General features: G+C 59.6%; 58 protein-coding genes and 1 other annotated feature (1 of these 59 cut by a window edge). Of the genes, 49 read left to right on the top strand and 9 right to left on the bottom strand.

The window, feature by feature from the left end:
* Positions 1–171: 171 nt before the first annotated feature.
* The 4 genes from galT to ACEVJL_RS08830 form a co-directional block, all read right to left on the bottom strand.
* Complete coding sequence (gene galT / locus ACEVJL_RS08815) at positions 172–1,662, bottom strand: UDP-glucose--hexose-1-phosphate uridylyltransferase (protein WP_302668590.1); 1,491 nt, start codon at positions 1,660–1,662, stop codon at positions 172–174.
* A 2-nt stretch (positions 1,663–1,664) separates the two neighbouring features.
* Positions 1,665–2,657, bottom strand: coding sequence for a UDP-glucose 4-epimerase GalE (gene galE, locus ACEVJL_RS08820; RefSeq protein WP_008980537.1), 993 nt, complete (start codon positions 2,655–2,657; stop codon positions 1,665–1,667).
* A 25-nt stretch (positions 2,658–2,682) separates the two neighbouring features.
* A complete protein-coding gene (locus tag ACEVJL_RS08825) occupies positions 2,683–3,984 on the bottom strand; it encodes a galactokinase (protein ID WP_235398649.1) in 1,302 nt (433 codons plus the stop codon).
* 82 nt (positions 3,985–4,066) lie between these two features.
* On the bottom strand, positions 4,067–5,101 hold the full coding sequence (locus ACEVJL_RS08830; RefSeq protein ID WP_374737511.1) for a LacI family DNA-binding transcriptional regulator: 1,035 nt from the start codon (positions 5,099–5,101) through the stop codon (positions 4,067–4,069).
* A gap of 202 nt (positions 5,102–5,303) precedes the next feature.
* Here ACEVJL_RS08830 and ACEVJL_RS08835 point away from each other — a divergent pair, with 202 nt between their 5' ends.
* From ACEVJL_RS08835 to ACEVJL_RS08855, 5 genes are read left to right on the top strand one after another with little or no spacing between them, the layout of a single operon-like run.
* On the top strand, positions 5,304–5,693 hold the full coding sequence (locus ACEVJL_RS08835; protein ID WP_235398647.1) for a GntR family transcriptional regulator: 390 nt from the start codon (positions 5,304–5,306) through the stop codon (positions 5,691–5,693).
* Positions 5,690–6,487, top strand: coding sequence for a hypothetical protein (locus ACEVJL_RS08840; protein WP_374737514.1), 798 nt, complete (start codon positions 5,690–5,692; stop codon positions 6,485–6,487). The genes ACEVJL_RS08835 and ACEVJL_RS08840 overlap by 4 nt, the downstream gene beginning before the upstream one ends.
* Positions 6,468–6,998 carry a hypothetical protein gene (locus ACEVJL_RS08845; protein ID WP_374737515.1) on the top strand — a complete coding sequence of 177 codons (531 nt, stop codon included), beginning with the start codon at positions 6,468–6,470 and terminating at the stop codon, positions 6,996–6,998. The genes ACEVJL_RS08840 and ACEVJL_RS08845 overlap by 20 nt, the downstream gene beginning before the upstream one ends.
* Positions 6,999–7,003: 5 nt before the next feature.
* Positions 7,004–7,741, top strand: a complete 738-nt coding sequence (locus ACEVJL_RS08850; protein WP_008980543.1) for an ABC transporter ATP-binding protein — start codon at positions 7,004–7,006, stop codon at positions 7,739–7,741.
* A complete protein-coding gene (locus ACEVJL_RS08855) occupies positions 7,738–9,135 on the top strand; it encodes a hypothetical protein (RefSeq protein ID WP_374737516.1) in 1,398 nt (465 codons plus the stop codon). The genes ACEVJL_RS08850 and ACEVJL_RS08855 overlap by 4 nt, the downstream gene beginning before the upstream one ends.
* A gap of 176 nt (positions 9,136–9,311) precedes the next feature.
* Here the strand turns inward: ACEVJL_RS08855 and ACEVJL_RS08860 are convergent, their stop codons facing one another.
* The 3 genes from ACEVJL_RS08860 to leuA all read right to left on the bottom strand — a co-directional run bounded on the left by ACEVJL_RS08860 (position 9,312) and on the right by leuA (position 13,922).
* Positions 9,312–9,485 (bottom strand): hypothetical protein, encoded by a 174-nt coding sequence (locus ACEVJL_RS08860; protein WP_008980546.1) that lies wholly within the window; start codon positions 9,483–9,485, stop codon positions 9,312–9,314.
* Between the two features lie 71 nt (positions 9,486–9,556).
* Positions 9,557–11,947 carry a phosphoketolase family protein gene (locus ACEVJL_RS08865; RefSeq protein WP_374737737.1) on the bottom strand — a complete coding sequence of 797 codons (2,391 nt, stop codon included), beginning with the start codon at positions 11,945–11,947 and terminating at the stop codon, positions 9,557–9,559.
* A gap of 289 nt (positions 11,948–12,236) precedes the next feature.
* Positions 12,237–13,922, bottom strand: a complete 1,686-nt coding sequence (leuA, locus tag ACEVJL_RS08870) for a 2-isopropylmalate synthase (protein WP_374737518.1) — start codon at positions 13,920–13,922, stop codon at positions 12,237–12,239.
* Positions 13,923–14,012: 90 nt separating this feature from the next.
* Positions 14,013–14,250 (bottom strand) — a binding site (T-box leader).
* A 105-nt stretch (positions 14,251–14,355) separates the two neighbouring features.
* On the opposite strand from leuA, the gene ACEVJL_RS08875 reads away from it, so the two are divergent.
* The 18 genes from ACEVJL_RS08875 (at position 14,356) to recN (ending at position 30,433) form a co-directional block, all read left to right on the top strand.
* Entirely contained in the window at positions 14,356–14,922 is a 567-nt protein-coding gene (locus ACEVJL_RS08875; RefSeq protein ID WP_374737520.1) for a hypothetical protein, read from the top strand.
* Between the two features lie 75 nt (positions 14,923–14,997).
* The gene (gene trmD / locus ACEVJL_RS08880) at positions 14,998–15,756 is read left to right on the top strand and encodes a tRNA (guanosine(37)-N1)-methyltransferase TrmD (RefSeq protein ID WP_374737522.1); all 759 of its coding nucleotides are present in this window, start codon (positions 14,998–15,000) and stop codon (positions 15,754–15,756) included.
* Positions 15,757–15,856: 100 nt separating this feature from the next.
* Positions 15,857–16,693: a DegV family protein gene (locus ACEVJL_RS08885; RefSeq protein ID WP_110440683.1), complete on the top strand. Its 837-nt coding sequence runs from the start codon at positions 15,857–15,859 to the stop codon at positions 16,691–16,693.
* A gap of 80 nt (positions 16,694–16,773) precedes the next feature.
* Positions 16,774–17,346, top strand: a complete 573-nt coding sequence (locus ACEVJL_RS08890; protein ID WP_110440682.1) for a hydrolase — start codon at positions 16,774–16,776, stop codon at positions 17,344–17,346.
* 261 nt (positions 17,347–17,607) lie between these two features.
* Positions 17,608–18,753, top strand: a complete 1,146-nt coding sequence (locus ACEVJL_RS08895) for a sodium ion-translocating decarboxylase subunit beta (protein ID WP_374737524.1) — start codon at positions 17,608–17,610, stop codon at positions 18,751–18,753.
* 19 nt (positions 18,754–18,772) lie between these two features.
* Positions 18,773–18,901 carry an OadG-related small transporter subunit gene (locus tag ACEVJL_RS08900; RefSeq protein WP_008980554.1) on the top strand — a complete coding sequence of 43 codons (129 nt, stop codon included), beginning with the start codon at positions 18,773–18,775 and terminating at the stop codon, positions 18,899–18,901.
* Positions 18,902–19,210: 309 nt separating this feature from the next.
* The gene (locus tag ACEVJL_RS08905) at positions 19,211–20,173 is read left to right on the top strand and encodes a cell wall hydrolase (RefSeq protein ID WP_020989594.1); all 963 of its coding nucleotides are present in this window, start codon (positions 19,211–19,213) and stop codon (positions 20,171–20,173) included.
* 220 nt (positions 20,174–20,393) lie between these two features.
* A complete protein-coding gene (gene nusB / locus ACEVJL_RS08910) occupies positions 20,394–20,888 on the top strand; it encodes a transcription antitermination factor NusB (protein WP_008980556.1) in 495 nt (164 codons plus the stop codon).
* A 2-nt stretch (positions 20,889–20,890) separates the two neighbouring features.
* Positions 20,891–21,835: a Kae1-like domain-containing protein gene (locus ACEVJL_RS08915; protein WP_374737526.1), complete on the top strand. Its 945-nt coding sequence runs from the start codon at positions 20,891–20,893 to the stop codon at positions 21,833–21,835.
* Complete coding sequence (gene xseA / locus ACEVJL_RS08920) at positions 21,832–23,055, top strand: exodeoxyribonuclease VII large subunit (protein WP_374737528.1); 1,224 nt, start codon at positions 21,832–21,834, stop codon at positions 23,053–23,055. Before ACEVJL_RS08915 ends, xseA begins: the two co-directional genes overlap by 4 nt.
* Positions 23,056–23,078: 23 nt before the next feature.
* A complete protein-coding gene (gene xseB / locus ACEVJL_RS08925) occupies positions 23,079–23,315 on the top strand; it encodes an exodeoxyribonuclease VII small subunit (protein ID WP_008980559.1) in 237 nt (78 codons plus the stop codon).
* Positions 23,315–24,196, top strand: coding sequence for a polyprenyl synthetase family protein (locus ACEVJL_RS08930; RefSeq protein ID WP_374737529.1), 882 nt, complete (start codon positions 23,315–23,317; stop codon positions 24,194–24,196). The genes xseB and ACEVJL_RS08930 overlap by 1 nt, the downstream gene beginning before the upstream one ends.
* A 37-nt stretch (positions 24,197–24,233) precedes the next feature.
* Positions 24,234–24,692, top strand: a complete 459-nt coding sequence (locus ACEVJL_RS08935) for a divergent PAP2 family protein (protein WP_374737530.1) — start codon at positions 24,234–24,236, stop codon at positions 24,690–24,692.
* Between the two features lie 44 nt (positions 24,693–24,736).
* The gene (gene dxs, locus ACEVJL_RS08940; RefSeq protein WP_374737531.1) at positions 24,737–26,596 is read left to right on the top strand and encodes a 1-deoxy-D-xylulose-5-phosphate synthase; all 1,860 of its coding nucleotides are present in this window, start codon (positions 24,737–24,739) and stop codon (positions 26,594–26,596) included.
* Positions 26,586–27,398, top strand: coding sequence for a TlyA family RNA methyltransferase (locus ACEVJL_RS08945; protein ID WP_008980563.1), 813 nt, complete (start codon positions 26,586–26,588; stop codon positions 27,396–27,398). The genes dxs and ACEVJL_RS08945 overlap by 11 nt, the downstream gene beginning before the upstream one ends.
* Positions 27,395–28,267 carry an NAD(+)/NADH kinase gene (locus ACEVJL_RS08950; RefSeq protein WP_374737532.1) on the top strand — a complete coding sequence of 291 codons (873 nt, stop codon included), beginning with the start codon at positions 27,395–27,397 and terminating at the stop codon, positions 28,265–28,267. The genes ACEVJL_RS08945 and ACEVJL_RS08950 overlap by 4 nt, the downstream gene beginning before the upstream one ends.
* Positions 28,264–28,713 carry an arginine repressor gene (locus tag ACEVJL_RS08955; RefSeq protein WP_008980565.1) on the top strand — a complete coding sequence of 150 codons (450 nt, stop codon included), beginning with the start codon at positions 28,264–28,266 and terminating at the stop codon, positions 28,711–28,713. Before ACEVJL_RS08950 ends, ACEVJL_RS08955 begins: the two co-directional genes overlap by 4 nt.
* Positions 28,714–28,738: 25 nt before the next feature.
* Entirely contained in the window at positions 28,739–30,433 is a 1,695-nt protein-coding gene (gene recN / locus ACEVJL_RS08960) for a DNA repair protein RecN (RefSeq protein ID WP_374737534.1), read from the top strand.
* Positions 30,434–30,474: 41 nt separating this feature from the next.
* Here recN and ACEVJL_RS08965 read toward each other — a convergent pair whose 3' ends face one another.
* The gene (locus ACEVJL_RS08965) at positions 30,475–31,800 is read right to left on the bottom strand and encodes an Ig-like domain-containing protein (protein WP_374737536.1); all 1,326 of its coding nucleotides are present in this window, start codon (positions 31,798–31,800) and stop codon (positions 30,475–30,477) included.
* A 122-nt stretch (positions 31,801–31,922) separates the two neighbouring features.
* Entirely contained in the window at positions 31,923–33,107 is a 1,185-nt protein-coding gene (locus ACEVJL_RS08970) for an FtsW/RodA/SpoVE family cell cycle protein (RefSeq protein ID WP_151075752.1), read from the bottom strand.
* 126 nt (positions 33,108–33,233) lie between these two features.
* On the opposite strand from ACEVJL_RS08970, the gene tsaE reads away from it, so the two are divergent.
* The 26 genes from tsaE to ACEVJL_RS09100 all read left to right on the top strand — a co-directional run.
* Complete coding sequence (tsaE, locus tag ACEVJL_RS08975; protein WP_008980569.1) at positions 33,234–33,668, top strand: tRNA (adenosine(37)-N6)-threonylcarbamoyltransferase complex ATPase subunit type 1 TsaE; 435 nt, start codon at positions 33,234–33,236, stop codon at positions 33,666–33,668.
* 20 nt (positions 33,669–33,688) lie between these two features.
* The gene (tsaB, locus tag ACEVJL_RS08980) at positions 33,689–34,405 is read left to right on the top strand and encodes a tRNA (adenosine(37)-N6)-threonylcarbamoyltransferase complex dimerization subunit type 1 TsaB (protein ID WP_374737538.1); all 717 of its coding nucleotides are present in this window, start codon (positions 33,689–33,691) and stop codon (positions 34,403–34,405) included.
* 13 nt (positions 34,406–34,418) lie between these two features.
* On the top strand, positions 34,419–35,054 hold the full coding sequence (gene upp / locus ACEVJL_RS08985) for a uracil phosphoribosyltransferase (RefSeq protein ID WP_008980571.1): 636 nt from the start codon (positions 34,419–34,421) through the stop codon (positions 35,052–35,054).
* A gap of 170 nt (positions 35,055–35,224) precedes the next feature.
* A complete protein-coding gene (gene rplS, locus ACEVJL_RS08990; RefSeq protein ID WP_235398546.1) occupies positions 35,225–35,566 on the top strand; it encodes a 50S ribosomal protein L19 in 342 nt (113 codons plus the stop codon).
* A 69-nt stretch (positions 35,567–35,635) separates the two neighbouring features.
* Positions 35,636–36,514 carry a ribosome biogenesis GTPase YlqF gene (ylqF, locus tag ACEVJL_RS08995; protein WP_151075755.1) on the top strand — a complete coding sequence of 293 codons (879 nt, stop codon included), beginning with the start codon at positions 35,636–35,638 and terminating at the stop codon, positions 36,512–36,514.
* Entirely contained in the window at positions 36,511–37,161 is a 651-nt protein-coding gene (locus tag ACEVJL_RS09000) for a ribonuclease HII (RefSeq protein WP_374737540.1), read from the top strand. Before ylqF ends, ACEVJL_RS09000 begins: the two co-directional genes overlap by 4 nt.
* Complete coding sequence (locus tag ACEVJL_RS09005) at positions 37,158–37,526, top strand: YraN family protein (protein ID WP_374737542.1); 369 nt, start codon at positions 37,158–37,160, stop codon at positions 37,524–37,526. The genes ACEVJL_RS09000 and ACEVJL_RS09005 overlap by 4 nt, the downstream gene beginning before the upstream one ends.
* A 138-nt stretch (positions 37,527–37,664) precedes the next feature.
* Positions 37,665–39,149 (top strand): threonine synthase, encoded by a 1,485-nt coding sequence (gene thrC, locus ACEVJL_RS09010; protein ID WP_151075758.1) that lies wholly within the window; start codon positions 37,665–37,667, stop codon positions 39,147–39,149.
* 18 nt (positions 39,150–39,167) lie between these two features.
* Positions 39,168–39,854, top strand: coding sequence for a metallophosphoesterase (locus ACEVJL_RS09015; protein WP_235398549.1), 687 nt, complete (start codon positions 39,168–39,170; stop codon positions 39,852–39,854).
* 141 nt (positions 39,855–39,995) lie between these two features.
* Complete coding sequence (gene tig, locus ACEVJL_RS09020; RefSeq protein ID WP_374737544.1) at positions 39,996–41,423, top strand: trigger factor; 1,428 nt, start codon at positions 39,996–39,998, stop codon at positions 41,421–41,423.
* A gap of 172 nt (positions 41,424–41,595) precedes the next feature.
* Positions 41,596–42,177, top strand: coding sequence for an ATP-dependent Clp endopeptidase proteolytic subunit ClpP (gene clpP, locus ACEVJL_RS09025; protein WP_008980577.1), 582 nt, complete (start codon positions 41,596–41,598; stop codon positions 42,175–42,177).
* Between the two features lie 66 nt (positions 42,178–42,243).
* Complete coding sequence (clpX, locus tag ACEVJL_RS09030; protein WP_008980578.1) at positions 42,244–43,560, top strand: ATP-dependent Clp protease ATP-binding subunit ClpX; 1,317 nt, start codon at positions 42,244–42,246, stop codon at positions 43,558–43,560.
* Between the two features lie 112 nt (positions 43,561–43,672).
* Positions 43,673–46,093, top strand: a complete 2,421-nt coding sequence (gene lon, locus ACEVJL_RS09035) for an endopeptidase La (RefSeq protein ID WP_374737546.1) — start codon at positions 43,673–43,675, stop codon at positions 46,091–46,093.
* An 11-nt stretch (positions 46,094–46,104) separates the two neighbouring features.
* Entirely contained in the window at positions 46,105–46,740 is a 636-nt protein-coding gene (gene yihA, locus ACEVJL_RS09040; protein ID WP_235398552.1) for a ribosome biogenesis GTP-binding protein YihA/YsxC, read from the top strand.
* 57 nt (positions 46,741–46,797) lie between these two features.
* Positions 46,798–47,484, top strand: a complete 687-nt coding sequence (locus ACEVJL_RS09045; protein ID WP_325208294.1) for a site-2 protease family protein — start codon at positions 46,798–46,800, stop codon at positions 47,482–47,484.
* Positions 47,485–47,497: 13 nt separating this feature from the next.
* Entirely contained in the window at positions 47,498–48,304 is an 807-nt protein-coding gene (locus tag ACEVJL_RS09050) for a segregation and condensation protein A (protein WP_008980582.1), read from the top strand.
* Positions 48,305–48,316: 12 nt separating this feature from the next.
* Positions 48,317–48,925: an SMC-Scp complex subunit ScpB gene (gene scpB, locus ACEVJL_RS09055; protein WP_374737549.1), complete on the top strand. Its 609-nt coding sequence runs from the start codon at positions 48,317–48,319 to the stop codon at positions 48,923–48,925.
* Positions 48,922–49,587: a DUF2953 domain-containing protein gene (locus ACEVJL_RS09060; RefSeq protein WP_008980584.1), complete on the top strand. Its 666-nt coding sequence runs from the start codon at positions 48,922–48,924 to the stop codon at positions 49,585–49,587. The genes scpB and ACEVJL_RS09060 overlap by 4 nt, the downstream gene beginning before the upstream one ends.
* Complete coding sequence (locus tag ACEVJL_RS09065; protein WP_008980585.1) at positions 49,565–49,987, top strand: GerW family sporulation protein; 423 nt, start codon at positions 49,565–49,567, stop codon at positions 49,985–49,987. Before ACEVJL_RS09060 ends, ACEVJL_RS09065 begins: the two co-directional genes overlap by 23 nt.
* A gap of 82 nt (positions 49,988–50,069) precedes the next feature.
* Positions 50,070–51,167, top strand: a complete 1,098-nt coding sequence (locus tag ACEVJL_RS09070; protein ID WP_374737551.1) for a serine hydrolase — start codon at positions 50,070–50,072, stop codon at positions 51,165–51,167.
* Between the two features lie 29 nt (positions 51,168–51,196).
* Positions 51,197–51,910, top strand: a complete 714-nt coding sequence (locus tag ACEVJL_RS09075) for a pseudouridine synthase (protein WP_374737553.1) — start codon at positions 51,197–51,199, stop codon at positions 51,908–51,910.
* Between the two features lie 236 nt (positions 51,911–52,146).
* Positions 52,147–53,019: a MurR/RpiR family transcriptional regulator gene (locus ACEVJL_RS09080; protein WP_008980588.1), complete on the top strand. Its 873-nt coding sequence runs from the start codon at positions 52,147–52,149 to the stop codon at positions 53,017–53,019.
* Positions 53,016–54,272 carry a BaiN/RdsA family NAD(P)/FAD-dependent oxidoreductase gene (locus ACEVJL_RS09085; RefSeq protein WP_374737555.1) on the top strand — a complete coding sequence of 419 codons (1,257 nt, stop codon included), beginning with the start codon at positions 53,016–53,018 and terminating at the stop codon, positions 54,270–54,272. The genes ACEVJL_RS09080 and ACEVJL_RS09085 overlap by 4 nt, the downstream gene beginning before the upstream one ends.
* Before the next feature lie 12 nt (positions 54,273–54,284).
* Positions 54,285–54,962 (top strand): (d)CMP kinase, encoded by a 678-nt coding sequence (gene cmk, locus ACEVJL_RS09090; protein WP_235398559.1) that lies wholly within the window; start codon positions 54,285–54,287, stop codon positions 54,960–54,962.
* Between the two features lie 2 nt (positions 54,963–54,964).
* The gene (locus ACEVJL_RS09095; RefSeq protein ID WP_374737738.1) at positions 54,965–55,558 is read left to right on the top strand and encodes a lysophospholipid acyltransferase family protein; all 594 of its coding nucleotides are present in this window, start codon (positions 54,965–54,967) and stop codon (positions 55,556–55,558) included.
* Positions 55,555–56,455 carry the beginning of a bifunctional 4-hydroxy-3-methylbut-2-enyl diphosphate reductase/30S ribosomal protein S1 gene (locus ACEVJL_RS09100; RefSeq protein WP_374737556.1) on the top strand. The gene runs 1,046 nt beyond the window's last position, so the window shows 901 of its 1,947 coding nt (coding positions 1–901); its start codon is at positions 55,555–55,557; its stop codon lies beyond the right edge, outside the window. Before ACEVJL_RS09095 ends, ACEVJL_RS09100 begins: the two co-directional genes overlap by 4 nt.

The following is a 56,455-nucleotide window of genomic DNA, read 5'->3' on the forward strand; positions in this document are numbered from 1 at the left end:
AATATCTGTGTGTGCGTATAGCTTCTTTTGCCCATGATAATACCCCCTAATGTAGTTACTTTTATTTTCCTACATTAGGGGGTGTTTTGTCTATTGTCCGTTTTTAATGGACCTGTTCATAGTCTCCCAGCCGGGTTTTCTAATGAAAAATAAGTGGCAGGCAATGTTCCTTTACAGAGCGTTCAGGAAGCGGAGGAAGGCCTCCTTGCCCTCGGCGTTGCGCTTGTAGACGCCGGCGTGCTCCAGCACCTGGGCAAACACCAGACCGGTCTCCTTCTGGACCACGTCCAGGGCGTTATCGGCGGTGATCTCATACTTGCCCTTAAAGCCCTCAGCCCAGTCAGCGTGAGAGGCGGTGAGGGGATCGGCACGCAGGTCCTCGCCCTTGGCCAGCTTCTCGGCCACGGCGGCCAGTTCCGTCTTCAGACGGGCGGGCAGGACAGCCAGACCCATGACCTCGATGAGGCCAATGTTCTCCTTCTTGATGTGGTGCAGCTCCGCATGGGGGTGATACACGCCCAGGGGGTGCTCCTCGGTAGTCAGGTTGTTGCGCAGCACCAGGTCCAGCTCATAGTCCTCGCCACGGCGGCGGGCAATGGGAGTAATGGTGTTGTGGGGCTCGCCGTCGGTCTCGGCCAGGATCAGGGCCTTCTCGTCGGTGTAGCCGCGCCAGGCGGTGAGGATGTGGTCGGCCAGGTCGATGAGCCGCTGAGGATCGGCGCAGGTCAGGCGCACCACAGACATGGGCCACTTCACGATGCCGGCCTGTACGTCCTCATAGCCGGGGAAGGTGAAGGGGGTCTCTACGGGAGCCTTGGCCATGGCGAAGGTGTACCGGCCGCCCTGGAAGTGGTCGTGGGCCAGGATGGAGCCGCCCACGATGGGCAAGTCGGCGTTGGAGCCCACGAAGTAGTGGGGGAACTGGCCCACAAAGTCCAGGAGCTTGCCGAAGCAGGCCTTGTCGATCTTCATGGGAGTGTGCTCGCTGTTGAGGCAGATGCAGTGCTCGTTGTAGTACACATAGGGGGAGTACTGCAAGAACCAGGGAGAGCCGTTGATGGTGATGGGCACGATGCGGTGGTTCTGACGGGCGGGATGGTTCACCCGGCCGGCATAGCCCTCATTCTCCGCGCACAGCTGGCAGCGGGGATAGGCGGAGGCGGGCAGGTTCCGAGCGGCGGCAATGGCCTTGGGGTCCTTCTCGGGCTTGGACAGGTTGATGGTGATGTCCAGCTCACCGTACTCGGTGGGAGCTTTCCACTGCATGTCCTTGGCAATGCGGTCCCGGCGGATGTAGTTGGTGTCCTGGCTGAACTGATAGTACCAGTTGGTGGCCTTCTGGGGGTCTTCCGCACGCAGAGCCTGGAACTTCTCAATGACCTGGGCAGGGCGGGGAGTGAGAGCGCCCATGATCTTGGTGTCAAACAGGTCGCGGTAGACGATGGAGTTCTCCTTCATCACGCCCCGGGCGTAAGCATCGTCCATCAGCTCGTCCAGCACGGCGGGCAGGTCTACCTCACCCACTTCCTTGCCGGAGGGGGTGTAGCTGTCCAGCTCCAGCACCTCCAGCAGGGTATTCAGAGCCCACAGCTTCTCACAGGGCTGGATCAGCTCTTTTTCCAGAGCATAGGCAAGCAGTTTTTCAATGGCGTAGTCGATCATAATTAAGCCTCCTCATAGCCTCTGGGGTGGGCACTGTGCCACTTCCAGGCAGAAGCAATAATGGTGTTCAGGTCATTGTACTTAGGTTTCCAGCCCAGCTGCTCCACCGCCTTCTTGGAGGAGGCGATGAGCTGAGCGGGGTCGCCGGCCCGGCGGGGGCAGGTCTCGGCGGGGATGGGGTGGCCGGTGACCGCGCGGGCCACGTCGATAACTTCCTTTACCGTGAAGCCCACGCCATTGCCCAGGTTGAACACATCGCTCTCGCCGCCCTGGAGCAGGTGGTCCAGAGCCAGAATGTGGGCCTGGGCCAGGTCGGAGACATGGATGTAGTCCCGGATGCAGGTGCCGTCCTTGGTGGGATAGTCGTCGCCGAAGATGGAGATCTTCTCCCGCTGGCCGTTGGGCACCTGAAGGATCAGGGGAATGAGGTGGGTCTCAGGGTTGTGAGCCTCACCGATGGCGCCGGAGGGGTGGGCGCCGCAGGCGTTGAAGTAGCGCAGAGCCACATACTTCAGACCGTGAGCCCGGGAGACCCAGCGCATCATGTGCTCCATAGCCAGCTTGGTCTCGCCGTAGCAGTTGGTGGGATCGGTGCGGTCGGTCTCCAGAATGGGCACCCGCTCAGGCTCACCATAGGTGGCGGCGGTGGAGGAGAAGACGATCTTGTCCACTCCGTGGGCCACCATGGCCTGGAGAAGCACCATGGTTCCGTGGAGGTTGTTGTCATAGTACTTGAGAGGATCGGACATGGACTCGCCCACCTGGGAGGAGGCGGCAAAGTGGATCACGCCTTCGATTTTCTCCTTGGTGAACAGCTCATCCAGGGCGCTGCGGTCCCGGATGTCCAGTTGATAGAAGCGGGCCTTGGGATGGACCGCGGCACGAAAACCGGTGAGCAGGTTGTCGGCCACCACCACGTCCCGGCCGGCGTCAATGAGTTCATAAACGGTATGGGAGCCAATGTAGCCGGCTCCGCCCAAAACAAGAATAGCCATGTTCTTGTGCTTCCTTTCTGATTTGTTAAGCCAGAATGACGCAGCCGCCCTGAGGACGGATGTGGAGGATATGGCACATGCCGGTGCCCAGCAGCTTCTCCATGCCGCTCTTAAAGGCGGTCAGCTTCTCCACGGGAACAAAAGCCTGGATGGTGCCGGCAAAGCCGCCGCCGTGGACTCGGATAGCGCCGGTGCCCTCCAGCAGTTCCTGGCCGATGGCCAGAGCCATGGGGATGGCCTGCTGCTTGGGATCGGCGATGGACCAGGTATTCTGGAGATACAGGGAAGAGGAGATGCCGGAGGCATTCACCAGAGCCAGGAAGCGGTCAAAGTCGCCCGCCTCCAGGGCATCGGCCTCTTCTACGGCACGGCGGTCGTCGTCATAGAAGTGGAGCGCCCGCAGCACGGCACGGTCGCCGCAGCGTACCCGCAGGGAGGGAAGCTCCGCGCGGAACTGCTCCTCGGGCACGTCCCGCAGGAACTGTTTGCCGAAGTGGGCGGCCACGGCGCCCATTTCCTGGGTAATTTCGGCGTAGTCGTCGGTGAGGTCGGCATGGCAGGAGCCGGTGTCCACAATGCACAGGGCGTGGCCAGACTTGGAGAAGTCGTAGTCCACCTTCCGCACCACAGGGGCGGTGGGGTCGGCGAAGTCAATGGCCACCGCGCCGCCCACGGAGGAACCCATCTGGTCCATCAGGCCGCAGGGCTTGCCGAAATAGACGTTCTCGGCGTACTGGCCGATCTTGGCGATCTGAATGGGGGTAAGGGCGCCCTCGCAGAAGAAGTGGTTGACGATGTTGCCCACCAGCACCTCGTAAGCGGCGGAGGAGGACAGGCCAGAACCGGACAGCACGCTGGAGGTGGCCCAGGCGTCAAAACCGCCCACCTTGTGGCCCAGCTCCTGGATCTTGGCCGCCACGCCCCGCACCAGAGCGGCGGAGGTGTTGCGCTCCTCGGGGCGGGGGAGCAGCTGGTCCAGTTCTACCTCCAGGGCGGGGTAGCCCTCGGAGATGATGCGAATGACATTCAGGCCGTTGGGAGCGGCGCAGCAGATCATGTCCAGATCCACGCTGCCGCACAGCACATGGCCGTGCTGATGGTCGGTGTGGTTGCCGCCGATCTCGGTGCGGCCGGGGCCGCTGAACAGAGCGGCAGCGGTATCTTCGGCGGGGGAGAAAGCGGACTGGAACTCCTCCACCGCCCGCAGAGCGCGGGCGCGGGCGGCAGCCAGACTGCTGTCCGCGCCATCCAGGGCATACAGGCTGGCAAGGATCTGGTCACACTCTCCGGCGGACAGGGAACGGCGCAAAGATTCACAAGTTCGCATGGTGGTCACCTCATTTATATTTTGTTGTACCTAGTATATTTATTTTTTACTAAAAATTCAATCTGGCAGTTTGCATAAGAATTTATGTTGAATTTCGGCAGTTAGACGGACCGGTACTCTCCCGCAGAGAGAGGGAGGGGGGGACGACCACTTTTTGCGGCCAAGTGCGGGGGGCAGGGACACTGCCAAGCACCCGTTCGGCCAGCAGACGCAGGGCGGCGTTGGCCATTTCCTGGGTGTGGACGGATACAGAGGTAAGGGCAGGGCGCACCAGAGCGGAACGGGGCGTGTCATTGAAGGAGACTACCGAAAGGTCGCCCGGAATGTCCAGGCCCAGATGCTCGGCCGCGCGCACGGCGGCCAGGGCGATTTCTTCGTTGGCACACAGCAGGGCGGTAGGGCGGTCCTGGGGGTGGGAGAGCAGGTCGGTGAGGTTGGGCTCGATGGCCCGGCCCTGCATGGGGCAGGAGACCACCTGGCAGCTCAGCTGGGGCTGAGGCGCGGTGAGCTGGAGAAAAGCCTGGTACCGGGGCTCCGGTCCCAGCTGGCCGTAAGGCCGGTCCGCAGGGCCTGCAAAGGCCAGGCGGCGGTGGCCCAGAGCGGTGAGGGCCTCCAGAGCCAGACGGATACCTAGCTCGTAGCCCAGCTCCACCGAGTCATAGCGAATCTCGTCCGGGGAGAAGTCAAGAAAGACCAGATGTTTGGAAATGGTCTCCAGAGCCTGGATCTGTTCGGGCGGGAAGTAGCCGATGGCCACGATGCCGTCCACCGTCTCGCCTTCAGGCAGGAGAAAACCGCCCTCCCGGTGCTCCAGGGGGACACAGGCATATTTCCGCTCCTGACAGCCCTGGCGCACGTGGTTGCCCAGGTAGAGGAAGTAAGGGTCATCCAGCTGGCGGGAGCTGGAGAGCATTTCGGCCAGTCCCACGCGCATCAGCGGCTTGGGAGCCCGGCCCCGTCGGCTCTTGGAGGCGGAGTAATTCAAGCGTCCGGCCTCTTCCAGAACGCGGCGGCGGGTCTCCTCGCTAACAGAGAGGGTGGGGTCCGCGTTGAGGATGCGGGAGATGGCCGCCGGAGAGCAGCCGGTACGGTCAGCTAATTCTTTCAGGGTCGCCATGGTGATTCCTCCAGTTTCTAGTTCCCTTTAAAGATACCGCGTTTTATTCCAGGTGACAAGAGAAAAACCACAAAAAGGGGGATAGATGTACAAGGATAAGATGGAAAATCGCACAAAAGAGATTGACAGTAAAGTGTGTTACTTGTATAATACACTTAGAAAGTGTATTAGTCATATAATACGGTTGAAAGGAGGGAGGACCTTGCTTGCCTTTGATTCCTTCCGCATGGAAGAGGGAGTACCCATCTATTTGCAGATCATGCGCTTTGTAGAGCGCTCCGTGGCTGCCGGAACGGCTCGGGACCAGGAGGAGCTGCCCTCCCGCCGTACCCTGTCCGCTATGCTGGGGGTCAACCCCAACACGGTGCAGAAGGCCTACCGGCTGTTGGAGGAGGAGGGACTGATGGAGTCCCGCTCCGGAGCAAAAAGTGTGCTGACGCTGGACGAAAGGAAGGTGCGGGACGTGCGGACCAAGCTGTTGGAAGGCGAGATCGCCGTACTGGTGGCGGCACTGAAGGAGACGGGTAGCTCCAAGGAGGAGGCCCTGGAATTGGTGGCCCGGCTGTGGGACCGGGAAGGAGGAGAACTATGAGAACCTGTCGATCTTATTTATCCCTGATGGCCCGCAGTACCTTATATAAAGAATTGGCTCTGTTTGTGGTGATGGCAGTGGTGGAACTGGCGCTGTTTGTCCTGAAAATGGAGAAGCGATTCAGTGGAGTCGTGGCGATCGGAGAGAATGGAGAAGAGATCTATTCCATGTACTCCCTGCCCGTTGATGAGATAGCGGAAAACACCCATTTGCATTGGGTTTGGATTGCGGCTCTGGTGCTGCTGAGCTTGATTTTGATCCTTACAGCCGGACAGTGGAGAGACTATACCCTGGACCGTCTGGGAATCAGCCGCAGGCAAGGAAACTTGCTTTATGGCCTGTACGGTACGCTGTCCTTCTTGCTGCTGTGGGCCTTCCAGGCTGCTTTGGTTCTGGTCATGTGTCTGCTGTACCGACAGAACCTGCCGGCAGAGCAGGTGACGGAGCAGACGGTGCTTCTCAGTATCTATCGCACGCCGTTCTTTTTTAGTATGCTGCCTCTGGCTGGCTGGGCACGGTGGGTCACCAATACATGTATGATGGCGGCGCTGGGTCTGTGCGCTGCCAGCGGAGCAAGACTGCGACGCCTTGGCCGAGCACCTATGGCATCCATAGGCCTGATTTTAGTCCTTTTTTGGTCTGGATTTGGAGGAACCGGAGTTTCCAACCTGGACGGAGACGCAGGCTTTTTTGTCGTGGCATTTTGCTTTGCAGCGGCGGCCGTTGCCCGGATGACCGTGTGGGACAGTGAGGATAATGGGGAGGGGGAGCCCTATGAGAGACTGGACAATTAAATTTGAGCGCTGGCTAAAGCCACGGATCCCCCTTGGAATTTCTGCAGAGCGGGAGCGGGTCAACCTGATGCTGGGGCTGTTTCTGTCCGCACTTTGGGCGGTAGTGGCTTATATGGGAGCATATGCCATGGCGCTTTCTGATCTGTATACGACGAAGAACGGAAAACGGATTTTGCTTCTCGACTCCCGGATGGCTGACTTTGGCCAAGTGTTCCGGTTTGTGCCGGCAGGGTTCCTGATTCTGATCGGTTTGCTGGTAGCAAAAGGATTTTGGTTCCAGGCCTACCACCGTCAGGGCAGCATGAGCATCTATCTCATGCGCCGTCTGCCGGACCCCAGAGAATATGCCCGTCGGTGCTGGACGCTGCCGCTGATAGGTGTGGGGATATGCCTGGTACTGACGGCAGTGACCACAGCGGTATGTTACCTGATCTATATGAAGTGTACGCCGGCATCTTGTCTGGTGCCGGGACAGTGGACGCGCTTTTGGAGCGCGCTGGTAGGGAGATGAGCGCTATGTTGGAGTTGAAGCAAGTAATCAAGCAATACGGAAGCAAGACAGCTCTGGACGGGGTGGACCTGAAGATCCCACAGGGTGAGATCGTAGGATTGTTTGGCGAGAATGGCGCAGGAAAAACGACCCTGATGAAGTGTGTCTTTGGCTTTATCCCATATAAGGGTACCATCACCCTGGACGGAGAGCCCATCACCCCGAAAAATATTACCCGGCTCTCCTTTGCCACCTGCGAGCACTCCTTCTTTCCCAATCTCAGTCCGGAGAGCCACCGGCAGTTTTATCAGGAGCATTTCCCAAACTTCCGGGACAAACGGTTCCGAGCGCTGCTGGATTTCTTCGAACTGCCCGCCCATAAACCCGCCCGCTCTTTTTCCACCGGGCAGAAAAACCAGCTGGAAGTAATTTTGGCCCTGAGCCAGGGAGCGGACTATATTCTGATGGACGAACCCTTCGCAGGCAACGACGTATTTAACCGGGAAGACTTTTATAAGGTGCTGCTGGGAATTCTGGAGCCCAATGAGACGGTGCTGCTCTCAACTCATCTGCTGGAGGAGGTGGAGCATTTTATCGGTCGGGCGCTGCTGCTGCAAAAGGGCAAGCTGGTGGGAGATGTGACTACCCTGGAGCTGGAGGAGCAGGGCAAGACCCTGATGGACTTTGTCAAGGAGACCTACCGCTATAAAGCGGACCGGGTGGTTCAGGCTCTGAAAGATCTGACGGGAGAGGAGGAGCCATGAAAAAGAGTTTTCTGCTGTTCCTGCTGCTGATTTGTCTGGCTGTGGGTGGTCTGGCTGGGATGTCCGTTTGGGTGAGCAAGGATAACGAGGCGGTAGAAGTGACTCAGACTACCCTGCAGGGGGATCCCGCCGCCGCCCAGGGGCTGACCATTACGGTCCATAATCAGATGTTTAATCAGCTGTTCTGGGATACCAAGTTTCCTGCCGCAAATGCGGCGGAAGCCACAAGTGAATTTCGTTTTTCGCAGAAAGTTCTGAATTTCTACGAATTTCATGATTACCCGCCTGAGATGTCCATGCCCTCTTTTGGCGGCGGCATGTCCTCAGATATGAGGATCGATCTGGAGAGGGAAGACTGGGGAAACGGTGGTATACTGACCAGACCGGCCATTGATCTGGCTAAAACCATGGGTCCCAATGAGACTAAATCCAAAACGGTGTATTTGGCAGAGTATTATTCCTACTATCCTATCTTTCTGAGCGACTATCGATACTATGGGTACGAGGAATATAAGGAGCAGTGGCTGAAAGTACAGGAGGCATTCCAACGCTTTTTCAGCATCCCCATCCCTTCTCAAGTTCAGGTGACCTACACCATCACTACCAATGAGATGGGCGAGGTGATTGAGTTATACTGTGATACGCAATCCTGGTTGGAACTCAATACAGCGGTAGCTCAGGGCGATGGAGGATACTACTATATTCTGGACAGTCATGTCTCGGAGGATGAGGCAAAGAATGGGATGGTCCAGATGGACCTGAGCCATATCCAGGGAGGATATGGAGTGTACTTTGTTCCTTTCCTTGAGAATGAGGCCAGCGGATGGGCGGACCTGAAGATGGATCAGGTACAGACCGTCTATCAAGTGCCCCAGGGAGAGCGGACCGTGAACCTTTTTGCAAATGAAAAGGGAAACTTGCTACTGTACACGGTAGCGGGGGAAACGTGGTATCTCAATGTCCTCAGCAGCGATGGACGGCAGCTGCTCCAGCGGCTGGAACTGGGTCAAATGGGCAGCAATGGCTATATGGTCGATCCGCTGGAGGGGGAGGACCACATGCTGCTCTTCTTCAACGATCATCAGCTGATTCTGCTCACCTGGGATGGGAAAGAGTATGCCTTGGCGCATGCCTTACAGATGCCGGAGGATGAACAGTGGGATGACTCAGGCAAAGAACAGCTTGCCCACTGGGACGGTCAGAGACTGGCCCTGCTGGAGCGGAACAGTCTTTCCTGGGAAGATACAAGTTACCGTCTGACCGTGTGGCAGGGGGGAGAGCTGACCTACCAGGGTGTGTATACCATGAGTTTTGCGAAAAACAATGCCACACAGCGCTATTCCAATGCCATCATAAGAGGAATCGATGTGCATGCCATCGAATTAAGCGGATAAAACAGCGCCCCGGCGAAGTTCGCCGGGGCGCTGTTTGTGCTTTTTGTTAGACTTTGGATCTGGGGGTGGGGTCAAAGTTGCTCCGCTTCTTGCCCGGCTCGCCGGGGATAGGAGTGGCGGGAACGTCGGGGATCATGCGGGGCTTCTTCTCCTTCTTGGACATGTTCAATTCCTCCTTAAACGCGCTCACCGTGCAGACAGCGGTGGGCATAGTCCTTGAGACCTTCCAAATTTTTGATCCCGTTGGGCCGGATGCGCAGCTGGTCCTGGACGTAGTCAGGCAGAGCGTCAAAGAAGCGCTTGGCCTCCGGCTCGCGGCGGAACAAGGCGTACATGTCGCGGTAGTCCATGGTACATCACCTCGATGTCCAGTATGACCGCTGTCGGAGGGAAATATTCCAAGCAGAGAGAAATTTTTCGTTTAATCCGGATAGATCCCTTTGCCCTCGTTCCAGGCCCAGTTGCGGATCTCGGGCATGTCCTGGCCGCGGGTGGTGATGTACTGGTGGTGCTCAATGAGCTTGTCCTTCATCTCCTGGATGAGATAGGCGGCGCTGTTGCCCAGCTGGGGCAGGCGCATCACCGTGTCAATGACCAGATCAAAGCGGTCGATATCATTTTGGACCCGCATGTCGAAGGGAGTGGTGATGGTGCCTTCTTCCTTATAGCCGCGCACGTGGAGATTCTTGTTGTGGCGGCGGTAGGTGAGCTCGTGGACCAGGGTGGGATAGCCGTGGAAGGCGAAGATGATGGGCTTGTCCTTGGTAAAGATGGCATCGTAGTCCTCGTCGGTGAGGCCGTGGGGGTGCTCGGTGTGGGGCTGGAGCTTCATCAGGTCCACCACATTGACTACCCGGATCTTCAGCTGAGGCAGGTAGTGGTGCAGGATGGTCACCGCCGCCAGAGTCTCCAGCGTGGGGGTATCACCGCAGCAGGCCATGATCACGTCAGGCTCCACGCCCCGGTCGTTGGAGGCCCACTGCCAGATGCCGATGCCCTGGGTGCAGTGCTTCACCGCCTGGTCCATGGTGAGCCACTGAGGCCGGGGGTGCTTGGAGGCCACAATGACGTTGATGTAGTTGCGGCTTTTGATGCAGTGGTCAAAGCAGCTGAGCAGGCAGTTGGCATCGGGGGGCAGGTAGAGGCGCACCACATCGGCTTTCTTGTTAGCCACGTGGTCCAGAAAGCCGGGGTCCTGGTGGGTGTAGCCGTTGTGGTCCTGCTGCCAGACGTTGGAGGAGAGCACATAGTTGAGGGAGGCGATCTTCTGCCGCCAGGGGAGCTGACGGCACACCTTCAGCCACTTGGCGTGCTGAGCCACCATGGAGTCCACGATGCGGATAAAGGCCTCATAGCAGGTGAAGAAGCCGTGGCGTCCGGTGAGCAGATAGCCCTCTAGCCAGCCCTGGCACATATGCTCGGAGAGCATGGAGTCCATCACACGGCCGTCCTGGTCCAGATGGTTGCTCAAATCCTCCTGGTCCTGGTCAGTCCAGCGCCGGCCGGTGGCCTGGAGCATGGCGGAGAGCTGGTTGGAGGAGGTGACGTCAGGGCCGAAGACCCGGAAGTTCCGGGATTTCAGATTGCGTTTGATGAGATCCCGCACGTAGCCGCCCAGCACCTGGGTGTCCTGAGCCTCCACCGCACCGGGCTGGGGCACCGCCACACCGTATTCACGGAAATCGGGGGTGCGCAGGTCCCGCAGCAGCAGGCCGCCGTTGGCATGGGGGTTGGCTCCCATCCGCCGATCTCCCTTAGGGGCCAGCTCCTGCAGGCGGGGAATAAGAGCGCCGTGCTCGTCAAAGAGCTCCTCGGGATGGTAGCTGCGCAGCCATGCCTCCAGCTCCTCCAGGCGGCCGGGCTTGCCGTCCCATACGGGAATGGGGATCTGGTGGGCACGCCAGCTGCCCTCAGAGGGTTTGCCATCCACCTGGGCAGGACCGGTCCACCCCTTGGGGGAGCGGAAAACGATCATGGGCCAGCGGGGGCGCTCCACACTGCCGCTGCTGCGGGCGTACTCCTGGATGCGCTGGATCTCACGCACCGCCCAATCCATGGCGGCAGCCATCTTCTGGTGCATCTGCTTGGGATCGTCCCCCTCCACAAAGCGGGGCTCCCAGCCGCAGCCCTTGAAGAACATCTCGGTCTCCTCCCGGGTAAGACGGGAGAATACGCTGGGGTTGGAGATCTTGAAGCCGTTGAGATGGAGGATGGGCAGCACGGCGCCGTCGGTAATGGGATTCAAAAACTTGTTGGAGTGCCAGGAAGTAGCCAGAGGGCCGGTCTCCGCCTCGCCGTCGCCCACCACGCAGGCAGCGATGAGGTCGGGGTTGTCCATGACCGCGCCGAAGGCGTGGGCCAGAGAGTAGCCCAGTTCGCCCCCGTCATTGATGGAGCCGGGGGTCTCGGGGGAGGCGGTGCTGGGGATGCCGCCGGGGAAGGAGAACTGCTTGAAGAGCTTCTTCATTCCCTCCGTATCCTGGCTGATGTTGGGATAGATCTCACTGTAAGAGCCGTCCAGGTAGTCCTGAGCGACGATAGCATTGCCGCCATGACCGGGTCCGGAGATATAGATCATATCGAGATCATATTTGACAATGGCTCGATTGAGATGGGTATAGATAAAGTTCTGCCCCGGACAGGTGCCCCAGTGGCCCACAATGGAGCGCTTCAGGTGCTCGGGGCGCAGGGGCTCCCGGAGCAGGGGGTTGTCCAGTAAGTAGAGCTGGCAGGCGGACAGGTAGTTGGCTGCACGCCACCAGGCGTTGATGTCCCGGACCTGCTCCCGGGTAAGGGGGTCCTTCTTGGACATCCGGGCCGGAGCCTTGGGAGCAGATTTTGGGGCTTCTGGGGTTCTTGGCATGGGAAGACGCCTCCTCTGATGGTGTTTCTTATCTTAAGTATACCGTAAAGCAGTGAAAAGTCAATCATGTACGGGCTTTCGAGATATTAAGAGGAGGTTAAGATTCCTTATCTGGATACTAACGAGAAGAAAATGAATCAGAATTGGGGCTTTTCCGGGAAAACAGAGATAAAAACCAGGCGCTAAGAGAATATAAAGCCCGGTCTGGAGATTTCCAGGCCGGGCAAAAGAAGGTGATTTATTCCCGCTTGGCGCGGTTAATGGCGGACAGAATGGCGCGGAGAGGAGCCAGGTTAATGTTGTGAGACAGGCCCACGCCCCAATACTCTTTCCCATCCCGCTGGTCCTTCAGCAGGATATAGGCCACGCCCTGGGAGTCGGAACCGTCGGTGATGGCGTGGGAGGAGTAGTCCAGGAAGGAGAAGCGAGCCATCTTCTCGCCCTTGATGGCGTTGAAGAAGGCGTCGATGGGGCCGTTGCCCTCGCCGGATACCTTAAAGATAGTATCGGTGTGCTGGAGGGTGCCCCAGAAGGTGACGTGGGAGTGGCCCTCGTTGTCCACGCTCTCCTGGAAGGCGTGCTTAAGCAGCTTGTAGGGCTCCTTGACGTCCACATATTCCTGGTGGAACAGCTCGTTGATGCGCTCGGGAGTGATCTCCTTGCCCACCGCGTCGGTCTCTACCTGAACGATGTGGCCAAACTCCGGGTGCATGGCCTTGGGCAGATCGAAGCCGAAGTTGTGCTCCATGATATAGGCGGCGCCGCCCTTGCCCGACTGGGAGTTGATGCGGATAATGGGCTCGTACTCCCGGCCCACATCGGCGGGGTCGATGGGCAGATAGGGGATCTCCCAGAAGTCGCTGCCGCTCTCCTTCATATACTGAGTGCCCTTGTTGATGGCGTCCTGGTGGCTGCCGGAGAAGGCGGTGAACACCAGCTTGCCGGCGTAGGGCTGCCGGTCCCCCACGGGCATCTTGGTGCAGCGCTCGTACATGTCCTTGATCTTGTTGATGTTGGAGAAGTCCAGCTCAGGGTCCACGCCCTGGGTCCACATGTTCATGGCCAGGGTGACCATGTCCACGTTGCCGGTGCGCTCGCCGTTGCCGAAGAGAGTGGCCTCCACCCGCTCCGCGCCGGCCAGCAGTCCCATCTCGGCGGTGGCTACGCCGCAGCCCCGGTCGTTGTGGGGGTGCAGGGAGATGATGGCGCAGTCCCGGGAGGGGAGTTTGCGGCAGAAGTACTCCAGCATGTCGGCAAACTGGTTGGGCATGCAGTTCTCCACGGTGGTGGGCAGGTTCAGGATGACCTTGTTCTCCGGGGTGGCGTGGAGGTGCTCCAGCACGGCCTGGCAGATATCCACGGCGTAGTCCATCTCCGTGCCCATGAAGGACTCGGGGGAGTACTCAAAGCACAGGTTCATGCCCTCCTGGATCATGGGCTGGGACATCTCGTAGATGAGATCGGCCGCGTCGGTAGCGATCTTGGTGATGCCCTCCATGTCCATGTGGAAGACCACCTTGCGCTGGAGGGTGGAGGTGGAGTTGTAGAAGTGGAGGATGACGTTCTTGGCGCCCTTGATGGCTTCAAAAGTCTTCTTGATGAGGTGCTCACGGGCCTGGACCAGCACCTGGATGGTCACGTCATCGGGGATGTGACCGCCCTCGATGAGCTCACGGCAGATCTCATATTCCGTCTCGCTGGCGGAGGGGAAGCCGATCTCGATCTCTTTGACGCCGATATCCAGCAGGGTATGGAAATATTCCAGCTTTTCCTGAAGATTCATGGGGTCCACCAGAGCCTGGTTGCCGTCCCGCAGGTCCACCGAGCACCAGACAGGAGCTTTGGTGATGACATGGTCAGGCCAGGTGCGCCCCTCGATCTTCTGGGGCTGGAAGGGAATGTACTTTGTGTATCCGGGATTCATAATGCTTGCTCTCCTTTCCTGATTCCGCCGCGTTGGGGGGGCGGATCGTGCCGCGGGGGAGAAAATCAAAAACGCCCCCGACTTTTTCAAGTCAGGGGCGTTATACTAACGCGGTACCACCCTGGTTCAGCCGCCGGTCGCCCGAACGGCCCTCAAAGCCTCCAACAAGGCCGCGGCTGATAACGAAGCCAACCGTCCCACCTTACTGTTGTTCAGGCGGACTGCTCAGGGACCAGTTATACACGGAGGGGCCGCACACCGGTTCGCACCAACCACCGGCTCTCTGAAGAGGGACACGCGCCGTCTTTTTTCCCATCGTCGCATTTCTTATGGTAGATTTTAGCGGAGCAAAGTCAGTTTGTCAAGGGAAAGATTTTGCGTTGGATTTGGGAGGACGCGCATAGACATAGAGGGAGAGAGGGGGCGGGCCGTTTTGGGGGAGCTGTGGCCGCTGGCGGGCGGCGGGACCTTACGGGTACGGGAGGAGGACCTCTGGGTGTACCTGGAGGCGGTGCGCCCCGACGATGGCAAGGGAATTTATAAAGTATGGTGCACCGGACCACAGGGTGAATTTCTGTTGGGAACCCTGGTCCCCCAGGGAGGCGGCCTGCATCTGGAGCGGCGGGTGGCCAGGAAGACGCTCCAGCAGGCAGGGGCCTGGCCGCTGATTGGCGGAAAGACTGTCATGGTGTATTCCTTTACAGATAGAGATGGAGTGCAGGAGGCGTGGCACAGGGAGGACCATCCGGAGAATTTCTGCCAGGACCGGGTAGTGCGTGCATGCCTGAGGGGGGCGCAGGGGGTGCTTAGCCGGGAGAAGGGAGCGATTCGGCAGCTGGCCATACCTTTTTCGACCTGTAAACCAATTTTACTTAACACGTTGTTTTGCCTGGCGCAGGTTCGGGAGCGGCAGGGACAGCGCTATCTGGTGTGGAGCTTTGACTGGGAGGGACGGCCTATGCTGCCTGGGATACAGGGGGAGAAAGACAGGGAAAAATAAAACAAATCCATTGAAAAACCAGAAGGACTTGCGTATAATCAGGAAAGACTATAAGGAAGAAATGGAGCAGGACCTATGTACCGTATCGATATTATGACGTTATTCCCCGACGTGGTGGGGGATATGCTGTGTGAGTCCATTCTGGGCCGGGCTCAGGAGCGGGGCTATATCCGCATTGAGTGCCACCAGATCCGGGACTATACCTTAAATAAACAGCGGCAGGTGGACGACTACCCCTACGGCGGAGGCCGGGGGGCTGTGATGCAGGCCGATCCTCTCTACCAGTGCTGGAAGCACATCTGCGACGAGGCAGGGGAGCGGATCCACACCATTTATATGTCTCCCGCAGGCAAGACCTTTGATCAGGCCGACGCCCGGCGGCTGCGGGACGATTATGAGCGCTTGATCCTGGTTTGCGGCCACTACGAGGGAATCGACGAGCGCTTTATTGAGGAGTGTGTGGACGAGGAGATCTCCATCGGCGACTTCGTTCTCACCGGCGGAGAAATTCCCGCCATGGCGGTGGCCGATGCCGTTTGTCGGCTGGTGCCCGGTGTGCTCTCCGACCCCTCCTGCTATGAGAATGAGAGCCACTGGAACGGTATGCTGGAGGCGCCCCAGTACTCACGGCCTGAGGTGTGGCATGACCGGACTGTGCCCGCCATCCTGCGCTCCGGCAACCATGCCAAGGTGGACCAGTGGCGGCGCAAGCAGTCTATTCTACGTACCCGTCACCGCCGTCCCGACCTGTATGCCAAGCTGGATCTTACCAGCAAGGCCGACCGCAAGCTGCTCAAAGAGCTGGAGGAGGAGACGGGGGAGAAGTTCCTCTAAATTTTTCCCGATTTGTGAGGGGAATCGCTTTACATTCCCTTCCTTTTATGATATGGTAAATAAAATCTGATTTTTAAAATCACATTTGGAGATGAAACACATGAGTTTTAAGATTGTTGTGGACAGCTGCTGCGACCTGACCGCTCAGATGCTGAAAGATCCCTGCTTTGTCAAGGTGCCGCTGACCATTCACTCCAATGGCAGTACCTTTGTGGATGACGATACCTTTGACCAGGCCGACCTGCTCTGGTCTATGAAGCAGAGTGAGCAGGCTCCTTCCACCGCCTGCCCCTCTCCCCAGGCCTATCTGGATGCCTATCAGTGCGGCGTGGAGGACGTATATGTGGTTACTTTGTCCGCCTTGCTCAGCGGTTCCCACAACAGCGCCGAACAGGCTCGGGTGCTGCTGGAAGAGGACGAGCCCGGCGTCAATGTGCATGTGTTCAACTCTTGCTCCGCGGCCGCGGGTGAGGTGCTGGTGGCGCTGAAGATTCGGGAACTGGCCCAGTCCGGCATGCCCTTTAAAAAGGTCGTGCGGGAGGTGGAGCAGTATATCTATCAGATGCAGACTATGTTTGTGCTGGAAACGCTGGAAAACCTGCGCAAGAATGGCCGTCTGACCAAGCTGCAGGCGGTGGTTACCGGCGCGCTGAAAATCAAGCTGTTTATGGGGGCTACTCCTGAGGGCGAGATCTGCAAGCTGGGCCAGGCCCTGTCCATGAAGCAGGCCCTGAGCAAGCTGGTGGATAAGATCGCTTCCGACCCCAACCATGTGGGCCGCACTCTGGTCATCTGCCACTGCAACTGCAAAGAGCGGGCAGAGAAGGTCAAGGAGCAGATCCTTGCCAAGTGCCAGGTAGGTGAGATCCTGGTGGTGGGTGCGGGAGGTATCACCACTGTTTATGCCAACGACGGCGGTGTGGTCGTGGCCTATTGACAAGAAGAGAATTTGGTTTACACTGATAGAGGTGTGAGGAGTGCTCACACCTCTATCTTCACATTTGGGAGGAGATCACGATGACAAGAGAGCAGGCCTGGGCATTGCTGACCCAGTATAATAAGGAGCCCTTCCACCTCCGCCACGCCATTACGGTGGAGCATGTGATGGGCTGGTTTGCCCAAAAACTGGGCTACGGGGAGGAGAAGGAGTTCTGGTCCCAGGTGGGCCTGCTCCACGATCTGGATTTTGAGATGTGGCCGGAGGAGCACTGTGTCAAGTCTCAGGAGCTGATGCGCGAGGCTGGCGTGGATGAGGCCATCATCCGGGCCACTGCCTGCCACGGTTGGGGCCACTGTGTGGACATCAAGCCAGAGCACGAGATGGAGAAGGTACTCTTTGCCTGCGACGAGCTGACCGGACTGATCGGTGCCGCCGCTCTCATGCGTCCCTCCAAGAGTGTGTCCGATATGGAGCTCAAATCCCTGAAAAAGAAGTTTAAGGATAAGAAGTTTGCCGCCGGCTGCTCCCGAGATGTGATCGCTCAGGGGGCTGAGATGCTGGGCTGGGATCTGGATAAGCTGCTGGATCTCACCCTGTCCGCCATGCGGGATGAAGAAGAGGCCATTGAGGCCGCTGTGGCTGCTCTTTAACAGAGGGCAGGGGATTGGGGTTGACAACCGCTTTTTCCCATGTTACCATGAAACCACAAAGGGGAGTAGTCGGCACAGCGTCTGCTGTGCGGTAGGACCAACAAGCATGGGGGAGCCATCCCTCTGGTTTTGCCTGAAATGACCAGACCTGCGTTCCGAATCGGAACGCAGGTCTTTTTTCTTACCCGTCTGGGCAAACTCTACCGTGCGGAGCACTGTCTCCCCAAAATGCCGGCGCAGATCAACAAGGGAGGAAATCACATGGAATTTTTGTGGGAAAGCCTGCTGTCCATCACCTGGCAGCAGCTGGTCATGTATGTTGTGGGCGGATTGCTCATCTGGCTGGCCATTGAGAAAGGCTTTGAGCCCGCCCTGCTCTTGCCCATGGGGTTTGGCGCTATCCTGGTCAATCTGCCTACTTCGGGCGTGATCAACCAAGTGACCGCCGGAGTGGGGGAGACCCACGGCATTATCCAGTGGCTCTTTGAGGTTGGCATCAGTGCCAGCGAGGCCATGCCCATCCTGCTGTTCATCGGCATCGGAGCCATGATCGACTTTGGTCCCCTGCTGGCAAACCCCAAGCTCTTCCTGTGCGGCGCTGCCGCTCAGGCGGGCATTTTCCTCACCATCCTCCTGGCCGCCGCCCTGGGCTTTGATATGAAGGATGCCGCTTCCATCGGCATCATCGGTGCCGCCGACGGCCCCACCTCCATCCTGGTCTCCCAGGTGCTCCACTCCAACTACGTGGGAGCCATCGCGGTGGCTGCCTACTCCTATATGGCCTTGGTACCCATCATCCAGCCCTTTGCCATCAAGCTGGTGACCACCAAGAAGGACCGGGCCATGCGGATGCCCTACCGGGCCCAGGGCGTGTCCAAGTGGCTGCGCATCCTGTTCCCCATTATCGTCTCGGTGATCGCTGGGCTGGTAGCCCCCTCCTCGGTGGCTCTGGTGGGCTTCCTTATGTTCGGCAATCTCATCCGGGAGTGCGGAGTGCTCACCACCCTGTCTAAGACCGCCCAGAATGAGCTGGCCAACCTGATTACTCTGCTGCTGGGCATCACCATCTCCTTCTCTATGAAGGCGGACCAATTTGTAAAGCCTGAGACGCTGCTCATCATGGTGCTGGGCCTGGTGGCCTTTGTGCTGGATTCTGTGGTGGGTGTACTGTTTGTGAAGGTGCTCAACCTCTTCACTCCCAAGAACAAGATCAATCCTATGGTGGGTGCGGCGGGCATCTCTGCCTTCCCCATGTCCTCCCGTGTCATTGAAAAGCTGGGCCAGGAGGCCGACCCCCAGAATCATCTGCTGATGCACGCGGTGGCTGCCAACGTATCCGGACAGATCGCCTCGGTTGTGGCGGGCGGCGTGATCCTGCAGTACTGTGCCACCCATATGATCGGCTGAGCGTAAGGAGGAGACGAATATGAACATGGAAAACATCGGCCTGGCCTTGGAGATGATGGGCCAGGGAATGCTGGGTATCTTTGTGGTGCTGGGCGTCATTGCCCTGCTGGTGGCGCTGATGCAGAAGATCGACAACCGAAAGAAGTAAGAAGATATATTTCTAACAGCTCCGCTGCGGCGGAGCTGTTTTTATGGAAACCCGAGCGGACGGAGATAGCGTGGAGTTGTGAAAAATGAGAAGGGGAAAAAGTACACAAAAATGCCGGAATAAATGAAAAATCGCCGTTTTTTTCAGTAGAACAGAAAAAATGCACAAGTAAAACAAGGAAAGTATAGTGATTTTTGCCCTTGTTTCCGGGGCTCTATTTGGTTACAATGTGGTAACAAAAGTAACAGCCCGTTGCTTTTGATGTCATAATTGTTGACATAATTTTGTAACTAAATAGGAGTGAAGACAATGACACGAAAGCTGTTTTCGCTGACGCTGAGCGCCTTTGCCTTGCTTCTCCTGATGGGTGCCGGGGTGGAAGAGGATTCCGCCGGGCAGATCCAAACTGAGAAAGGGACCCGTGGGGCCCAGTTGGTTCAGACCAGCGAAACTCACGATCAGGAAGCAGACCAGGCGCACATGGTAACCGCAGTGGCGGGCTCCAGCGTGCTGACTCTGGTAGAGGACATGGACCGGACCTTGACGGTTGACGGCAAGCCGGTCTCCTCGGAGGTAAGCAAGACTCAGAAGAGCGGAACGACTTATGTGGCTCTGGTCCCTATGGCCAAGGAGCTGGACTCCTCCGTCTCTGTTGTTTGGGACGGCGGCAGCCAGACCGTGACGGTGCGCAGCAGCAAGCTGAATTTGACCGCCAAGGTTGGACAGCTGTATCTGGTGGCCAACGGCCGGTACCTGTACATCCCTGAGGGAGTACAGCTGGTAAACGGCCGGGTGACGGTGCCTCTGTCCGTGCTGACCGAGGCCTTTGACGCCTCCCTGACCTGGAACGCCGCCACCGGTGTGGTGGCTGTGACCCGGGGCAGCGGTGCGCTGACCCCCGCGGACCAGTATTATAACCAGGACGATCTGTTCTGGCTGTGCCGTATCATTTACGCCGAGAGCGGAAACCAGCCTCTGGAGGGCATGATGGCGGTGGGCAACGTAGTGCTCAACCGGGTCAACGACCCCATCTATCCCAACACCATCGTGGGCGTGCTGGCTCAGAAGAACCAGTTCACCACCTATCAGTCCGGTAAGCTGGCCTACCGCACCCCCAATGAGAACAGCGTCATCGCCGCCAAGCTGGTGCTGGACGGCGGTGTCGTGGAAGAGACCAAGGGAGCCACCCATTTTGACTCCTGCAGCAACAGCTGGGCCTCCCGACATAAGACCTGTGTGGCCGTGATCGGCGGTCATCGGTTCTACGCTTAAAAAACGTGATCCGTCCGGATTTCCGGGCGGATCACGTTTTTTCCATATTCAGGAGATTATGCAGAGAAGAAGGGAGCAGGGGTGCGGGTTTGTGAATTTTAGGGCTTCCTTTTTTGCATATTCATGTATATAATATACCTTGTGAAATCAGCGTTTCCACAAGTGCATGTTACTTTGGAACGAAAATGAACGCAGGTTACTGCGCCACGGAGGAGTCACTATGACAAGAAGTACGGCCCGCGAGATTGCGGTGCATCTGATCTTTTCTCTGGGCTTTGGCACCCAGAGCGCCGAGGAGGTCCTGGACAGCGAGCTGACCCGGGAGCGATTTGAGGAGCTGGGTGGGGAGTCCCAGCTGTATGCCCAGTTCCCCAACGAGAAGCAGGAGCGGTATATCCGTGACCTGGTGCGCGGGGTATTTGCCCATGGACCGGAGCTGGACGACTACATTGCCCGCTATGCGGTGGGCTGGTCCTTTGCCCGCATCCCCCGCATGGCAGCGGCTATTCTGCGCACCGCCATGTATGAGGTGCTGTATATGCCGGATATCCCCAACGCCGCCGCCATCGACGCCGCGGTGGAGATGACCAAGAAATATGAGCCCCAGGAAGTGGCCGCCTTTGTCAACGGCATTCTGGGTACCTTTGTGCGCACGGAGTTCCCCGATACCCCCGCTAAGCCGGAGAAGAGCGACTCTGCCGGCGAGGAGGAGTAAGTATGTCCGTCTTGGCGCTGGACACCAGCAACTACACCACCTCCGCGGCAGTCTTCAACGGCCGGGAGGGGGAGAACGTGGGCCAGCTGCTTCAGGTGCGCCCCGGTGAGCTGGGTCTGCGGCAGAGCGACGCCCTGTTCCAGCACGTCAAGCAGCTGCCTCAGCTGATGGAGCAGCTGGCGTCCCAGGGACAGCTGGAAAATATCCAGGCCGTAGGAGCCAGCACCCGCCCCCGGGCGGTGGAGGGCTCTTACATGCCCTGCTTTTTGGCGGGAACCAGCCAGGCCCAGTGCCTGGCCCGTACCTTGGGTGTACCCTTTTTTGCCTTCTCCCACCAGCAGGGACATCTGGCGGCGGCAGCCTGGTCCGCCGGGCGGCTGGATCTGCTGGAGGGGCCGTTTTTGGCCTGGCATTTGTCGGGGGGCACCACCGAGCTGCTGCGGGCAGAGCCGGAGCAGGATGGAGTAGCTATGACGGCGGAAATCCTGGGAGGGACCAGCGATATTTCCGCCGGGCAGCTCATCGACCGCACCGGTGTGCTGCTGGGTCTCCAGTTCCCCGCGGGCAAGGCTTTGGATGCACTCAGCGCCCAGGCGGAGAAGGTAAAACCGTTCCCGGTAAAGGTGGAGAACTGCACCTTCTCCCTGTCGGGTATGGAAAATAAGGTAAAGCAGATGGCGGAGAAGGGGGAGGCCCCGGAGACTGTGGCCCGCTTTGCTCTGGAGACCGTGGCCCGGGCGGTGGTGAAGGCCACCCGGCAGGCGCTGGAACGCTTCCCGGGACTGCCTGTGCTGTGCTCCGGAGGTGTGGCCTCCAATTCTCTGCTACGCCAGGTAATGGAGCGGGAGTGCGGAGCCATCTTTGCTCAGCCCCGCTTTTCCACCGACAACGCCATGGGTACTGCCATTTTGACCTGGCGGGCTCTGGAGCGGGAGAGAGCCCAATGAGACAGGAAGCGTCCATCCTCACCCCCAGTCAGGTGGGACAATATATCAAAGGCTTTATGGACCGGGACCGGCTTCTGTCCGGTCTGTTGGTGCGGGGGGAGCTGTCCAACTATAAGATGTATCCCTCCGGTCACCACTACTTTACCCTGAAAGACCGGGAGGGAGCCCTGCGGTGCGTGATGTTCCGGGGGAATGCTGCCTCCCTGCGTTTCCGGCCTCAGAACGGGATGCAGGTCATCGCCGCCGGGCGGGTGACCGTCTTTCCCCGGGACGGACAGTACCAGATGTACTGCGTCCGCCTCACTCCCGAGGGTGCGGGGGACCTGTTTGTGGCCTTTGAACAGTTGAAAGAACGATTGTTGCGCCAGGGACTCTTCGCCCAGGAGCACAAGAAGCCCCTGCCTCGGATGCCGGGGCGCATCGCTCTGGTGACCTCTCCGGCGGGAGCTGCGGTGCGGGACATGCTGCGTATCCTGGGGGCCCGGTGGCCCATGGCTCAGGTGCGGATCCTGCCCGTGCGGGTCCAGGGAGAGGGAGCAGCGGAGGAAATTGCCGCTGCCATCCGTTGGGCCAACCTTCATCAAGTGGCCGACCTCATGATCACCGGGCGAGGCGGCGGCTCCATGGAGGACCTGTGGGCTTTTAATGAAGAAGTGGTAGCCCAGGCGATTTATGACTCCAACATTCCGGTGATCTCCGCTGTGGGCCACGAGCCTGATGTGACCATCGCCGATTTTGTGGCTGATCTGCGGGCGGCTACCCCTTCCAACGCCGCCGAACTGGCGGTGCCCGACCAGAATGAGGTGTATGCCGCTTTGCTGGGCAGCAAGCAGCGCATGGAGCAGGCGATGCGTCAGCGGCTGCTGCGCGGCCGCCAGCAGCTGGAGCGGCTGGGAAAGAGCCGGATGCTTACCGATCCCAAGGCCTATGTCCAGGATAAGCGGGTGCTGCTGGACTACCAGAGCCGCCGCATGGATCAGGCCATGACCAATCTGTTGGCGGTTAAGCGGGCACGGACGGGACAGTTGGCCGCCGCTCTAGACGCCATGAGCCCTCTGAAGGTCCTGGGCCGGGGCTATGCCATCGCCCAGAAGCAAGACGGAGGCATCATCGCCCACACCGGCGATGCCGCGCCCGGAGAGCGATTCCGGCTGCGGGTGTCCGACGGGGAGCTGTCCTGCCGGGTGGAGGAGACCGACGCGTGTGATACGGCCCAATAACGGGCCGAGAAAGGATGTGCCCTATGGCGCCCAAGAAGAAGCTGAGTTTTGAGGAGTCCACCGCCCGGCTGGAGGAGATCGTGAGCCTGCTGGAGCGGGGTGACGCCCCGCTGGAACAGGCCATGGCTCTTTTTGAAGAAGGAGCCGGGATTTTACGAACTTGTACCGCTATGCTGGACCAGGCGGAACAGAAGGTTACGCTGCTCACCGCCGGACCCGACGGCCAGCCCCAGGAGCGGGAGTTTCAGGAGGAAGAGTAATGGAACAGGACGTATTTCGCCTGCACTATGAGGCCACCCAGGCTCGGGTGGAAGAGGCTCTGCGGGAGCGGGTAGGCCAAATGGGCCGCTACGCCGACCTGCGGGAGGCGATGGAGTACTCTCTGATGGCGGGAGGCAAACGCATCCGGCCGGTGCTGGTACTGGAGAGCTGCCGCATGTGCGGCGGTGATCCGGAGGCCGCCCTGCCCTTTGCCTGCGCGGTGGAGATGATCCACACCTATTCGCTCATTCACGACGATCTGCCCGCCATGGACGACGACGAGCTGCGCCGGGGTCGTCCCACCAACCACATGGTCTACGGGGAGGCCACCGCGATCCTGGCCGGTGACGGCCTGCTGACCGCCGCTTTCCAGACTCTGACCCAGGCCCAGCTCACCGCCCAGCAGGTGGTGGAGGCGGTGGCCTGCCTGTCTCTGGCCGCCGGGCCGGATGGCATGGTGGGCGGACAGGCTCTGGACATGGCCGGGGAGGGGCGCAGCCTCACCCGGGCAGAGCTGGAGCAGCTCCAGAGCCTGAAAACCGGAGCGCTCATTGCCGCGGCCGCGGAGCTTGGCTGTATCGCCGCCGGAGGCAGCCCCGAGCAGCGGGAGTCGGTGCGGCAGTATGCCCAGTGTCTGGGCCGGGCCTTCCAGGTCCAGGACGACATTCTGGACGTGACCAGCACCGACGAGGAGCTGGGCAAACCCACAGGTTCTGACCGGGAGAAGGAGAAGAACACCTTTGTCTCCCTGCTGGGGCTGGACCGCAGCCGGGAGCTGGTGGCAGAACTTACCGCTCAGGCCATCTCCGCTCTGGACGGGTTTGCCAGCCCGGATTTCCTGGTGTGGCTGGCCAACACCCTGGCTCAGCGTACGAAATAAGGCTTACCGTCTCCCAGCGGGAGAGAAAGGGGGCAGTATGGATCATACAGGCTTCTTGACGGAAAACCTGACCTTGGATCTGGCAATCTTCGCTTGGTTCATTGCTCAGGTGATCAAAACATTGATCCACTTCGTGGCAAACCGGAACCTGGATCTGAAACGTATGGTGGGCAGCGGCGATATGCCCAGCTCACACTCTGCCTTTGTCTGTGCGGCGACTATGTCCATCGGACAGGTGTGCGGATGGCGGGATCCTCTGTTTTCTCTGTCTGCTGCCATTGCTCTGGTGGTTATGTATGACGCGTGCAACGTGCGCCGGGCGGCGGGCGAGCAGGCCAAAGTACTCAACTATGTCATTGAGCACTGGAGCGAGATGCCCGAAGAGATGAAGCAGAAAAAGCGTCTGAACGAAAACCTGGGCCATACGCTGCCGCAGGTGATCATGGGCGCGCTTTTGGGGACTGTTATTGGTCTGGCAGGGCCGATCCTCCTTTAATGGATCACGCCAGTGAACGCACTGGGGAGATGTGAGGGGTTACCTTGACAAAAAAAGATGAGACAACTGAAAACAGACCGATTCTGAAGGATCTGACCGATCAGGAGGCCACGGCCCTTTGTGCCGAGCTTCGGGAAGAACTGGTGCGGGATGTCTCTCGAACCGGAGGACATCTGGCATCCAACCTGGGCGCAGTGGAGCTCACCGTGGCCATCCATCGGGTGTTTGATACCAGCCGGGACCGACTGGTCTTTGATGTGGGACACCAGTGTTATCTGCACAAGATGCTCACCGGACGCCGGGAGGAGATGTCTACCCTGCGGCAGTATGGCGGCATTGCCGGATTCCCGAAGCCAAATGAGAGCATACACGACGCATTCATTGCCGGGCATGCTTCCAACTCGGTGGCGGTGGCGCTGGGCATGGCTCAGGCCCGTACTGCTCTGGGGGAGGACTACAAGGTGCTTGCCCTGATCGGAGACGGAGCTCTCACCGGCGGCCTGGCCTATGAGGGACTGTCCAACGCCGGGCAGTGCGGTCAGCAGCTGCTGGTCATCCTCAACGATAACGGGATGTCCATTACCCGCAATGTGGGTGGTGTGGCCCAGCTTCTGGCCCGGCAGCGACTGAAACCGAAATACCTGCGCTTTAAGCAGAACTACCGCCGGGTGATGCACGCTTTCTGGCTTGGACGTCAGATCTATAAAGTGACCCACGAACTCAAAAGGGCTCTAAAACAGAGCTTGCTGCCCTGCAGCATGTTTGAAGATATGGGCTTTACCTATCTGGGACCGGTAGACGGTCATGATGTGGCGCAGCTGACCAAGACGCTGCGCTATGCAAGCACGTTGAATGAGCCGGTCGTCCTGCACATAAGAACAGTAAAGGGAAAAGGCTTTGCACCTGCTGAGGCCAATCCCGACGCCTTCCATGGTGTTTCTCCCTTTGATCCGGAGACTGGAAAGGCGCTCAAGAGCGGGGGAGAGAATTTTTCCGCCGTTTTTGGACGCACCTTGGTGCGCCTGGCCCGGACAGATCGTCGGGTGTGTGCTATGACCGCGGCAATGGTCAGCGGAACCGGACTGGTGCCCTTCTCCAAAGCGTTCCCGAAGCGGTTTTTCGATGTGGGTATCGCGGAAGGATGTGCCGTCTCTATGGCGGCAGGCATGGCCAAGCAGGGGGCAGTACCAGTGTTTGCCGTCTATTCCACCTTCCTGCAGCGCAGCTACGATATGCTCCTTCATGATGTAGCCATTGACAGACTGCATGTGGTCTTTGCCGTGGACCGTGCCGGTCTGGTGGGTGACGATGGAGAGACCCACCACGGTGTATTTGACGTGGCCTATCTGGATACCATCCCAGGCATGAAGGTCTATGCGCCGGCCAATTTCTCCGAACTGGACCGGATGCTGGAGCAGGCGGTCTGCCAAGACAGCGGCCCGGTGGCGGTGCGCTATCCCCGGGGCGGCCAAGGTGGTTATCAGGAAGACTCGGGCGAAGAAAATGCAGTCATATTAAGGACTGGCAAGGATATTACCTTGGCAGGGTACGGCATGGAGATAAATGAACTGCTCTCGGCGGCGGACCAGCTGGCCGGGCAGGGTATTCAGGCCGAGGTACTGAAATGGAATGTCATCACTCCTTTGGATTGCACTCTGGCGGTGGAGTCGGTCAAGAAGACCGGCGCACTGCTGGTGGCAGAGGAGTGTGCAGAGCAGGGCGGCGTAGGCCAGCGGGCTCTGGCGGCGCTGGAGGAGGCGGGGGTACCCGCCCGGATGGCGCTGGTCAACTGCGGCGCAGGCTACGTGCCCCACGGGGCGGTTTCCCTGCTGAAACGAGATTTGGGCCTGGACGGGGCAGGTGTGTTCCGTCGGGCAATGGAGGTGCTGGGCCGTGACCAATAAAAAGCGGCTGGATGTAGCGATGGTAGAACGGGGGCTGGCTGAGAGCCGCCAGAAGGCCCAGGCCATCATTATGGCCGGACAAGTCTATGTGGACGACCAGAAGGTAGATAAAGCCGGAGCTCCTGTGAAAGAAGAGCAGGTGATTCAGGTGCGCGGCAAAACTCTGCGCTATGTCAGCCGGGGTGGACTGAAGCTGGAAAAGGCTATGGCCTGTTGGCCCATCTCGCTGGAGGGCACCATCTGTGCCGACATTGGAGCCTCTACCGGCGGCTTTACCGACTGTATGCTGCAAAATGGAGCCAGCAAAGTGTATGCTGTGGATGTGGGTTACAACCAGCTGGACTACCGCCTGCGTACCCACCCCCAGGTGGTGTGCATGGAGCGTACCAACGCCCGCTACCTCACCAAGGAGCAGATCCCGGAACCCTTGGATTTCTTTTCTGTGGATGTGTCCTTCATCTCTCTGAACCTGATTTTGCCTGCCCTGCGGCCTCTCATGAAGGAGGGAGGCCAGGCGGTGTGTCTGGTCAAACCCCAGTTTGAGGCGGGAAAAGACAAGGTTGGCAAGAAGGGCGTGGTCCGGGACCCTGCGGTCCATCTGGAGGTGTTGGAGCATTTCCTGGAGCATGCCGCCAACGCTGGATTCTCTGTAAAGGATATTACCTTTTCCCCTATTCGGGGACCGGAGGGAAACATTGAATATTTGGGTTATCTCTATGCCGGAGAAGGCCCGGACTGTGAGGTGGATCTGAAAGCCCTGGTGGATGCCTCGCACCAGCAGCTGAAGGGGGGAGAGGAATGAGAGTTCTCCTCAGCTCCAATCCTTACCGGGACCGGGGGCTGCGGGCCGCCCTGGAGGCCCGGAAGATTCTGGAACGCGCCGGGGTGGAGACCGCCCTGTGCCTGCCTTTTGTGCCCAAGAAAGGGGACCGGCTGGAGCTGCCCCGCCACGCACAGCTGAAAAATATGGAGGAGGAGCTGCCGAAGGCAGACCTTCTCATCTGCTTTGGCGGAGACGGGACCATTCTCCACGCTGCCCGGGATGCCACCCTGCATGAGTTGCCTATCTTGGGGGTCAACATGGGCAGTGTAGGCTTTATGGCCGAGCTGGAGCGCTCCGAACTGGGCCGCTTGACCCAGCTGGCCAAGGGAGACTACACCACCGAGGAGCGTATGATGCTGGATGTTCGGGTCTACCGGGGAGACAAACTTCTCAGCCAGGACCTGGCCCTTAACGATGCGGTGTTCTCCAAGGGATCCATTGCCCGGGTAGCGGAGATGGAAGTCTTTGCCGACCAAGTGCTGATACGCCAGCTTATGGGGGACGGCGTCATCGTGGCTACCCCCACCGGCTCCACTGCCTACTCCATGTCTGCCGGAGGCCCTATCGTGGAGCCCACGTCCCAATGTCTGATCGTCACGCCCGTGTGCGCCCACCAGCTGGCGGTGCGGGCCATGGTGCTGGGAGCGGAGCGCACCATCACGGTGCAGCTGCCCAAGGGGAACCGGAAGAGCATCTATCTGTCGGTAGATGGTGGCAAGGCAATACGCCTTACAGGAAATGAACGCGTTGAGATCAGCCGCTCTGAGCATACCATCCGCCTGGTGCGGCTGGTAGGGCGGAGCTTTTATCAAGTGGTCAATCAGAAATTAGGAGGTTATGTGCCATGAAGCGAGCTCGACAGGCTGAGATTTTGAAGATCATCCAATCCGTGGACGTAGAGACCCAGGAGCAGCTGTTGGACGAGCTGAAGCGACGGGGCTTTGCCTCCACTCAGGCCACCATTTCCCGGGACATCAAGGAGCTGCGTCTGGTCAAGGAGATGGCCGGAGGCGGCTACCGGTATGTGGTCTCCGAGCGTAAGGGAATGGTGGATTCCGATGTTCGCCTGCGCAATATCTTCAAAGAGGGCGTGGTATCGGTAGATCTGGCCCAGAATATCGTGGTGGTGCGCACCATGCCCGGTCTGGCCTCGGCGGCCTGCTCGGCCCTGGACAGCATGGACATTCCGGGGATGGTGGGCAGCCTGGCAGGCGATGACACCGGAATTCTCATTATGCGGGACAACGCTTCCGCCGAGCAGTTTAACCGGGAGGTCCATAAGCTGCTGAAGTAAGCGCGGAAGAGATGGGGGTGATTGTTTGCTTTCCCTGCTTCATATTGAAAATATCGCCCTGATCCAGTCAGCGGATATCCGCTTTGAACCGGGCTACAACGTGCTCACCGGTGAGACCGGTGCAGGTAAATCTATTGTCATTGACTCCATCGGCGCTGTGCTGGGGGAGCGTACCAGTCGGGAACTCATCCGCACCGGGGCCAAGTCGGCTCTGGTGACGGCAGTGTTTACCCAGGTGCCGCCCCTGCCCTGGCTGGAGGAGAACGGCATTGCCCTCCAAGATGGGGAGGTGTTGCTCCAGCGGGAAATCCAGGGGGATGGGCGCAACGTGTGCCGGGTAGATGGACGGTTGGTGACGGTAGCCCAGCTGCGGGAGCTGGGCCGACAGCTGCTGAATATCCACGGCCAGCACGACGGCCAGCAGCTGTTGGACCCCGCCAGCCACCTGGGATATCTGGACCGCTGCGGCGGACACACCGAACTTTTAGAAAACTACCGTACTGCATACCAGACCTGGAACGGCCTGCGCAAGCAGATTGCTGCCCTGGAGATGGACGAGGCAGAGCGCGGCCGTCGGGTGGATACCCTGAACTTTCAGATCCGGGAGCTGGAGCGCGCCCAGCTGCGCGCCGGAGAGGACGAGGAGCTGGACCAGCGCCGGACGCTGCTGCGCAGTGCGGGTAAGCTGATGGACGCCCTCCAGAGTGCGGAGTACGCCCTGTGCGGAGACGACGAGGGCGGAGGAGTTTGTTCTCTGCTGGCTGACGCAGAGGGGGAGCTGGACAGCGTGTCTCAGTTCAGCGCAGCCTTGGAGGAATTGGCCCGGCAGGTGAGCGAACTGCGCAGCGCCGCCGACGATGCGGCAGACACCCTGCGGGACCTGACCCGTGAGATGGAGTTTTCTCCCGGCGAACTGGATGAAGTGGAGAGCCGCTTGGATATTCTCTACCGCCTGAAAAAGAAGTATGGCGCCACCGTGGAGGAGATGCTCCAGTATCTGGATAAGTGCCGCAAGGAGTTGGACGAGATCCAATTTGCTGACGATACCATTGCCCGGCTCACGAAAGAACTGGACAAGGCTCGAAAGGAAGCGGACCGGGCGGCACAGGCCCTGTCCCAGCAGCGCCGCAAGGCGGCGGAGAAGCTGGAAAAGCGGGTCCAGGAGGAACTGCGGCAGCTGGATATGCCGAAAGTGCGCTTCCAGGTGGAATTCTCCCCCATCGATAACCAATGGGGGCTGGACGAGACAGGCATGGATCAGGTGCAGTTTTTGATGTCGGCCAATGTGGGCGAGGCATTGAAGCCCATTCAAAAGGTGGCCTCGGGCGGCGAGTTGGCCCGCATCATGCTGGCACTGAAAAATGTACTGGCTCAGGACGATGAGATCGGCACCCTGGTCTTTGACGAGGTGGATACCGGCGTCTCCGGTCGGGCGGCACAGAAGGTGGCCGAAAAGATGGCTCAGGTGGCCCGGCACAAGCAGGTGCTGTGTGTCACCCACTTGCCTCAGCTGGCTGCTATGGCAGACACTCACTTCTCGGTGAGTAAGGGAGAACGGGAGGGCCGCACCTACACCAATCTGGAGCGGCTGGACCGGAAACAGCGCCGGGAGGAGCTGGCCCGGCTCATTGGTGGCGCGGCGGTGACTCCAGCTCTGTTGGAGAGCGCGGAGGAGCTGCTGGCTCAGGCGGATGCTTGGCGGGAAAAACATAAGAAATGAGAGCAGGCTCCCACGACAGCGTCGTGGGAGCCTGTTGTGCTTTACCAGGGAAGCCAGCCGTCCTCCTCGCGCTGGCTGAGCACGTCAAGTGCGCCGTCCAGCAGCATGGCGGCCTGAGCCCGGTCCAGACCGGTGGACAGGGCGGCGGAGTTGGTCTCCTCCACCCGGATCACGCCGGAGGCAGCCAGGTTGGCGGCAGCCTGTCCAGCCCAGTGGGCATCGGAACCTTGGGTAGAGAAAACTTCCAGAGGCACATCGCTGAGATTGAGCAGCTGATCCAGCATGACAGTGGCCTCGCCCTGGGTGATATTCTCCGAGGCATCAAACACCGGTGCGCCGGAGTCATCCCGGGACCCTTGGATCACGCCCGCCATCACGGCAGCGGATACCGCACCCTTGGCCCAGGTGGGGATGGCCGCATCATCGGTGAAGCCGGTGGTGGTCACATCTTCCAGGGGAGCCATGCCGACGGTGGCCATGGCCATGGTGAGAAATTCTGCTCGGGTGACCGGGCGGTCGGGGTCAAAGAAGTATTCCCCGTTGAGATAGGAACCGACGAAGATGCCCTCCTCGGCCAGGCGGATGGAGGCCTTGTAGGCGGGATCACCCTCCATATCGGCGTAGGTCACTTTGGTGTCCGGTTTGTTGATCTGAATGGTCACCTTAGCCTCGGAGGAGGTATTGCCCGCTGAGTCGATGGCCACATAGGTGAAGGAGTCTTTGCCAGTTTTGTTCTCGTAGGGAGTGTAGACAAACTTGGCCGAGCCATCCTCCGCCAAAGTCACAGCGCCTCGGGCAGGGGTGTCCATGAGTTGGAAGGTGAGGGTGTCGCCCTCGCTGTCCACTGCGTCAAAGTAGCCGGTGATGGCCACATTTTTATAGGTGCTCAGATCCATGTTCCGGGCAATAGGGGCCTCATTGGCGGCAGTGAGCAGATAGAGGGTGACAGTCGTAGGCTGCTTGGCCTGGGTACCGTCGTCAAAGGTAGGCAGGAAGGAAAAGGTTGTGTTAGTGACGGAGGGCTGAGACAGCGACTGGAAACGCAGCCCGGCCAGAGCACTGGCTTCCACCACGGAGTCTGCTGCCAGAGGCTGGCCGCCCAGAGTCAGAGTGCCTGCTCCTGGATCGGGCAGGGCGGTGATGGTGATCGAGGTCAGCTTGATGCCATCCCCGTTCTGTACGGAGAAGTCCTGGTCAGAGAAGGTGACTGTGTCGCCCACCAGAGCATTTTTGGAGAAATCGGGGATGGTGGGGGAGGACGCCTTTTTGTTCCAGAAGAAGGCGGAGACGGGGAGAGAGAGGGTGCTGAGCAGTACAAGGGAGAGGAGCAGCGCGCCGCTTCGGCGCACAAGCCAGAGACGTTTCAACGGGAAAACCTCCTTTTTTGGTTCAGGTTATCCCTAGTCTCTGCGATAGAAAGGAAACTATGCGCAAAAAAGGGGCGTCTGCTCCAGGCAAAGACTGGAACAGACGCCGCAAGATAGAAAATTTAAAGTGCGCCGCGATCCCGCAGCCAGCTGGGCAAGGCTCTGGCCTTGGCGCTGGATACCAAACCCATGGCGGCATAGAGGGTGATGATGGAGGAGCCGCCATAGCTGATGAAGGGGAGGGTAAGGCCCATAACGGGGAAGACAAACAGGCACATGCCCACATTGGCGGCGATCTGAACGATGAGCATACCAGCCATACCCATGGATACGTAGGCGTAGAAGGGGGAACTGGCGTGGCGGGCCACCCAGATGCACCGCAGCACCACCGCGGACAGCAGAGCCAGCAGGGCCAGACAGCCCACCATGCCCAGCTCTTCGCCGCACACGGCAAAGATAAAGTCGGTATCACGGGCGGGAAGGGTGGATTCATAGGCAGACTGGGTCATAGAGCCTTGGAGATATCCCTTGCCAAAAATCTGACCGGAACCGATAGCCAGGACGGAACGGGTTTGCTGGAAGCCAACGCCCTGAGGATCGTAGCTGTGGTCGAAGAGCACCCGGAATCGTTTGATCAGGTAGAGCTTATCCCAGGCCTCTGTTTTGGGCAAAACAAAGAACCACAATATCACAAAGGCAATGACAATGGCACTGCCAACCAAAACAAACCAGCGCAGTTTGACTCCGGCGCTCCAGGACATGATGGCAAAAATCATCGTGTAGACCACACACATACCCATGTCGCCGCAGATACCGGCAATGAGAGCCAGCATGAAGGCGGCGTGAGCTCCGATCTGGGCGACGGAAAAGACCGAGCCGATGTCGTGGCCCCGCTCCTGAAGCTTATGGATCTGCATGGCCAAAAGCAGGATATAAGGGATTTTCACCACTTCGTTGGGCTGGATCAGAATGGGGAAGCCGGGAAACTGCAGCCAGTTGCGGTTTCCGCCGCGGGTCACACCGAATGGTGTGAGCAGCAACAGCAGGAAAATGATGCTGAATCCCAGCAGCCACTTCCAGTTCTTCTCCACAAAAGACTCAAAGTCTACATAGGTACAAAGAATATAGACCAGGATACCCAGCAAGATGGCGACGATCTGGACGGCTACCTCTTTATTATTGTCATTGTAGCGGGTAGCGGAAAAAATAAGGGCCACGCCAAAGCCGCTGGCCAGCAGACACAAAGACAGCAGCAGCATATCCCCTTTTTTTAGAAATTCTTGGAGGGGAGAAAATAGGGTCTTCACAGCATCTCCTCGCTTTCCTAGGATACGGCCTTATATTTTATCACTTTTTGGTGGAAAGGTAAACCATATCTGTGCTATAATCTTTCCAGATTTCGAAAACAATCTATGAACGCAGGGGAGGACCCAATGGAATATTGTTCAAACAGTGAGCGAGATACCGAGGAACTGGGACGCCGCCTGGGTGAGCGGGTGGCGCCGGGGACGGTCATTGCCTACACCGGCGACCTGGGAGCGGGAAAGACTGCCTTTACCCGGGGGCTGGCCCAGGGACTGGGGGTGCCCGGTCAGGTGACCAGCCCTACCTTTACCATTGTCAACGAGTACGAGGGGGGACGGCTGCCCCTGTTCCACTTTGATATGTACCGCCTGGGCAGTGCGGATGAGCTCTTTGATATCGGCTGGGAGGACTACCTGGCCCGGGGTGGTGTGTGCGCGGTGGAGTGGAGCGAGAATGTGGAGGACGCTCTGGAGGAGGATACCATTCGAGTGGATATCCGTCGGGGCGATACCGACCAGCAGCGGCGCATCTCGATCCAGGGCGGACCGACCCTGGAAAACTAAGAAGAAAAGGGTATGATACCATGAAAATATTGGCTTTGGAATCGTCTGCCGTGGCCTGCTCCGCGGCCTTGTGGGGGGAGGAGGGGCTCATCGCCCAGAACCTTCAGCAAAGCGGCCTGACCCACAGCCGCACCCTGCTGCCTATGGCTCACGATCTGCTGAAAAACTGTGGGGTCAGCCTGTCTCAGGTGGATGTGATCGCCGTGGCGGCAGGTCCCGGCTCCTTCACCGGACTGCGGATCGGAGTGGCTACCGCCAAGGGACTGGCCTGGGGAGAGGACAAGGACTGCGCTGCCTGCTCTACCCTGGAGTCCATGGCCTGGCCGCTGGCTTTCTATCCGGATGCCGTGATCGTTTGCGCCATGGATGCCCGGCGCAAGCAGGTGTACAACGCCCTGTTCCAGACGGACGGGGAGAAGCTGGAACGCCTGTGCCCCGACCGGGCCATCGGCCTGGAGGAACTGGGGGAAGAACTGAAAAAAATCGAAAAACGAAAAATAGTCGTTGGAGACGGGGCCAAGCTGTGCTATAATACCCTAAGAAGTCAGGGAATCGATCTGGAGCTTGCCCCTGAGGCTCTGCGGCAGCAGAGCGCATGGGGGGTGGCCCGGGCCGCGGTAGAGCAGATCCAAGCCGGAGCCCTGGTGAAAGGAAAAGACCTGGTGCCTGTCTACCACCGCCTGTCTCAAGCTGAGCGGGAACGGCTGGAGCGGCAGGGCCGCAGTACACAAAAATAAAGGGGTTTTTGAGATGTTTGACAGCAAAGTACATGTTTTGGACCATCCGCTGCTGCAGCACAAGCTGAGCATCCTGCGGGATGAGCGTACCGGGGTCAAGGAGTTCCGGGAGATCGTCTCTGAGATCGCTGCCCTGGAGTGCTATGAGGCTACCCGGGATCTGCCCCTGGAGGATGTAGAGATCAAGACCCCCGTGGCTACCGGCACCTTCAAGCAGCTGGCGGGCAAGAAGCTGGCCATCGTCCCCATCCTGCGCGCCGGCCTGGGCATGGTGGATGGCATCCTGAATCTGATCCCCTCTGCTAAGGTGGGACACATCGGCCTGTACCGGGACCCAGAGACCCATCAGCCTGTGGAGTATTACTGCAAGATGCCCTCTGACATTGCCGATCGGGATGTGATCGTGCTGGATCCCATGCTGGCCACCGGCGGCTCCGCCTCCGCTGCCATCACCTTCCTGAAGGGCTATGGCTGCAAGCACATCAAGCTGATGAACATCCTGGCTGCCCCCGAGGGCATTGAAGTGATTCGCCGGGATCATCCCGACGTAGAAATCTACGTAGCTGCGGTGGATGAGAAGCTCAATGAGCACGCCTATATCGTTCCCGGCCTGGGCGACGCAGGCGACCGGATCTTTGGCACGAAGTAAGAAAAAAGTAATTTTTGCGGCAGGGCAAAAAAGGCTTGCATTGCTGGAAAAATTGTGATATCATCTTTTAGTCTGAAATAACGGGCGGTCCTCTGCCTGCGCTCCGCACAGGGGTGCGGACATCCGATTCGGAAGCGGCAAGAACGCCTATACAACAGGAGGAAATGACAATGGATTTGATGCAGGCTTTTACTCAGAAGCACCTCAAGGCTGAGGCTCCTCAGGTTCAGGTGGGCGACACCGTCCGCGTGCACCTGAAGGTTAAGGAAGGCAACCGTGAGCGTATCCAGGTCTTCGAGGGCACTGTGATCGCTAAGAAGCACGGCGGCATTGAGGAGACCTTCACCGTCCGCCGCATCTCCTATGGCATCGGCGTGGAGAAGGTGTTCCCTGTCCACTCCCCCGCCATCGAGAAGATCGAGCTGGTGCGTCACGGCAAGGTCCGCCGCGCCAAGCTGTACTACCTGCGCGGCCGCGTGGGCAAGGCAGCCAAGATCAAGGAGGCCCTGTAATCCAAGTGCGAGAAAGGAGCGGTGCAAAACCGCTCCTTTTTTCGTAGCTGACGGTAGGAGGAACGAGCGATGAATATACAGTGGTACCCCGGGCATATGACCAAGACCCGGCGGCAGATCGAGGCCGATCTGAAAAACGTAGATATTGTAGTGGAGATCATTGACGCCCGCATCCCCATCTCCAGCCGCAACCCGGACATTGACGCCATCTGCGCCGGAAAGCCCCGTCTGGTGATCCTGAACCGGGCAGATCAGGCTGACCCCGCCCAGAACAAGGCCTGGGGAGAGTGGTTCCGGAAGCGTGGCTGTTCCGTGCTGGAGACCGACGCCAAGACCGGCAAGGGAGTGGGCCAGTTCTCCGCGGTGGTCCAGAATGTGCTGAAGGACCAGATCGCCCGCTGGCAGGAGCGCGGCCTGGTAGGCCGTCCGGTGCGGGCCATGATCGTGGGTGTGCCCAATGTGGGCAAGTCCACCTTTATCAATAAGGTAGCCAAACGGAAGACCGCCAAGGCGGGCGACCGGCCCGGCGTGACCCGGGGCAAGCAGTGGGTCACCGTGGACCGGGGGCTGGAGTTGCTGGATACTCCCGGCATCCTGTGGCCCAAGTTTGAGGATGAGGAGATCGGCCTGCGTCTGGCCTTTACCGGAGCGGTGAAGGATGAGATCATGGATGTGGAGACCCTGGGCTGCCATCTGATGACCTTTTTGGCCACCTACTATCCCGACGCCCTGGCCGCGGGCTATAAGCTGCCCGCCGTGCCGCAGCGGGAAGAGGAAGAAAACGATGTAGCCTACGGCTACCGTTTGCTGGAGACCTGTGCCCAGAAGCGGGGCATGCGGATCTCCGGAGGTGAATTTGATACTGAGCGCATGGCTCGGGTGCTTTTGGATGAGTACCGGGGTGGAAAGCTTGGACGCTTTACCCTGGAACAGGCCCAAGAGAATTGACCTTTCGTCTCGTTGAGACAGGGGAGAGGAGGAAGAAGACGATGGCAGGCTGGGATTATGAGACGCAGGCCCGGGAGCAGGGCTATACCGCTGTGTGCGGCTGCGATGAGGCGGGCGCCGGCCCGCTGGCCGGTCCGGTGTATGCGGGCGCGGTGATCTTGCCCTTTGGGGTAGAGATTCCGGGGCTGGATGACTCTAAGAAGCTGACAGAGAAGCGCCGTGAAGCACTTTTCCCTGTCATTCAGGAACTGGCTTTGGCCTGGGCGGTCGCCAAGGTGGATGCGGAGGAGATCGACCGCACCGATATCCTCAGCGCCCGGATGAAGGCTATGCAGCTGGCCATTGACGCGCTGGAAGTTCCCGCCGACTTTGCCCTGGTGGACGGCAACCGGGACCATGGAAAGACGGCGGCGGTGACGACACCTCATCTCTGTGTTGTAAAGGGAGATTCCTTGTCTATGTCTATCGCAGCAGCGTCCATCCTGGCCAAAGTGAGCCGTGACCACTGCATGATGGAGATGGCTCAAGTGTATCCCAAATACGCCTTTGAAAAGCACAAAGGGTACGGAACAAAGCTCCATTATGAGCGCCTGCGGGCTTATGGCCCCAGTCCCATCCACCGCCGTTCCTTTTTAAAGAACCTGTGAGCGGGCAGGAGAGCCGCCTGCTGGGCAGGTGGGGGGAGGCCCTGGCGGCCGACTTTTTGCGGCAGCGGGGATATGAGATCGTGGCTGCGGGCTGGCGGTGCCGGTTTGGAGAACTGGACCTGGTTGCCCAGAGCAGGACTTATCTGTGTTTTGTGGAGGTGAAGCTGCGCCGCAGCGCCGCCTTCGGTACCGCAGCGGAGTTTGTGGATCCGCGCAAGCAGCAGCGTCTGCGCACCACCGCCCAGCTTTATCTTCAGCAAAATCCCACACAGCTTCAGCCCCGCTTTGATGTCATCGAGGTGCTGGCGCCTCAGGGAATGGATACAAGAGCTCCCAAAATACGACATCTTGCGGACGCTTTTTGAAAAAATTCTAAATGAAGTGTCAGCTTTTCTGCTGTGGAACTTGACCTGCCCGGAGAAAACTGGCATAATAATAGCTTAGAAAACCGTTCTCCGGTTCCCTGCCGGAGGCAATCCTTAAAAAGATTGGAAGGAATCACCATGCAATACATCAGCACAAGAGACCGGGAACAGCAGTTCTCCGCCTCCCAGGCCATTGCCAAGGGTCTGGCTGACGACGGTGGTCTGCTCACCCCCGTGTATCTGCCCAAGCTGCCCCGCCGCGCCCTGGAGGAGCTGAAGGACATGTCCTATCAGCAGCGGGCAGTGTATGTGATGAAGCTGTTTTTGGATGAGTTCACAGTAAAGGAGCTCACCGACTTTGCCAATGCGGCCTACGGTCCGGAGAAGTTTGACACTCCCGCTGTGGCTCCGGTGCGCGGCCTGGACAGCAACACCTTCTGCCTGGAGCTGTGGCACGGTCCCACCTGCGCCTTTAAGGACATGGCCCTGCAGATGCTGCCCCACCTGCTCACCGCCTCTCTGCGCAAGCAGGAGGAGGAGAAGACGGTTTGCATCCTGGTGGCCACCTCCGGCGACACCGGCAAGGGCGCTCTGGAGGGCTTCAAGGATGTGGACCACACCCGTATCCTGGTGTTCTATCCCAAGGACGGCGTGTCCGCCATCCAGGAGCTGCAGATGGTCACCCAGGAGGGCGGCAACGTAGGCGTGTGCTCCGTGGTGGGCAACTTCGACGATGCCCAGACCGGCGTGAAGAAGCTCTTCTCCGATGAGAAGCTGCGCCAGGAGCTGGCCCAGCGGGGCTTCTTCCTCTCCTCGGCCAACTCCATTAACTGGGGCCGGGTGCTGCCTCAGATCGTCTACTACATCTCTGCCTACTGCGACCTGGTGCGGGACGAGAAGATCCAGCTGGGCGACCCCATCAATGTCTGCGTGCCCACCGGAAACTTCGGCAACATCCTGGCTGCCTACTATGCCAAGGATATGGGCGTGCCCATCAACAAGCTCATCTGCGCCTCCAACAGCAACAACGTGCTCACCGATTTCCTGCGCACTGGCGTCTATGACCGCAACCGCACCTTTTATAATACTATGTCCCCCTCCATGGATATTCTGATCTCCAGCAATCTGGAGCGTCTGCTCTATGCCATCACCGGGGAGGACCAGCAGGTGCGGGAGTACATGGATGAGCTGAACCGGACCGGCCGCTACGAGGTGAGCGAGCGGGTGAAGGAGAAGATCCAGCGCCTGTTTGTGGGTTACTGCTGCGACGATACGGTGACCCAGAAGGTCATCAGCACCATCTACCGCAGCTTTGACTACCTCATTGATCCCCACACCGCCGTGGGCTTCTCCGCTCTGACCCAGTACCGGGAGGAGACCGGGGACATGACCCCCACTGTGGTAGCTTCCACCGCCAGCCCCTTCAAGTTCTGCGACAACGTGCTTGGCGCGCTGGGCGAGACCAGCCTGCGGGATGGTCTGGATATTCTGGATCAGCTCAGTGAGAAGACCGGTCAGCCCGTTCCCGCTCCTCTGGCGGGCCTGCGTGGCAAGCAGCCCCGCTTCCAGCGCACCGAGGAGAAGGAGCACATGGTGGACGCGGTGCTGGACATGCTGAAATAAGGAAAAGGAGTTGCGTACATGGCCCTTTACGCCATTGGGGATACCCACTTGTCCCTGAGTGTGGACAAGCCGATGGATGTGTTCGGCGGAGGCTGGCGCGGCTACGTGGATAAGCTCAGGGAGGGCTTTTCCACCGTCAAGGCGGAGGACACCGTGGTTTTGTGCGGAGATCTCTCCTGGGGCATGAGCCTGGAGCAGGCGGAGCAGGACTTCGCCTTTCTGGACGCCCTGCCCGGGCGGAAGATCCTGCTTAAGGGCAACCACGACTACTGGTGGACCACCGCGGCCAAAATGGAGCGCTTTTTTGCCGAGCATGGGTTTTCTACTCTGGAGATCCTGCACAACAACTGCCGCCTGTACGGCGAGTTGGCTCTGTGCGGCACCAGGGGATGGTTTTATGAGGAGGACCGTGGGGAGCACAGCGCGAAGATCTTTAACCGGGAGCTGATGCGCCTGGAGGCGTCGCTGAAAGCGGCAGGGGAGAGGGAGAAGTACTGCTTTCTCCACTACCCGCCTTTGTATCAGGGCTACCGCTGCCAGGAGATCCTGGACCTGCTGGAGGCCTATGGTGTGCGGCGCTGCTTTTACGGACATCTCCACGGCGGAAGCCACCGTCTGGCGATTTCCGGACAGGTCGGGAGCGTGGAATACCGCTTGATTGCGGCAGATTTCCTGGGGTTCCGACCGGAAAAACTGCTTGATTAAGCAACAAAACCGAAAAAATGCGGAAATTTCCGAAATTTAGTCTGGTCAAACAGAGCGTTATCTGGTAAAATACCATGGCGAAAGTATACAAGGCGTCCTTAGGACCAATGGGTCCCGGGCGCTCACAGGAGGAAAAGTTACATGAAGGTCACCAACGTTGAGAAGAAAGAAAAGAGCACAGTGGAGCTGACCATCCAGGTGGAGGCCGGCGAGTTTGAGGCTGCCGTTCAGAAGGCTTATCTGAAGAACCGCAACCGCATCAGCGTCCCCGGCTTCCGTAAGGGCAAGGCCCCCCGGAAGATCATCGAGAGCATGTACGGCTCCGGCGTGTTTTATGAAGACGCCATCAACGATGTGTACCCCGGCGCCTATGAGGCTGCTGTGAAGGAGCAGGGCCTGGAGGATATGGGCCACCCTGTCATGGACATCGTGGAGGTGGGCAAGGACGGCCTGACCTTTACTGCTCTGGTCTCCGTGCGCCCCGAGGTGAAGCTGGGCCAGTATAAGGGCCTGCAGGCTCCCAAGACCTTTAACGAGGTCACCGATGCCGACATCGAGAATGAGCTGGAGCCCTATATCAAGCGTGCCACTCGTCTGGTGAGCGTGGAGCGTCCCATCTCCATGGGCGATACCGCTGTCATCGACTTCGAGGGCTTTGACAATGGCAAGCCCTTCGAGGGCGGCAAGGGCACCGATTACAGCCTGGAGATCGGCTCCGGCTCCTTCGTGCCCGGCTTTGAGGATCAGCTCATTGGCCTGAGCGTGGGCGATGAGAAGGATCTGGACATCACCTTCCCCGAGGACTACGTGAAGGATCTGGCCGGCAAGGCTGTGGTGTTCCACGTGAAGGTCAAGGAGGTCAAGGAGTCCCAGATCCCCGAGGTGGACGACGAGTTCGCCAAGGACGTGTCTGAGTTTGAGACCCTGGCCGACTTCAAGAAGGACCTGGGCGAGAAGCTCAAGCAGCGCCGTGAGGCCCAGGCTGAGAGCGCTTTCGAGAGCGCCGTTCTGGAGCAGCTCATCGACAACCTGGAGGCTGAGATCCCCGACGGCATGGTGGAGACCCAGCTGGACAAGGTGATGGACGAGTACGCCATGCGCATGCAGAGCCAGGGCATGGCCATGAACGACTACCTGAAGATGATGGGCATGACTCCCGAGATGATGCGTGCTTCCGCTAAGCCCTCCGCTCTGCGTCAGGTGCAGCTGGAGCTGGCTCTGGATGCCGTGGCCGCTGCCGAGAACATGGAGATCACCGACGAGGACTGCGCCAAGGAGATCACCAAGCTGGCCGAGCAGTACAACATCACCGAGGATCAGGTGAAGGCCGCTCTCTCCATGGATATGCTCAAGCACGACCTGCGCCTGCAGAAGGCCAACGACTTCGTCGTGGCTCAGGCTGTGGTGGGCGAGGCCCCCAAGAAGGAGGAGGCCGCCGAGGAGAAGGCTGAGAAGCCCAAGCGTACCCGCAAGAAGGCTGCCGAGGAGAGCGCCGAGGGTGAGGAGAAGCCCAAGCGCACCCGCAAGAAGAAGACCGAGGAGAACACTGAGGAGCCCAAGGCGGAGTAAAATCCAGCTTGATATCCACCCGGGGCGGCAGAAATTGCCGCCCCGGGCGTGTGTGCGTTATGGCAGGGGAGACCGGGAAGCCCGCAGAGGAAGCATAAATTCCGAAAAAGGAATCATGTTCCAATTTTGCGGGCATACTTTGGTATCACTGTTTTGAAAAGGAGTCATTCCCATGAGTTTAGTTCCTTATGTAGTAGAGCAGACCAACCGGGGCGAGCGGTCCTATGACATCTTCTCCCGCCTGCTCAATGACCGCATCATTTTCCTGTCTGAGGAAGTCAACGACACCACTGCTTCTCTGGTAGTGGCCCAGCTGTTGTACCTGGAGAGCCAGGACCCGGACAAGGACATTCAGTTCTACATCAACAGCCCCGGCGGCTCCGTCACTGCGGGCATGGCCATCTATGACACCATGCAGTATGTCAAGTGCGACGTGTCCACCATCTGCATCGGTCTGGCCGCCAGCATGGGAGCGTTCCTGCTCTCCGCCGGCGCCAAGGGCAAGCGTCTGGCTCTGCCCAACTCCGAGATCATGATCCACCAGCCCTCCGCCGGTACCCAGGGTCAGATCACCGATATGGCCCTGCACCTGAAGCGGTTGGAAGTGGTGAAGAAGCGCATGAACCGCATCCTGGCTGAGAACACCGGCAAGAGCATCGAGCAGGTCACTGCCGACTGTGAGCGGGACAACTTCATGTCTGCCCAGGAGGCCCTGGAGTACGGACTCATCGACCGGGTGATCGAGAAGCGGTGAGAAACCGGCGCGCGCCGTAGTTTGGGCGCGCACCCGGTATCACAGAGAATTTGAGGTAATAGTTTCATGGCAAAAAACGACGAAAAGCGGTCTGTCCGCTGTTCCTTCTGCGGAAAGCATCAGGATCAGGTGCGCCGCCTCATCGCCGGGCCTGGCGCTTATATCTGCAATGAGTGCGTGCAGCTGTGCATGAGCATCCTGGAGGACGAGGGAGAGCTGACCCAGGAGGCGCTGGAGAGCGCAATCCCTGACGCCATCCCCACGCCCCGGGAGATCCACGCTGTGCTGGACCAGTATATCATCGGCCAGGAGAAGGCCAAGGTGGCCCTGTCCGTGGCGGTGTACAACCACTATAAGCGTATCTACTTCGGTGGAGCGGAGGATGTGGAGCTGCAGAAGAGCAACATCCTGCTCATGGGCCCCACCGGCTGCGGCAAGACTCTGTTTGCCCAGACTCTGGCCCGGGTGCTGAAGGTGCCCTTCGCCATCGCCGACGCCACCACCCTTACCGAGGCGGGCTACGTGGGCGACGACGTGGAGAACATCCTGCTGCGTCTGGTCCAGGCCGCCGACTACGACATCGAGCTGGCCGAGCGGGGCATCATCTATATTGATGAGATGGATAAGATCGCCCGTAAGAGCGAGAACACCTCCATCACCCGCGACGTGTCCGGCGAGGGTGTCCAACAGGCGCTGCTGAAGATCCTGGAGGGTACCGTAGCCAATGTGCCTCCTCAGGGCGGCCGGAAGCACCCCCACCAGGAATTTATCCAGATCGACACCAAGAACATTCTGTTCATCTGCGGTGGTGCCTTTGACGGCATCGATAAGATCATCGAGAGCCGCCTGGATAAGCGCTCTCTGGGCTTTGGCGCTGAGATCCAGAGCAAGAAGGAGCGCAACGTAGGCGAGCTCATGAAGGAGATCCAGCCTCAGGACCTGCTGAAGTTCGGCATCATCCCCGAGCTGGTGGGCCGTATGCCCATCATCACTACGCTGGAGTCTCTGGACCGGGATCAGATGATGCAGATCCTCACTGAGCCCAAAAATGCTCTGGTGAAGCAGTATCAGAAGCTGATGGAGTACGACGACGTGGAGCTGGAGTACACCCACGACGCCCTGGAGGCGGTGGCCGACCGGGCCGTGGAACGGGGCATCGGCGCCCGTGGCCTGCGGGCCATTCTGGAGGAGGTCATGACCCAGGTCATGTACGATGTGCCCTCCGACCCTACCATCGCCAAGGTGACCATCAACGCCGCCTGTGTCAAGGACGGAGCCGAGCCGGAGATCCTCCGGGATCCCCAGCGCACCCAGCGCCCGCCCTTGGGAAAAGCGTCTCTGCACGCAGAGCGGGGCGGACTGCCCGGTACCCACGCTGGCTGACGAACACAGTAACAGCCCCGCGGTCCCCGGAAAACGGCGGGCCCGGGGCTGTTTTATCTTATGACAGGGGAGCTTTCTCCTGTGAAATACCCCTAGAGAGGAAGTGATTTTCATGGAAAAGGACTGGACGACCCAGCAGGTCGAAACCATGCCTGTGATTGCCCTGCGGGGCCTGACGATTTTTCCCAATGTGCTGATCCACTTTGACGTGGCCCGGGAGATCTCCATCAAAGCCCTGGAGGAGGCCATGACCGCCGGCTCGCCGGTGTTCCTGGTTGGCCAGAAAGATATGGCCGTGGAGAAGCCGGAAGCAAAAGACCTTTACACTGTCGGCACCGTGTCCAAGGTGCGGCAGATCCTGCGCATGCCCGGAGATAACGTGCGTGTGATGGTGGAGGGTCTGTGCCGGGGCAGCCTGGATGAGCTTAAGCGCACCAGCCCCTATCTGGAGGCAGTGGTGCGCACCATCCCTGCAGAGAAGGCGGGCAACAACTCCGCCAAAACGGAGGCCCTTATTCGCTCCACTTACGAGATGTTCCAGCAGTACACCGAGCTGGCCCCCAAGACGGCCCCCGATCTGCTCATCAACGTGCTGGCCAGCGAGGACCCCGGGTACATCGCCGACTTTATTGCCCAGAACATCGCCATGCGCAACAGCGACAAGCAGGCGGTGCTAGAGGAGCTGCGCCCGGTGCGCCGTCTGGAGCGGCTGTACCGCCTGCTGTGCCGTGAGGTGGAGATCCTGGGTCTGGACATGGAGATCCAGAACCGGGCACGGGAGCAGATGTCGGATAACCAGCGGGACTACTACCTTCGGGAGCAGCTCAAGGCCATTCAGGCCGAGCTGGGCGAAGGGGAAGGGGGCGCGGACTCCGAGCTGGGCGACTACCGCAAGAAAATCGCCCAGGCTAAGCTGCCCGACGATGTACGGGAGCGGCTGGAGAAGGAAGTAAGCCGCCTGGCCAAGCAGCCCTACGGTTCCTCCGAAGCTACCGTCATGCGCAACTATCTGGATGTTTGCCTGGAGTTGCCCTGGGGCAAGAAGACCAAGGAGAAGATCAGCGTGGAGAGCGCCCAGAAGGTGCTGGACCACGACCACTTCGGCCTGGAGAAGGTGAAGGAGCGGGTGCTGGAGTTCCTGGCTGTGCGCCAGCTCACGCCCGACTTGAAGGGGCAAGTAATTTGCCTTGTCGGACCTCCCGGCGTAGGCAAGACCTCCATCGCCATGTCGGTGGCCCGTGCCCTGCACCGTAAGCTGGGCCGTATCTCTCTGGGCGGCGTCAGCGACGAGGCCGAGATCCGGGGTCACCGCAAGACCTATGTGGGCTCCATGCCCGGCCGGATCATCAGTGCCATCAACCAGGCGGGCAGCTGTAACCCTCTGCTGCTGCTGGACGAGATTGACAAGATGGGCAGCGACCACCGGGGTGACCCCGCCGCCGCCCTGCTGGAGGTGCTGGACGTAGAGCAGAACAGCACCTTCCGGGACAACTTCCTGGAGGTGCCCTTCGATCTGTCCGACGTTCTCTTTATTACCACTGCCAACACTACCGAGACCATTCCCCGTCCGCTCCTGGACCGCATGGAGGTCATTGAGCTGCCCAGCTATACCGACGAGGAAAAGCTGCAGATTGCCAAACGCCACCTGCTGCCCAAGGAGATGAAGCGCCACGGGCTGAACAAAACTCAGCTCAAGGTGTCCGACGGCGCCATCCGGGAGCTGATCGCCTCCTATACCCGGGAGTCGGGCGTGCGTGTGCTGGAGCGGAATCTGGGCAGCCTGTGCCGCAAGGCGGCTATGAAGCTGGTATCTGAGGATGTAAAGCAAGTTCGCATTACAGATAAGGACCTGAAAGATCTGCTGGGCGCTCCCAAGTACTACCCCGAGCGGCAGGTGCTGGAGGAGCGTGTGGGCGTGGTCAACGGCCTGGCCTGGACTTCCGTGGGCGGCGAGCTGCTGGAGGTAGAGGTCAACGTGGTGCCCGGCTCGGGCAAGGTGGAGCTCACCGGCAACCTGGGCGACGTGATGAAGGAGTCGGCCCATGCCGCCCTCAGCTTCATCCGCAGCCAGGCCGACCGCCTGGGCATCCCCGCCGACTTCTACAAGGAGAAGGACATCCACGTCCACTTCCCCGAGGGCGCTGTGCCCAAGGACGGCCCCTCTGCTGGTATTGCCATCACCACTGCCATGGTGTCTGCACTCACCGGGGCTCCTGTGCGCCGCGGCATCGCTATGACCGGCGAGGTCACCCTCCGGGGCCGGGTGCTGCCCATCGGCGGTCTGCGGGAAAAGACCATGGCCGCCCTGCGCAACGGCATCCAGACGGTGATCATCCCCGCTGACAACGAGAAGGACCTGGACGAGATCGACCAGACCGTGCGCAATGCTCTGAACTTTGTGCTGGTGGATCAGGCGGAGCAGGTGCTGGCCCAGGCTATCCTGGCCCCCGGGGGCGCGCTGGAACGGGACAAGGCTCTGGACGCCAAGCTGCCCGATTCTCAGGGCCGGGGGCACGCCCGCCTGCGGCAGTAAGGAGGAGCAATATGGCCATCAATCTGCAAAAGGCGGAGTTCATTCTCTCCGCCGTGGCACCGAAGTTTTTCCTGCGGGACGGACTGCCCCAGGTGGCCTTTTCCGGCCGTTCCAACGTGGGTAAGTCCTCGGTCATCAACCGCCTGCTCAACCGGAAAAATTTTGCCCGGGTGGGTGCCGCGCCCGGCAAGACCACCCAAATCAACTATTTTAAAATCGACAACGCCTTCTACCTGGTGGACCTGCCCGGCTACGGATACGCCAAGGTATCCAAAGCTGAGCGGGACCGCTGGGGCAAGCTGATGGAGAGCTACTTTGCCGACCCGGAGCTGATGACGCTGGGTGTGATGATCGTAGATTCCCGGCACAAGCCCACGGCGGACGACTGCACCATGGCTCAGTGGTACCGAGAGGCAGGCTGCCCCTTTGTGGTGGTGGCCAATAAATTGGACAAGCTGAAAAAGAGTCAGGTGGAGCCCAACCTCCAGGTGATCCGGGAGACCCTGGAGCTGGGGGAGGGGGATGTAGTCATCCCGTTCTCCGCAGAGAAGGGCACCGGACGCCAGGAACTGGTGAGCGCCATTCTGGCCAGCGTGGAGGGCCGTAAGATCCCCGGCGCTTGTCAAGGGGAGCAAAACTTGGTATAATCCCAATATTAACTCTCCATTCGATGTTTTTTCTCTGGCGGAAGGAAAGGTTCAATCATGGGTGCGCTGACGGAATTTTCAAACTATATGGACTGGCAGGGAATGCTCATGTTTCTGATGAGCGCCGTGGCCTGTCTCATCTGCCTGACCATCCACGAGCTCTCCCACGGGCTGATTGCCCGGCAGCTGGGGGACCCCACCGCCAAAGTGAATGGGCGGCTCACCCTCAACCCTCTGGCCCATATCGACTGGGTGGGCCTGTTCTTACTGCTGACCGTAGGGGTGGGCTGGGCCAAGCCTGTGCCGGTAGATATGCGTAACTTCCGCAATCCCAAAGCGGGCATGGCGGCTACCGCTCTGGCGGGTCCCATCTCCAATTTCCTGCTGGCTCTGGTATGTATTTGCCTGGGCGGCTTTGTGCTACGGGATGGCATGGGAAGGGCCTGGTCGGCCTATGTACTGCTGTTTTTATGCCAGCTGGCGGTGCTCAATGTGGGACTGGGGGTATTTAACCTCATCCCCATCCCGCCGCTGGACGGCTCCCGGGTGGTGAGCGCCTTTCTGCCCGACCGGGCCTACCTGTGGCTTATGAAGCGGGAGCGGTTTCTCATTGTGGCGGTGGTGCTGCTGGCCTGGTCCGGCCTGCTGGGCGGGCCGCTGGAGGCTGCCATCGCCTGGGTCATGAAGGCCATGTGCCATGTGGCCGGATTCCCCTTTGCCATTATGGAATTCTACTTCTTCTAAGGGAGGGGCGGGATTGGACAGTCCCATCTATCATTTGCAAGGGGTGGTCAAGGACCGCTCCGAGGATCTGCAGGACTTTGTGGGGCCTTTGGACCTTATTTTGCACCTGCTGAGCAAAAACAAAATGGAGATCAAGGACATCCAGATCTCCCTGATCCTGGACCAATACCTGGCCTGGATGAACCAGCGCAAGCAGCTGGATCTGGAGGTGGCCAGTGAGTTTGTTACCATGGCTTCCCATCTGGTGTATATCAAGACCCGGATGCTCCTGTCCATCCACGACGAGGAGGCTATGAGCGAGATGGAACAGCTCATTGCCACCCTGGAGGCCCATCAGCGCAACGAAAACTATCTGAAAATCAAAGAGATCGTTCCCCTGCTGGACCAGCAGTTCAGCTATGGCCGGGACTTTATCACCAAGACCCCCGAGGCCATCCAGCCCGATCGGGCCTACCGCTATATCCACCCCAAGGAGGATCTGCGGAAAGCCATGGGGGATGTTCTGGCCCGCTCGGACAATAAGCTGCCCCCGCCGGTGGCAGCCTTTCAGGGCATCGTGGGCCGGGAGCCCTATCCGGTGGCCGAAAAGGCCGCCGAGATCATTCAGCGGCTGGTCCATCTGGGGGTCACCCGGTTCCGCGCCCTGTTCCGGGGCAACCGGAGCCGCTCGGAGGTGGTAGCCACCTTCATTGCGGTGCTGGAGCTGTGCAAGGCCCACCGCCTGCGTCTGGCGGGCACCGAGGAGGACTGTACCGTCACCTGCATTCAAGGGGAGGAGGCCCAGCCTCTGGATATCACCGCCGATGCACCGGAGGAATAAGGGGGGAGAGCCATGGAAGTGAAGGAATTGGAGGCCGCGCTGGAGGGCATCCTGTTTGCAGCGGGAGAGCCGGTCGGCGTGGAGCGGCTGTGTCTCAGCCTGGAGACCGACCGGCCGACCCTGGACGCGGTAGCCCGCCAGCTCATGGACCGCTACCGCTATGAGCGCCGGGGCATCCGCATTGTGCGTATGGACGCCAGCTATCAGATGTGCTCCGCCCCGGAGTATGCCCCCTATATCCGCAAGACCCTGGAGGGGCGCAAGCCGCCCCGCCTGTCCCAGCCTGCCCTGGAGGTGCTGGCTATCATCGCCTATTACCAGCCGGTGACCCGTGCCTATGTGGATCAGATCCGAGGGGTGGACAGCGCCTATACCGTAGGTCTGCTGCTGGAGCGGGAGCTGATTGAAGAGAGCGGCCGCCTGGCCGTGCCGGGACGGCCCATTTTGTACCGCACCACGAAAAATTTCCTGCGCTCCTTTGGCATGGCCTCTCTAGAGGAGCTGCCTCCGCTGCCGGATGGCTCTCAGGAGGGCAGCCAGATGACCCTGGAGCTGGAACAGGCGGTGGAGCGCCTGCGGGCTGAGGAGGCCGGGGAAGCGGCCCCGGAAGGGGAAAAATGACCGGCTGGATCATTGCCGGAGTGGTGGTCCTGCTGATTTGGCTCATTGGCCGTGTTCCATTGGGGGCAGGAGTCTCCCGCACCCGGGAGGAGGGAAACCGAATCTGGCTGCAGCTGGGTCCGGCCAGCATCACGCTCTATCCCCGGCCAAAAAAGACCCCGACAAAACCGGCCAAAGAGAAAAAAAGCAAACCGGCTAAGGAGAAAAAGCCCAAAAAAGAGGGCAAACCTCGAAAGCCCTTTACCCGGGAGCAGATCGTCACATTGGTGCGGCGATTTCTCGCCCTGGGTCTGGAGGCGGCGGGGAGCTTCCGGCGCAAGCTGTGTATCGATGTGCTGGAGCTGGACCTGATCGTGGGCAGCCCTGACCCGGCAGATGCGGCTATGGACTACGGTAAGGCCAGTGCGGCTCTGGGCGCCCTGTGGGGACCGCTCAACGAGGCGTTTCGGGTAAAAGATGGCCGAGCCCGGGTAGATGTGGACTTTCAGCAGGAGCATTGGGCTGTTTGGGGCCGGCTCCAGATGACCCTGACGATCGGACAGCTGGTATGGCTGGGCCTGCGCTACGGCGCGGCAGCCCTGAATATTTTGCGGGAGACCCGCAGAGACACAAATGACGCAGAGAAAGGCGGTCGCAACGATGGAAAAGCAGCATCCTCTTAATGATCTTATGAGTGTGGCGGCGGACAAGCTCCGCGCCCTGGCCGACTCCAACACCGTGGTGGGTCAGCCCATTCAGGCGGGGGACGTGACCCTCATTCCCGTATCCCGCCTGTCCTTCGGCATCGCCAGCGGCGGCACGGAGTACTCCACCAAAAAGCAGGCCGTGGGGGGCGACAATGCCTTCGGCGGCGGCACCGGAGCCAGCGGCAAGGTGGACCCGGTGGCGTTTCTCATCGTGCGGGGTGACAGCGTCAAGCTGCTGCCTGTGATGCCCCCGCCCGCTACCACCCTGGACCGGGTGATCGAGACCGTGCCCGAGGTGGTGGACAAGGTCACCGACTTTATTGACAAGCAGCAGGCCAAGTCAGCCGCCAAGGCGGAGACCGATCTGGCCGACTGATCCGCGCTTTTTTCAGCGCCGCTGCAAGAAACGGAGAAAACCGGTCATCCTAACCCCAGAGATCCGAAAGGAGGAGATGGGGTTGAGAAGAGGAACGGGAGTGCTGTTGGCAGCGGCGCTGTGTTTTGCCCTGCTGCCCCGAGCGGATGCGGCGGAGGTAACCGTTTTGGCCCAGAGCGCGGTGCTCATGGAGGCAGAGAGCGGCCGGGTGCTGTACGCCAAGGATGCGGACACCCCACGGCTCATTGCCAGCACCACCAAACTGATGACCGCCCTGGTGGCCCTGGAATCGGGGCACAGTCTGGAGGAGGACGTGACCATTCCGGCCGAGGCGGCCGGGGTGGAGGGTTCCTCCCTCTACCTGAAGAAGGGAGAAACTGTAAAGCTGAAAACCTTGCTGTATGGCATGCTTCTTCACTCGGGCAATGACGCTGCCACTGCAGTGGCCCTCACCTGCGCCGGCAGCCTGAAGGCCTTTGCCCAAAAGATGAACGAGAAAGCACAGCAGCTGGGCATGACCAACAGCCATTTTACCAACCCCACCGGGCTGGACGGGGAGGAGCACTATTCTTCTGCCTACGACATGGCCCTGCTGGCCAGGGCATGCCTGGCTGTGCCGGAGCTGAAGGAAATCACGGCCACCCGTTCCACCACCATGGAGGGGCGGTCCTTTGTCAACCACAACAAGCTTCTCTGGCGCTATGAGGGGTGCGTGGGGATGAAGACGGGCTACACCCAGGCGGCGGGGCGCACCCTGGTGTCGGCGGCGGAGCGAGACGGTATGACCCTTATCGCCGTCACCCTCAACGCCCCCAGCGACTGGGCGGACCACGCCGCCATGCTGGACTACGGGTTTGAAAACTACCACCTGGAAGAGGCGGTGACGGCGGGACAGAGTCTGTGCAGCCTGCCTGTCTCCGGCAGCTTGGTGCCCTTTGTTTCTCTAAAAGCGGAGGAGACCCTGCGCTGGCCGGTGGGACCGGGCGAAAGCCTGGAGACCCACCTGGAACTGGGCGGCCTCACCAGCCTGGAGGCTCCGGTGCAGGCGGGCGTGCCCATGGGTCGGGTAGAGGTGCTGCTGAACGGGGAAGTGGTGGGAGAGAGAGATCTCTCCTGTGCCATTGCGGTCCATCGGGACCGACAGGAGCATACCGGATGGCTGGATTGGCTGTTTGGATAAACAGATGAAACAAGAAAGGGGCGGTCTCCTTGGAGGAACGGCTGCAAAAATTGATTTCCCAGTGCGGATTGGCTTCCCGCCGTACGGCGGAGGAGTGGATCACAGCGGGACGGGTAACGGTAAATGGCCTTCCGGCTCAGCTGGGAGACCGGGCCGACCTGGACCGGGATCGGGTAGAGGTGGACGGCCGTCCTCTGCGGGGGGGCAGCCCCCGTACATACCTCATGCTCAACAAACCCAGGGGGTACGTGACCACCTTATCTGATGAGAAGGGGCGCAAAACGGTGGCCGCTCTGGTATCGGGCTGCGGAAAGCGGGTCTGGCCGGTGGGACGGTTGGACCTGGACTCCGAGGGGCTGCTGCTTATGACCGACGATGGGGAGCTGACCAACAGTCTGCTCCATCCCAGCCATCAGGTGGAAAAGGAATATCTAGTGTGGGTGACCGGGGATGTGGAAACCGCCCTGCCCATTCTGTCCGGCCCCATGGAGCTGGACGGAGAGCCGCTGGCTCCGGCCAAGGTGACCCGGGGCCGGGAGAGCGGCGGAGTGACCCAGTTGTCCATTACCATTTATCAGGGGAAAAACCGCCAGGTGCGGCGGATGTGCGCCCAGGCGGGACTGGAGGTCACACGGCTCAAACGTATCCGAGAGGGACAGGTGTCCCTGGACCGGAAGCTCAAGCCGGGACAGTGGCGGCCGCTGACCGCCCAGGAACTGGCGGCTCTGCGGAAGCATTTGTAATATCTTGGGAAAATGCAGGCAAATTTTTGCAAGATTCCAGCGCGGACTTGCAAAAATGGCTTGCATTTTTTTCTTGGAACCGTTATGATAGAGGATGGGAATTTTGCCGTTTCCCGGCATCCTTTCCCGGAAAACTCCCTGGTTGGCCGCCAAGAGCGGGGCAGGCAGAGCGGGGAGAGAGACAGACGGCTTCTTCCATGCAGGAAGGGGCCTACATTGTCAGGAGATGAAGGATTATGAATCGGGATATTCTGGCCGTGATCCAGGAAAATATGAATACCTTCTCCAAGGGGCAAAAACGCATTGCCAACTATATCTTGGAGTCTTACGATAAGGCGGCCTTTATGACCGCCAGCCGTCTGGGCAAGCGGGTAAATGTGAGCGAGTCCACTGTGGTCCGCTTTGCCGCGGAGCTGGGCTATGACGGCTACCCCAGTATGCAAAAGTCCTTGCAAAAAATGATCCGCAACCGGCTCACGTCGGTGCAGCGCATCGAGGTGGCCAATGACCGCATCGGCGACCAGAATGTGCTGGACATGGTCCTCCAGTCGGATATTGAGAAGATCCGTCTCACCCTGGAGGATATCGACCGGGACAGCTTTGACAAGGCTACCGACGCCATTGTGGCCGCCCGGCGCATCTACATCATCGGTGTGCGCTCCTCTGCGGCCATCGCTACCTTCCTGGGCTTCTATTTCAACCTGCTGTTTGATAACGTGGCCATGATCACCGCCAACACCCCCAGCGAGGTCTTTGAGAGCCTGCTGCGGGTAGGGGAGGGGGACGTGGTCGTCGGCATCAGCTTCCCCCGGTACTCCAGCCGGGCGGTGCAGGCCATGAATTTTGCCCGGGACCGGGGCGCTACTACCATCGCCATCACCGACAGTGACGCCTCGCCCCTGGCCGTCAGCTCCAAGTACACTCTGAAGGCCCGCAGCGATATGGCTTCCTTTGTCGACTCTCTGGTGGCTCCTCTCAGCCTGGTCAACGCCCTGCTGGTGGAGGTCAGCCGGAAGAAAAATGAGGATCTGTCCAAGACCTTCCAGACTTTGGAGCAGATCTGGGAGGAGTACGGGGTCTATCAGAAGGCTCAGGACGACCAGGTATGACAGATGTATTGGTAATTGGCGGCGGAGCCGCAGGAATGATGGCGGCTCTGGCCGCCGCAGATCAAGGCACCCAGGTGTGCCTGTTGGAGCGCAATCCCAAGGTGGGACGCAAGCTGTATATTACCGGCAAGGGCCGGTGCAACGTAACGAACCACTGCGGCGTAGAGCAGGTGCTTGCCAGCACCCCTAGAAACAGCCGCTTTCTCTACGGGGCCATGACCCGCACACCGCCTCAGTGGGTGGAGAACTTCTTTGAGGAGCTGGGCGTGCCCCTGAAGGTGGAGCGGGGAAACCGGGTCTTTCCCCAGTCTGACCGCTCTGCGGATATCATTGACGCATTGTTCCGCGCTCTCCAGCGCCGCAAGGTGCCCATCCTCCAGGATCGGGTACTGGAACTGCGTCCTCAAGAGGACGGCTCCTTCACCGCGGTGGGGGAGGGAGGCGAATATTCCGCCCGGACGGTGGTGCTGGCCACCGGAGGGGCGTCCTACCCCGCAACCGGCTCCACCGGAGACGGCTACGCTATGGCTGAGGCCCTGGGGCATACCATTGTTCCGGCCAAGCCCTCTCTGGTGCCTTTGGAGGCGGAGGAGTCTTTTTGTGCCCAGATGCAGGGCCTGGCCCTGAAAAATGTGGTGCTGAAGGTCAAAAACAAAAAGAAAAAAGTGATCTTCCAGGAGCAGGGGGAACTGCTGTTCACCCACTTCGGCATGTCAGGGCCCCTGGTGCTCAGCGCCAGCGCCCACATGCGGGACTTTGAGAAGGACCAGTACACCTGCGTCATTGACCTCAAGCCCGCCCTGGACGAGGAGAAGCTGGACCAGCGCCTTCTGCGGGAGCTGGGTGAGAACGCCAACCGGGACATGCACAATCTGCTGGGTGCTCTGGCGCCCCGGCTGTTGGTGCCTGTGCTGCTGGAACTGACTCAAATTCCCGGAAACCGGAAGGCCCACGATGTGACCCGTCAGGAGCGCCGGCGGCTGCTGGAGACCCTGAAGGGACTCACCATCCACGTAAAAGGTCCCCGCCCCATTACCGAGGCCATCGTTACCTCCGGCGGGGTAAAGGTGGGAGAGGTAGACCCCAAGACCATGGAGTCCAAGAAAGTTCCCGGGCTGTATCTGGCCGGAGAGCTGCTGGACGTAGACGCCTACACGGGAGGCTTCAATCTCCAGATCGCCTGGGCCACCGGCCGCTGCGCAGGAGAGAGTGCGGCCCATGCTGCTCAGGAAACCGGAGAAGAAAACGCATAGGGAGAGAGAACTATGGAAAATCGCAGTATCGCCATCGACGGCCCCGCCGGGGCAGGGAAGAGTACCCTGGCCCGAGCGCTGGCCAAAGAGATCGGCTATCTGTATGTGGACACCGGAGCCATTTACCGCACGGTAGCCCTGCGCTGCAAGCAGGAGGGAGCCGATCCCTCTGATCCGGAGCAGGTCGCTCCGCTGCTGGAGGGACTGGACCTTCGCATGGCTTACGGGGAAGACGGTGTACAGCATATGTACTTGTCAGGCAAGGACGTGTCCGAGGACATCCGGCACCATGAGATTTCCGGTATGGCCTCCCAGGTGGCCGCCCTGCCCCAGGTGCGTGCCTTCCTGCTGGACTTCCAGCGCCGTCAGGCTCAGGAGCACGACGTGGTCATGGACGGACGGGACATCGGCACGGTGGTGCTGCCCCATGCCGGGGTAAAGATCTTCCTCACGGCTGATCCCGAGGCCCGTGCCCGCCGCCGCTGTCTGGAGCTGGAGATGCGGGGAGAAAAGACGGAATTTTTTGAGATCCTCCACGATATCCAGCAGCGGGATTATCAGGATGCCCACCGGGAAGTGGCTCCCCTGCGTCAGGCCGAGGACGCGGTGCAGCTGGATACCACCCATCTGGATCTGAAGGGCAGCCTGGAGGCCTTGATCAATCTGGTAAGGGAGAGAATCGCCCTGTGAGTATGGAAACGATTTACCGGCTGCTGTACTGTATTGTAAAGCCATTTTTCTGTCTGTGCCACCCGGTGCGGTCCGTTGGCCGGGAGAATATCCCTGAGGGGGCTGTGGTGCTGTGCGCTAACCACACCGCCCTGACCGATCCCCTGTTTGTCTGCTTTGCAGCAAAGATGCGCTACCAGATCCGGCCTATGGCCAAGATCGAGTTGTCCCGGGTGCCCCTGATCGGCTGGCTGTTGGGCAAGGCTGGGGTCATCTATGTGGACCGCGGCCACGCTGATGTAAAGGCGGTCAAATCCGCTCTGGCCTGCCTGAAGGGAGAGGGCAAGCTGCTGATTTTCCCCGAAGGGACCCGAGTCCACGAGGGTGAGGATGTGGCGGCCAAGGGGGGTGCGGCCCTGTTTGCCACCCGCACAGGAAGCCCCATCCTGCCGATATATGTTACCCGGAAAAAGCCCTGGTTCCGGCCCACTACGGTGGTCTTCGGGCAGCCCTTCCATCCCCAGATTGCAGGGCGGAAAGCGACCGCGGAGGAACTGGACCAGATCACCCATACGGTGATGGACCAGATCCACCAGCTGGGGGAGGGGTTGGAATGAAGATCCGTCTGGCCAAGTCCGCCGGCTTCTGCTACGGTGTGAAGCGGGCGGTGGAGCTGGCTGAGTCGGCCGCCCAGTCCGGAGAGCCCTGTGTCATGCTGGGCTATATCATCCACAACAGCGATGTGGTGGACCGTCTGGCCAGCCAGGGCGTGAAGGTGGTAGAGGATCCCGACCAGGTGCCCCAGGGGTGCGGTGTGATCATCCGCTCCCACGGGGAGAGCTGGGAGACCTATGAGCGCCTGGAGAAGCGGGGAGCCCGTATCCTAGACGCCACCTGTCCCAATGTCAAGCGCATCCATCAGATCGTCTCCCAGGCGGAGGAGCAGGGGAGACAGCCGGTGATCATTGGCACGCCCCATCATCCGGAAGTGACTGCCATCGCTGGTTGGTGCAGCCATCCGGTGGTGCTCTCCGGCGCCCAGGAGCTGGAAGCGTGGCTCCAGGAGGACGAAAACAGGAAAAATCTTCCGCTGACTTTTGTCTCTCAAACCACCTCTACCAGAAAAATCTGGGACGGGTGCGTGAAAAAAGCAAAAAAAGAGTGTACAAACGCGGAATTTTTTGATACAATATGCGGAGCGACATCGAAACGCCAGGAGGAAGCCCATCAGTTCGCCGCGCAGTGCGACAAAATGGTGGTCATCGGCGACGGTAAAAGCTCCAACACCAAACGCTTGGCGGAGATTTGCCGGGAGTCCTGTCCGGATGTGCAGCTCATTGAGCGCGTAGCGGACTTGGATTTAAGCCGGCTGGCCCAGGCAGAAGTTGTCGGCATCACGGCGGGTGCTTCGACTCCCGCGTGGATAATAAAGGAGGTCTGTGACAAAATGAGCGATGAAATCATGGAGATCGAAAAATCCTTTGCGGAGCTGCTGGAGGAGTCGATCAAAACTT

It is taken from the genome of Flintibacter porci (assembly GCF_041925195.1).
In the GTDB taxonomy this organism is placed as follows: domain Bacteria; phylum Bacillota; class Clostridia; order Oscillospirales; family Oscillospiraceae; genus Lawsonibacter; species Lawsonibacter porci.

Excerpts from the sequence above, each read along its gene's own strand:
- galT (WP_302668590.1), bottom strand. The coding sequence starts at position 1,662 with ATGATCGACTACGCCATTGAAAAACTGCTTGCCTATGCTCTGGAAAAA.
- galE (WP_008980537.1), bottom strand. The coding sequence starts at position 2,657 with ATGGCTATTCTTGTTTTGGGCGGAGCCGGCTACATTGGCTCCCATACC.
- ACEVJL_RS08825 (WP_235398649.1), bottom strand. The coding sequence starts at position 3,984 with ATGCGAACTTGTGAATCTTTGCGCCGTTCCCTGTCCGCCGGAGAGTGT.
- ACEVJL_RS08830 (WP_374737511.1), bottom strand. The coding sequence starts at position 5,101 with ATGGCGACCCTGAAAGAATTAGCTGACCGTACCGGCTGCTCTCCGGCG.
- ACEVJL_RS08840 (WP_374737514.1), top strand. The coding sequence starts at position 5,690 with ATGAGAACCTGTCGATCTTATTTATCCCTGATGGCCCGCAGTACCTTA.
- ACEVJL_RS08845 (WP_374737515.1), top strand. The coding sequence starts at position 6,468 with ATGAGAGACTGGACAATTAAATTTGAGCGCTGGCTAAAGCCACGGATC.
- ACEVJL_RS08850 (WP_008980543.1), top strand. The coding sequence starts at position 7,004 with ATGTTGGAGTTGAAGCAAGTAATCAAGCAATACGGAAGCAAGACAGCT.
- ACEVJL_RS08855 (WP_374737516.1), top strand. The coding sequence starts at position 7,738 with ATGAAAAAGAGTTTTCTGCTGTTCCTGCTGCTGATTTGTCTGGCTGTG.
- ACEVJL_RS08860 (WP_008980546.1), bottom strand. The coding sequence starts at position 9,485 with ATGGACTACCGCGACATGTACGCCTTGTTCCGCCGCGAGCCGGAGGCC.
- ACEVJL_RS08865 (WP_374737737.1), bottom strand. The coding sequence starts at position 11,947 with ATGTCCAAGAAGGACCCCCTTACCCGGGAGCAGGTCCGGGACATCAAC.
- leuA (WP_374737518.1), bottom strand. The coding sequence starts at position 13,922 with ATGAATCCCGGATACACAAAGTACATTCCCTTCCAGCCCCAGAAGATC.
- trmD (WP_374737522.1), top strand. The coding sequence starts at position 14,998 with ATGTACCGTATCGATATTATGACGTTATTCCCCGACGTGGTGGGGGAT.
- ACEVJL_RS08885 (WP_110440683.1), top strand. The coding sequence starts at position 15,857 with ATGAGTTTTAAGATTGTTGTGGACAGCTGCTGCGACCTGACCGCTCAG.
- ACEVJL_RS08890 (WP_110440682.1), top strand. The coding sequence starts at position 16,774 with ATGACAAGAGAGCAGGCCTGGGCATTGCTGACCCAGTATAATAAGGAG.
- ACEVJL_RS08895 (WP_374737524.1), top strand. The coding sequence starts at position 17,608 with ATGGAATTTTTGTGGGAAAGCCTGCTGTCCATCACCTGGCAGCAGCTG.
- ACEVJL_RS08900 (WP_008980554.1), top strand. The coding sequence starts at position 18,773 with ATGAACATGGAAAACATCGGCCTGGCCTTGGAGATGATGGGCCAGGGA.
- ACEVJL_RS08905 (WP_020989594.1), top strand. The coding sequence starts at position 19,211 with ATGACACGAAAGCTGTTTTCGCTGACGCTGAGCGCCTTTGCCTTGCTT.
- nusB (WP_008980556.1), top strand. The coding sequence starts at position 20,394 with ATGACAAGAAGTACGGCCCGCGAGATTGCGGTGCATCTGATCTTTTCT.
- ACEVJL_RS08915 (WP_374737526.1), top strand. The coding sequence starts at position 20,891 with ATGTCCGTCTTGGCGCTGGACACCAGCAACTACACCACCTCCGCGGCA.
- xseA (WP_374737528.1), top strand. The coding sequence starts at position 21,832 with ATGAGACAGGAAGCGTCCATCCTCACCCCCAGTCAGGTGGGACAATAT.
- xseB (WP_008980559.1), top strand. The coding sequence starts at position 23,079 with ATGGCGCCCAAGAAGAAGCTGAGTTTTGAGGAGTCCACCGCCCGGCTG.
- ACEVJL_RS08930 (WP_374737529.1), top strand. The coding sequence starts at position 23,315 with ATGGAACAGGACGTATTTCGCCTGCACTATGAGGCCACCCAGGCTCGG.
- ACEVJL_RS08935 (WP_374737530.1), top strand. The coding sequence starts at position 24,234 with ATGGATCATACAGGCTTCTTGACGGAAAACCTGACCTTGGATCTGGCA.
- ACEVJL_RS08950 (WP_374737532.1), top strand. The coding sequence starts at position 27,395 with ATGAGAGTTCTCCTCAGCTCCAATCCTTACCGGGACCGGGGGCTGCGG.
- ACEVJL_RS08955 (WP_008980565.1), top strand. The coding sequence starts at position 28,264 with ATGAAGCGAGCTCGACAGGCTGAGATTTTGAAGATCATCCAATCCGTG.
- tsaE (WP_008980569.1), top strand. The coding sequence starts at position 33,234 with ATGGAATATTGTTCAAACAGTGAGCGAGATACCGAGGAACTGGGACGC.
- tsaB (WP_374737538.1), top strand. The coding sequence starts at position 33,689 with ATGAAAATATTGGCTTTGGAATCGTCTGCCGTGGCCTGCTCCGCGGCC.
- upp (WP_008980571.1), top strand. The coding sequence starts at position 34,419 with ATGTTTGACAGCAAAGTACATGTTTTGGACCATCCGCTGCTGCAGCAC.
- rplS (WP_235398546.1), top strand. The coding sequence starts at position 35,225 with ATGGATTTGATGCAGGCTTTTACTCAGAAGCACCTCAAGGCTGAGGCT.
- ylqF (WP_151075755.1), top strand. The coding sequence starts at position 35,636 with ATGAATATACAGTGGTACCCCGGGCATATGACCAAGACCCGGCGGCAG.
- thrC (WP_151075758.1), top strand. The coding sequence starts at position 37,665 with ATGCAATACATCAGCACAAGAGACCGGGAACAGCAGTTCTCCGCCTCC.
- ACEVJL_RS09015 (WP_235398549.1), top strand. The coding sequence starts at position 39,168 with ATGGCCCTTTACGCCATTGGGGATACCCACTTGTCCCTGAGTGTGGAC.
- tig (WP_374737544.1), top strand. The coding sequence starts at position 39,996 with ATGAAGGTCACCAACGTTGAGAAGAAAGAAAAGAGCACAGTGGAGCTG.
- clpP (WP_008980577.1), top strand. The coding sequence starts at position 41,596 with ATGAGTTTAGTTCCTTATGTAGTAGAGCAGACCAACCGGGGCGAGCGG.
- clpX (WP_008980578.1), top strand. The coding sequence starts at position 42,244 with ATGGCAAAAAACGACGAAAAGCGGTCTGTCCGCTGTTCCTTCTGCGGA.
- lon (WP_374737546.1), top strand. The coding sequence starts at position 43,673 with ATGGAAAAGGACTGGACGACCCAGCAGGTCGAAACCATGCCTGTGATT.
- yihA (WP_235398552.1), top strand. The coding sequence starts at position 46,105 with ATGGCCATCAATCTGCAAAAGGCGGAGTTCATTCTCTCCGCCGTGGCA.
- ACEVJL_RS09045 (WP_325208294.1), top strand. The coding sequence starts at position 46,798 with ATGGGTGCGCTGACGGAATTTTCAAACTATATGGACTGGCAGGGAATG.
- scpB (WP_374737549.1), top strand. The coding sequence starts at position 48,317 with ATGGAAGTGAAGGAATTGGAGGCCGCGCTGGAGGGCATCCTGTTTGCA.
- ACEVJL_RS09060 (WP_008980584.1), top strand. The coding sequence starts at position 48,922 with ATGACCGGCTGGATCATTGCCGGAGTGGTGGTCCTGCTGATTTGGCTC.
- ACEVJL_RS09065 (WP_008980585.1), top strand. The coding sequence starts at position 49,565 with ATGGAAAAGCAGCATCCTCTTAATGATCTTATGAGTGTGGCGGCGGAC.
- ACEVJL_RS09080 (WP_008980588.1), top strand. The coding sequence starts at position 52,147 with ATGAATCGGGATATTCTGGCCGTGATCCAGGAAAATATGAATACCTTC.
- ACEVJL_RS09085 (WP_374737555.1), top strand. The coding sequence starts at position 53,016 with ATGACAGATGTATTGGTAATTGGCGGCGGAGCCGCAGGAATGATGGCG.
- cmk (WP_235398559.1), top strand. The coding sequence starts at position 54,285 with ATGGAAAATCGCAGTATCGCCATCGACGGCCCCGCCGGGGCAGGGAAG.
- ACEVJL_RS09095 (WP_374737738.1), top strand. The coding sequence starts at position 54,965 with ATGGAAACGATTTACCGGCTGCTGTACTGTATTGTAAAGCCATTTTTC.